At 55.7% G+C, this 57,671-nt stretch carries 48 protein-coding genes, 1 tRNA gene, 3 rRNA genes and 1 pseudogene (2 of these 53 cut by a window edge); 13 read left to right on the plus strand and 40 right to left on the minus strand.

Features of this window, described 5'->3' with window-relative positions; all coding sequences use genetic code 11:
* Positions 1-661 carry the 5' portion of a replicative DNA helicase gene (gene dnaB / locus HV355_RS10480; protein ID WP_042718383.1) on the minus strand. It extends 752 nt beyond the left edge of the window, so the window shows 661 of its 1,413 coding nt (coding positions 1-661); the start codon lies at positions 659-661; the stop codon falls past the left edge of the window.
* Positions 662-727: 66 nt separating this feature from the next.
* On the opposite strand from dnaB, the gene HV355_RS10485 reads away from it, so the two are divergent.
* Positions 728-1,711, plus strand: a complete 984-nt coding sequence (locus tag HV355_RS10485; RefSeq protein WP_182401835.1) for a quinone oxidoreductase — start codon at positions 728-730, stop codon at positions 1,709-1,711.
* Positions 1,712-1,895: 184 nt separating this feature from the next.
* Here the strand turns inward: HV355_RS10485 and pspG are convergent, their stop codons facing one another.
* The 4 genes from pspG to HV355_RS10505 all read right to left on the minus strand — a co-directional run bounded on the left by pspG (position 1,896) and on the right by HV355_RS10505 (position 5,261).
* Positions 1,896-2,138: an envelope stress response protein PspG gene (pspG, locus tag HV355_RS10490; RefSeq protein ID WP_109492555.1), complete on the minus strand. Its 243-nt coding sequence runs from the start codon at positions 2,136-2,138 to the stop codon at positions 1,896-1,898.
* A 135-nt stretch (positions 2,139-2,273) separates the two neighbouring features.
* Complete coding sequence (gene dusA, locus HV355_RS10495; RefSeq protein WP_182401837.1) at positions 2,274-3,269, minus strand: tRNA dihydrouridine(20/20a) synthase DusA; 996 nt, start codon at positions 3,267-3,269, stop codon at positions 2,274-2,276.
* A gap of 82 nt (positions 3,270-3,351) precedes the next feature.
* Positions 3,352-4,599, minus strand: a complete 1,248-nt coding sequence (locus tag HV355_RS10500; RefSeq protein WP_108418095.1) for a conjugal transfer protein TraF — start codon at positions 4,597-4,599, stop codon at positions 3,352-3,354.
* 173 nt (positions 4,600-4,772) lie between these two features.
* A complete protein-coding gene (locus tag HV355_RS10505) occupies positions 4,773-5,261 on the minus strand; it encodes a cupin domain-containing protein (protein WP_089598613.1) in 489 nt (162 codons plus the stop codon).
* 114 nt (positions 5,262-5,375) lie between these two features.
* On the opposite strand from HV355_RS10505, the gene zur reads away from it, so the two are divergent.
* The gene (gene zur, locus HV355_RS10510) at positions 5,376-5,888 is read left to right on the plus strand and encodes a zinc uptake transcriptional repressor Zur (protein ID WP_120159805.1); all 513 of its coding nucleotides are present in this window, start codon (positions 5,376-5,378) and stop codon (positions 5,886-5,888) included.
* A gap of 69 nt (positions 5,889-5,957) precedes the next feature.
* Here zur and HV355_RS10515 read toward each other — a convergent pair whose 3' ends face one another.
* From HV355_RS10515 to HV355_RS10530, 5 genes and pseudogenes are all read right to left on the minus strand, one after another.
* Positions 5,958-6,167, minus strand: coding sequence for a CsbD family protein (locus HV355_RS10515; protein WP_014830284.1), 210 nt, complete (start codon positions 6,165-6,167; stop codon positions 5,958-5,960).
* A gap of 49 nt (positions 6,168-6,216) precedes the next feature.
* Positions 6,217-6,291: pseudogene (locus HV355_RS24465) on the minus strand (hypothetical protein); the annotation flags it as partial.
* On the minus strand, positions 6,288-7,625 hold the full coding sequence (gene dinF / locus HV355_RS10520; protein ID WP_182401838.1) for an MATE family efflux transporter DinF: 1,338 nt from the start codon (positions 7,623-7,625) through the stop codon (positions 6,288-6,290). The gene dinF and the pseudogene HV355_RS24465, both read right to left, overlap by 4 nt.
* A 62-nt stretch (positions 7,626-7,687) precedes the next feature.
* Entirely contained in the window at positions 7,688-8,296 is a 609-nt protein-coding gene (lexA, locus tag HV355_RS10525) for a transcriptional repressor LexA (protein WP_089598610.1), read from the minus strand.
* Positions 8,297-8,404: 108 nt separating this feature from the next.
* Positions 8,405-8,773: a diacylglycerol kinase gene (locus HV355_RS10530; RefSeq protein ID WP_014830281.1), complete on the minus strand. Its 369-nt coding sequence runs from the start codon at positions 8,771-8,773 to the stop codon at positions 8,405-8,407.
* Between the two features lie 154 nt (positions 8,774-8,927).
* On the opposite strand from HV355_RS10530, the gene plsB reads away from it, so the two are divergent.
* Complete coding sequence (plsB, locus tag HV355_RS10535; RefSeq protein ID WP_089598609.1) at positions 8,928-11,348, plus strand: glycerol-3-phosphate 1-O-acyltransferase PlsB; 2,421 nt, start codon at positions 8,928-8,930, stop codon at positions 11,346-11,348.
* Positions 11,349-11,440: 92 nt separating this feature from the next.
* Here the strand turns inward: plsB and ubiA are convergent, their stop codons facing one another.
* The 5 genes from ubiA to malK all read right to left on the minus strand — a co-directional run bounded on the left by ubiA (position 11,441) and on the right by malK (position 16,545).
* The gene (gene ubiA / locus HV355_RS10540; protein WP_042718873.1) at positions 11,441-12,310 is read right to left on the minus strand and encodes a 4-hydroxybenzoate octaprenyltransferase; all 870 of its coding nucleotides are present in this window, start codon (positions 12,308-12,310) and stop codon (positions 11,441-11,443) included.
* 12 nt (positions 12,311-12,322) lie between these two features.
* Positions 12,323-12,820, minus strand: coding sequence for a chorismate lyase (ubiC, locus tag HV355_RS10545; RefSeq protein WP_089598607.1), 498 nt, complete (start codon positions 12,818-12,820; stop codon positions 12,323-12,325).
* Positions 12,821-13,000: 180 nt separating this feature from the next.
* Entirely contained in the window at positions 13,001-13,939 is a 939-nt protein-coding gene (malM, locus tag HV355_RS10550) for a maltose operon protein MalM (protein ID WP_182401840.1), read from the minus strand.
* Positions 13,940-14,053: 114 nt separating this feature from the next.
* Positions 14,054-15,364 carry a maltoporin gene (locus HV355_RS10555; protein ID WP_089598605.1) on the minus strand — a complete coding sequence of 437 codons (1,311 nt, stop codon included), beginning with the start codon at positions 15,362-15,364 and terminating at the stop codon, positions 14,054-14,056.
* Between the two features lie 71 nt (positions 15,365-15,435).
* On the minus strand, positions 15,436-16,545 hold the full coding sequence (gene malK, locus HV355_RS10560; RefSeq protein WP_108418098.1) for a maltose/maltodextrin ABC transporter ATP-binding protein MalK: 1,110 nt from the start codon (positions 16,543-16,545) through the stop codon (positions 15,436-15,438).
* Between the two features lie 372 nt (positions 16,546-16,917).
* On the opposite strand from malK, the gene malE reads away from it, so the two are divergent.
* From malE to malG, 3 genes are all read left to right on the plus strand, one after another.
* Entirely contained in the window at positions 16,918-18,108 is a 1,191-nt protein-coding gene (malE, locus tag HV355_RS10565; RefSeq protein ID WP_089598604.1) for a maltose/maltodextrin ABC transporter substrate-binding protein MalE, read from the plus strand.
* A gap of 121 nt (positions 18,109-18,229) precedes the next feature.
* Positions 18,230-19,774 (plus strand): maltose ABC transporter permease MalF, encoded by a 1,545-nt coding sequence (malF, locus tag HV355_RS10570; RefSeq protein ID WP_108418099.1) that lies wholly within the window; start codon positions 18,230-18,232, stop codon positions 19,772-19,774.
* Between the two features lie 14 nt (positions 19,775-19,788).
* Entirely contained in the window at positions 19,789-20,679 is an 891-nt protein-coding gene (malG, locus tag HV355_RS10575) for a maltose ABC transporter permease MalG (RefSeq protein WP_042716434.1), read from the plus strand.
* 96 nt (positions 20,680-20,775) lie between these two features.
* Here malG and psiE read toward each other — a convergent pair whose 3' ends face one another.
* From psiE to pgi, 6 genes are all read right to left on the minus strand, one after another.
* On the minus strand, positions 20,776-21,186 hold the full coding sequence (gene psiE / locus HV355_RS10580) for a phosphate-starvation-inducible protein PsiE (protein ID WP_000202963.1): 411 nt from the start codon (positions 21,184-21,186) through the stop codon (positions 20,776-20,778).
* Positions 21,187-21,348: 162 nt separating this feature from the next.
* Positions 21,349-23,445, minus strand: coding sequence for a YjbH domain-containing protein (locus HV355_RS10585; protein ID WP_148401248.1), 2,097 nt, complete (start codon positions 23,443-23,445; stop codon positions 21,349-21,351).
* Positions 23,445-24,182 (minus strand): capsule biosynthesis GfcC D2 domain-containing protein, encoded by a 738-nt coding sequence (locus HV355_RS10590; RefSeq protein ID WP_182401842.1) that lies wholly within the window; start codon positions 24,180-24,182, stop codon positions 23,445-23,447. The genes HV355_RS10585 and HV355_RS10590 overlap by 1 nt, the downstream gene beginning before the upstream one ends.
* Positions 24,179-24,817 carry a YjbF family lipoprotein gene (locus tag HV355_RS10595; protein WP_089598600.1) on the minus strand — a complete coding sequence of 213 codons (639 nt, stop codon included), beginning with the start codon at positions 24,815-24,817 and terminating at the stop codon, positions 24,179-24,181. Before HV355_RS10595 ends, HV355_RS10590 begins: the two co-directional genes overlap by 4 nt.
* A gap of 63 nt (positions 24,818-24,880) precedes the next feature.
* Complete coding sequence (gene yjbE, locus HV355_RS10600) at positions 24,881-25,123, minus strand: exopolysaccharide production protein YjbE (protein WP_008503423.1); 243 nt, start codon at positions 25,121-25,123, stop codon at positions 24,881-24,883.
* A 366-nt stretch (positions 25,124-25,489) separates the two neighbouring features.
* The gene (gene pgi, locus HV355_RS10605) at positions 25,490-27,139 is read right to left on the minus strand and encodes a glucose-6-phosphate isomerase (protein WP_182401844.1); all 1,650 of its coding nucleotides are present in this window, start codon (positions 27,137-27,139) and stop codon (positions 25,490-25,492) included.
* A gap of 374 nt (positions 27,140-27,513) precedes the next feature.
* Between pgi and lysC the strand changes: the two genes are divergently transcribed.
* The 3 genes from lysC (at position 27,514) to HV355_RS10620 (ending at position 30,223) form a co-directional block, all read left to right on the plus strand.
* Entirely contained in the window at positions 27,514-28,863 is a 1,350-nt protein-coding gene (lysC, locus tag HV355_RS10610; RefSeq protein ID WP_108418104.1) for a lysine-sensitive aspartokinase 3, read from the plus strand.
* A gap of 92 nt (positions 28,864-28,955) precedes the next feature.
* Positions 28,956-29,900 (plus strand): ketopantoate/pantoate/pantothenate transporter PanS, encoded by a 945-nt coding sequence (gene panS, locus HV355_RS10615; RefSeq protein ID WP_182401845.1) that lies wholly within the window; start codon positions 28,956-28,958, stop codon positions 29,898-29,900.
* 50 nt (positions 29,901-29,950) lie between these two features.
* Entirely contained in the window at positions 29,951-30,223 is a 273-nt protein-coding gene (locus HV355_RS10620; RefSeq protein WP_014830263.1) for a DUF3811 domain-containing protein, read from the plus strand.
* Here HV355_RS10620 and rluF read toward each other — a convergent pair whose 3' ends face one another.
* The 5 genes from rluF to metH form a co-directional block, all read right to left on the minus strand.
* Positions 30,224-31,096, minus strand: coding sequence for a 23S rRNA pseudouridine(2604) synthase RluF (gene rluF, locus HV355_RS10625; RefSeq protein WP_042715618.1), 873 nt, complete (start codon positions 31,094-31,096; stop codon positions 30,224-30,226).
* Between the two features lie 54 nt (positions 31,097-31,150).
* On the minus strand, positions 31,151-31,468 hold the full coding sequence (locus tag HV355_RS10630; RefSeq protein ID WP_182401848.1) for a CcdB family protein: 318 nt from the start codon (positions 31,466-31,468) through the stop codon (positions 31,151-31,153).
* Positions 31,468-31,761, minus strand: a complete 294-nt coding sequence (locus HV355_RS10635) for a type II toxin-antitoxin system CcdA family antitoxin (protein ID WP_182401850.1) — start codon at positions 31,759-31,761, stop codon at positions 31,468-31,470. The genes HV355_RS10630 and HV355_RS10635 overlap by 1 nt, the downstream gene beginning before the upstream one ends.
* Before the next feature lie 95 nt (positions 31,762-31,856).
* Complete coding sequence (locus HV355_RS10640; protein ID WP_126817309.1) at positions 31,857-33,488, minus strand: Na/Pi cotransporter family protein; 1,632 nt, start codon at positions 33,486-33,488, stop codon at positions 31,857-31,859.
* A 201-nt stretch (positions 33,489-33,689) separates the two neighbouring features.
* Positions 33,690-37,373, minus strand: a complete 3,684-nt coding sequence (metH, locus tag HV355_RS10645) for a methionine synthase (protein WP_182401852.1) — start codon at positions 37,371-37,373, stop codon at positions 33,690-33,692.
* Positions 37,374-37,566: 193 nt separating this feature from the next.
* On the opposite strand from metH, the gene iclR reads away from it, so the two are divergent.
* Positions 37,567-38,394 carry a glyoxylate bypass operon transcriptional repressor IclR gene (gene iclR / locus HV355_RS10650; protein WP_074136400.1) on the plus strand — a complete coding sequence of 276 codons (828 nt, stop codon included), beginning with the start codon at positions 37,567-37,569 and terminating at the stop codon, positions 38,392-38,394.
* A gap of 68 nt (positions 38,395-38,462) precedes the next feature.
* On the opposite strand, the gene aceK is transcribed toward iclR, so the two are convergent.
* From aceK to HV355_RS10690, 8 genes are all read right to left on the minus strand, one after another.
* Positions 38,463-40,202, minus strand: a complete 1,740-nt coding sequence (aceK, locus tag HV355_RS10655) for a bifunctional isocitrate dehydrogenase kinase/phosphatase (protein WP_182401854.1) — start codon at positions 40,200-40,202, stop codon at positions 38,463-38,465.
* A 52-nt stretch (positions 40,203-40,254) separates the two neighbouring features.
* Positions 40,255-41,559, minus strand: a complete 1,305-nt coding sequence (gene aceA, locus HV355_RS10660) for an isocitrate lyase (protein ID WP_182401856.1) — start codon at positions 41,557-41,559, stop codon at positions 40,255-40,257.
* A 31-nt stretch (positions 41,560-41,590) separates the two neighbouring features.
* Positions 41,591-43,192 (minus strand): malate synthase A, encoded by a 1,602-nt coding sequence (gene aceB, locus HV355_RS10665; RefSeq protein ID WP_182401858.1) that lies wholly within the window; start codon positions 43,190-43,192, stop codon positions 41,591-41,593.
* Between the two features lie 269 nt (positions 43,193-43,461).
* The gene (gene metA / locus HV355_RS10670; RefSeq protein ID WP_059312978.1) at positions 43,462-44,391 is read right to left on the minus strand and encodes a homoserine O-succinyltransferase; all 930 of its coding nucleotides are present in this window, start codon (positions 44,389-44,391) and stop codon (positions 43,462-43,464) included.
* Positions 44,392-44,641: 250 nt separating this feature from the next.
* A 5S ribosomal RNA gene (gene rrf, locus HV355_RS10675) occupies positions 44,642-44,757 on the minus strand.
* Positions 44,758-44,829: 72 nt separating this feature from the next.
* Positions 44,830-47,735: ribosomal RNA gene (locus tag HV355_RS10680) — 23S ribosomal RNA — on the minus strand.
* Positions 47,736-47,927: 192 nt separating this feature from the next.
* Positions 47,928-48,003: transfer RNA gene (locus HV355_RS10685), tRNA-Glu, on the minus strand.
* A gap of 85 nt (positions 48,004-48,088) precedes the next feature.
* Positions 48,089-49,628 (minus strand): 16S ribosomal RNA (locus tag HV355_RS10690).
* The 16S, 23S and 5S rRNA genes sit together here with 1 tRNA gene alongside, the layout of an rRNA operon.
* A gap of 560 nt (positions 49,629-50,188) precedes the next feature.
* On the opposite strand from HV355_RS10690, the gene purH reads away from it, so the two are divergent.
* Complete coding sequence (gene purH, locus HV355_RS10695) at positions 50,189-51,778, plus strand: bifunctional phosphoribosylaminoimidazolecarboxamide formyltransferase/IMP cyclohydrolase (RefSeq protein WP_182401860.1); 1,590 nt, start codon at positions 50,189-50,191, stop codon at positions 51,776-51,778.
* Positions 51,779-51,793: 15 nt separating this feature from the next.
* A complete protein-coding gene (gene purD, locus HV355_RS10700) occupies positions 51,794-53,086 on the plus strand; it encodes a phosphoribosylamine--glycine ligase (protein ID WP_182401862.1) in 1,293 nt (430 codons plus the stop codon).
* 48 nt (positions 53,087-53,134) lie between these two features.
* Here the strand turns inward: purD and HV355_RS10705 are convergent, their stop codons facing one another.
* From HV355_RS10705 to nudC, 6 genes are all read right to left on the minus strand, one after another.
* The gene (locus HV355_RS10705; RefSeq protein ID WP_089601402.1) at positions 53,135-53,827 is read right to left on the minus strand and encodes a DUF1481 domain-containing protein; all 693 of its coding nucleotides are present in this window, start codon (positions 53,825-53,827) and stop codon (positions 53,135-53,137) included.
* An 11-nt stretch (positions 53,828-53,838) separates the two neighbouring features.
* Positions 53,839-54,111: a nucleoid-associated protein HU-alpha gene (gene hupA / locus HV355_RS10710; protein WP_002445246.1), complete on the minus strand. Its 273-nt coding sequence runs from the start codon at positions 54,109-54,111 to the stop codon at positions 53,839-53,841.
* A 186-nt stretch (positions 54,112-54,297) separates the two neighbouring features.
* Positions 54,298-54,888: a YjaG family protein gene (locus tag HV355_RS10715; RefSeq protein ID WP_108418149.1), complete on the minus strand. Its 591-nt coding sequence runs from the start codon at positions 54,886-54,888 to the stop codon at positions 54,298-54,300.
* Positions 54,889-54,929: 41 nt separating this feature from the next.
* Positions 54,930-55,601 (minus strand): deoxyribonuclease V, encoded by a 672-nt coding sequence (gene nfi, locus HV355_RS10720; RefSeq protein ID WP_182401864.1) that lies wholly within the window; start codon positions 55,599-55,601, stop codon positions 54,930-54,932.
* A 9-nt stretch (positions 55,602-55,610) separates the two neighbouring features.
* On the minus strand, positions 55,611-56,675 hold the full coding sequence (hemE, locus tag HV355_RS10725) for a uroporphyrinogen decarboxylase (RefSeq protein ID WP_010425930.1): 1,065 nt from the start codon (positions 56,673-56,675) through the stop codon (positions 55,611-55,613).
* A 38-nt stretch (positions 56,676-56,713) separates the two neighbouring features.
* Positions 56,714-57,487, minus strand: coding sequence for an NAD(+) diphosphatase (gene nudC / locus HV355_RS10730; RefSeq protein ID WP_182401866.1), 774 nt, complete (start codon positions 57,485-57,487; stop codon positions 56,714-56,716).
* Positions 57,488-57,582: 95 nt separating this feature from the next.
* Between nudC and HV355_RS10735 the strand changes: the two genes are divergently transcribed.
* Positions 57,583-57,671 carry the beginning of an Rsd/AlgQ family anti-sigma factor gene (locus tag HV355_RS10735; protein WP_010425933.1) on the plus strand. The gene runs 409 nt beyond the window's last position, so only the first 89 of its 498 coding nucleotides appear in the window; it begins with the start codon at positions 57,583-57,585; its stop codon lies off the right edge, out of view.

The following is a 57,671-nucleotide window of genomic DNA, read 5'->3' on the forward strand; positions in this document are numbered from 1 at the left end:
GCAGACCGGCGGTTTTCTTATTGAGGTCGTCATAGCCGGTGTTTACGCCGGTTACACCATCGTGCGGTTGCTGGAACAGCTGTTCGATACGCGCAACGGTAGCGTCGAGCACATCGGCAATGTTTTTTGGGCCTTCGTCTTTATTTGCACGGCTTTCGGCAATTTTAAAGACGCGGGATTCGGCAAGGTCGAGCAGATCTTCGCTGGAGCGGCCCTGCGGGTCAAAACCGGCTTCGGCGATTTCGTTCGCTACCGAGATCATTTCGCGCACAACGGCACGTTCACGCACGATGTCGGCGTAAGCACTAATGTTCGCGGCACTTGGCGTATTTTTTGACAGTTCTGCCAGATAAGCGAACCCGCCACAGCTATCAAGCTGCCCCAGTCGCTCAAGCGATTCCGCGAGCGTGATCAGGTCGATCGGGCTACCTGACTCCTGCAGGCGCGCCATTTCGGTAAAAATATGGCGATGCGGACGGGTGTAGAAATCTTCCGCCACGACGCGCTCGGCGACGTCGTCCCAGCGTTCGTTATCCAGCATTAAACCGCCCAACACCGACTGTTCCGCTTCAATCGAGTGCGGCGGGACTTTTAACCCAGCGACCTGGAAATCACGTTCGCGGGGTTCAGTCTGTTTGTTGAAGGGTTTGTTTCCTGCCATAGTGAATGGAGTTACCGAGATAAAGAGTGGGTCGAAAGATTACCATATTTTTCTTACGGAGGGAGCATGGCAACGCGCATTGAATTCCAGAAACACGGTGGACCAGAGGTGCTTAAAGCGGTGGAGTTTACCCCCGCCGCACCTGGCGAAAATGAAATCCAGGTTGAAAACAAAGCGATTGGCATTAACTACATCGATACCTACATTCGCGGCGGTCTCTACCCACCTCCGTCGATGCCAAGCGGGCTGGGAACGGAGGCGGCTGGCGTGGTCATCAAAGTTGGCAGCGCCGTTAAACATATCAAAGAGGGCGACCGCGTGGTGTATGCGCAGTCTACCCTGGGTGCTTACAGCTCCGTTCATAACGTCCCTGCGGACAAAGCCGCCCTTCTGCCTAATGCCATCTCTTTTCAACAGGCTGCCGCCTCATTCCTGAAAGGACTAACCGTCTTTTACCTGCTGCGCAAAACCTATGAAATCAAACCCGACGAGCAGTTCCTGTTCCATGCCGCTGCGGGTGGCGTAGGGCTGATCGCCTGCCAGTGGGCGAAGGCGCTGGGTGCGAAGCTTATCGGCACCGTCGGCAGCGCGCAGAAAGCACAGCGTGCGCTGCAGGCCGGTGCATGGCAGGTCATCAACTACCGTGAAGAGAGCATTGCTGAACGGCTCAAAGAGATCACGCACGGTCAAAAAGTGCGGGTCGTGTATGACTCGGTGGGGAAAGATACCTGGGAAGCCTCGCTGGACTGCCTGCAGCGCCGTGGTCTGATGGTGAGCTTCGGGAATGCGTCAGGCGCGGTAACCGGCGTTAACCTGGGCATTCTGAACCAGAAGGGTTCTCTGTATGTGACTCGCCCTTCCCTGCAAGGATACATCACCAACCGGGAAGAACTGGAGGAAGCCAGCAACGAACTGTTCTCGCTGATCGCCAGCGGTGTGATCAAGGTGGACGTGGCGGATGCGCAGAAATACGCCCTGACCGATGCGCAGCGCGCGCATGAGGTGCTGGAAAGCCGGGCGACGCAGGGCTCAAGCCTGCTGATCCCCTAGGCCCTAAAAAGAAATTGGGCTTCCCGTGGGAAGCCCTTTCTTTTTTTAGTTCGGCTGTATGTAGGGTACAGCTCGATGAATTCTTTAGCGGCAGTCATAGTGACAGATTCGATAAGTAAATCCTATTCTGTTCTAAGGCATGCTGCCGGAAAAGTTACAAGTATGTGACGAACCCCTCAATACCTTAGTAACGAAAGCGGTTATTGCGCTGATAACTGGGCACTTTTGGCGATTTAATCGCCCGTATCACCCATACCACCGCGACAGCCAGCAGCAACCACGGTAACAGTTTGAGCGTCAACGCAAATAACCCGCCGATAAACATCACCACCGTCGCCACAACGATCGCCGCGAGAATGCCGAGCAGCGAAATGCCCGTCACCATCAGCATCACAAAAAAGCCAATCACAAAAAGTAGTTCCAGCATGGTGTTCTCCCACGAGCCCCGAATGATGCAGAAAGCATTACAAGAATCATGCCAAACGTAACGTGTTGTTCTGAAAGCAAAACGCCCCGCAACGTTGGGCGGGGCGTGGTGAATTTGACGATCTTTTAGTGAAATTTATCGCTTATCTGCCACCAGGCGCAGCGCATGCTCAAGCACTTCAATATCGGCTCCGGCTTTGTGCGCGTTCTCGCTCAGGTAACGACGCCACTGGCGCGCGCCCGGAATCCCCTGGAACAGGCCAAGCATATGGCGGGTGATATGGCCAAGGTAGGTGCCGTTGCTCAGCTCACGCTCAATATACGGATACATGGCACGCACGACCGCAACCGGATCGGTATCTGCATCTTTAACACCAAAGATCTCACGATCGACCGTCGCCAGGATACCGGGGTTCTGATACGCCTCACGCCCGACCATCACGCCATCCATATGCGCCAGATGCGTTTTCGCCTCTTCCAGAGACTTGATGCCGCCGTTAATCGACATCGTCAGGTGCGGGAAATCGCGCTTCAGCTGGTATACGCGCGGGTAGTCCAGCGGCGGGATTTCGCGATTCTCTTTCGGACTGAGGCCGGAAAGCCAGGCTTTACGCGCGTGGATGATGAACATCTCGCACTCGCCCTTTCCGGCAACGGTATTGATGAAATCGCACAGAAATTCGTAGCTGTCCTGGTCATCAATGCCGATACGGGTTTTGACCGTCACCGGGATAGAGACGACGTCACGCATGGCTTTGATGCAGTCCGCCACCAACTGCGCGTTGCCCATCAGGCACGCGCCGAACATGCCGTTCTGCACGCGATCGGACGGGCAACCCACGTTCAGGTTTATTTCGTCATAGCCGCGCGCTTCGGCCAGCTTCGCGCACTGCGCCAGTGCGGCCGGATCGCTGCCGCCCAGCTGCAGCGCAACCGGATGCTCTTCTTCGCTATAGGCCAGATAGTCGCCCTTGCCGTGAATAATTGCCCCGGTGGTCACCATTTCGGTATACAGCAGCGTATGGCGGGAGAGCTGACGCAGGAAGTAACGGCAGTGTCTGTCCGTCCAGTCGAGCATCGGCGCAATGGAGAAACGGTGTGCGGGGAAAGCAGTCTGTAATTCTGACGACATGGCGAAGTTTTAAGCATCTGGTGGAAAAGGGGCGCTACTATAGCACAAAGAAAAGCCGGAGGCGCAGCGCCTCCGGTTCACGTTAAAACGTCATGCTCAGCTGTGCTCCTGCGCCCCAGGTTTCGTCCTCGCCGTACAGGCCCATCAGGTCAACGTGGACGGTGTTAAATGGCGCAAAGCCAACACCGCCGGTAAAGACATTGCTGTCGTTGCCTTTCATATCTGCCCGATAACCGGCACGCACGGCGAGCCAACTGAGCGGCGTCACCTCGGCACCGACGCCAACATATTGCGAGGTATCTTCGCTTTTAAAGCCCTTGGTTTCGGTCAGATCGCCATCAGCCGTCAGGGTCAGAAGATCGGTATGCCATGCCGCACCCGCGGTGACAACAGGGCTAATTTGATAGGTATCACGCACCCCGTCCACCTCTTTAGTGTCGATATCACGCGAGAAAAGATTTTGTCCGGTCAGGCCGACCGTCCAGTTTTCCCCGAAGTCCGCCGCAAGACCAGCATCGACGTTAAAACCAGTATCATCATTACGGTAACGGCTGCTGTTGATGTCGCCACTGTCGAAGTTGTAAATCGAGACGGTGTAGTTATAGAGCCAGGTCTTTTGCAGCTTCGGCGTGATACCCAATGAAACCGGCACACCGCTGATATCAAACTGACGCGCGACCGTCACGCCATAGTCCGAAACGATTGCCGCGCGGCCAAAGCCTTTTGACTTCAAATCATTCGGATTAATGCGAAGCGCTGCAGCAGGAACATCTTCAACCAGGCGTAACTTTTCAATATCACCCTGATCAATATAAGAACTCACGCGTGCACGCGCATTCGCTTTTGCGACGAATGCTACGGATAACACGTCATTAGGAATACTGACGGCGATCCCCCCACCCGCTTTACCGCTGGCGGTTTTCCCTTTCAGGGAATCCAGCTGATCGGCAAGATCGCCCGCAGCGGAAGAGACCTGCTGAGAGGCAGGGCTAAGCGGATTTAAGAGATCGATGAGGTTGATGTTGTCCAGCGTGCTGCGATAGCGGCTTACATCGTCGCTGATGTCATCGATTTTATCCCGCAGGTTATCTTTGTCTGAAATCTGCGCGCCGATGGATGGCAGGATCACCGTGATGCCATCGTCAGGTTTCGCTTTCGCCAGTAATGCCGGGTTGATTAATGTGCCGCTGCCGTAGGTCCCTGCCGCAACGCCCGTTCCCCCCATCGCGTCACTGCGCGCTTCTGTCCAGGTATTGGCTGCTCCCGCCTGATTTGCCATAAAAAAGGAGACAGCAATGCTAACCACCGAAAATTTAAAATATTTTTTCACAGTATGCCCGTTATAGTCTGTTATGAAATAACCCCTGTCTGTTATCACCCAAACAGGAACGAACTATTGCTGTGAATAAGAAGTAAAAGACCCGCTATTTCTTTCCCTAAGTAAAATTCCCTTACGGCCTGTTGTAATTTGTGACGGCCCTCAATATTTATAGAAGAGGAAAATTATTTCCGCTCGGGTTTTCCATTGTGCGGCCCAAAAAATTGAGGAGGATGATCTACCCAGCGGTCCTCACGCGTCGCGGCATAAACCGGGTTCAGCGGATAGTAGATACGGTTTTGCTTTTTGTTGGCCTCGCCAACAACCAGCAACCGCACCTCTTCGTCGGTATTGTTAATAAAGGTATGGCAAACGCCCGTCCCGGCGGGGAACCCAACGCTGTCTCCTGGCTCAAGCTTCCACAGGTAGCCGTTTATCCAGGCCTCCGGATGCCCTTCAAGCACATAAATAAACTCTTCTTCGTCGCTTTCCGCATGCGGATAAGACGTACGACGCCCTGGCGGCAAACGCTCATGATGAATACCGATGCGGCCTAAGCCCAGCCTGCGAGCAAGGGGCGCGCCGATGGAAAAAAGTTCGTTACTGTCGGGATAGGTCGAATCGTCAGCACCTTCCACATCTTGCCAGTGCTTAATACAGTCAGGTCTTTTCATGGTTAATTCCCCGAATTGCGATGCGTCAGGTATAGCACAGCCTGGTGGATCTCGGTGTTTTTACCAGAACATGATAAAGTGAGGGTTTTCCATCCTATACATCCGAGGTGCTAAATGGATAAGTCCACAAAAGAGCTGTTAGCGCAGGCCGAAAAGCTGTGTGCGCAACGCAATGTGCGCCTGACTCCGCAGCGCCTCGAGGTATTGCGCCTGATGAGCCTGCAACAGGGTGCCATCAGCGCATATGACCTGCTGGATTTGCTGCGTGCAAGCGAGCCGCAGGCAAAACCGCCTACGGTTTATCGTGCGCTGGATTTCCTGCTGGAACAAGGGTTTGTGCACAAAGTTGAATCGACCAACAGCTATGTACTGTGCCATCTGTTCGATCAGCCAACCCATACCTCAGCCATGTTTATCTGCGACCGCTGCGGCGCGGTGAAGGAAGAGTGTGCGGAAGGCGTTGAAGATATTATGCATACGCTGGCGGCTAAAATGGGCTTCGCCCTGCGTCATAACGTGATTGAAGCGCACGGGCTGTGCTCTGCCTGCGTGGAAGTGGAAGCCTGCCGTCATCAGGACGCATGTCAGCACGACCACTCTATTCTCGTGAAGAAAAAGCCGCGTTAACGGCAAAAGAAAAGGCGGCTTAGAGCCGCCCTCAGGGCGTACTTCCTTGTACTTTCGGGTATAGCCCGGTTACCAGCGGTAGTCGTTGCGTTTTTCCCAGTCGCCCACTTCTTTTTCCGCCTGGTCTTTCGCGTAGCCGTAACGCTCCTGGATTTTACCGACAAGCTGATCGCGTTTACCTTCAATGACGGTCATATCGTCATCCGTCAGCTTACCCCACTGTTCTTTCGCTTTACCTTTAAACTGCTTCCAGTTGCCGCCGATTTCGTCTTTATTCATCATCGTGTCCTCTTAGTTAAGCGTTGGGTCGTAACGTCCGTTACGTTCTTTTCTGCTGGACGTGATAATAATTGTAGTTAAGGATTCGGCGGTTGATTTCATATTCGGAATCTTTAACCGTCACGATATATCGGAGCGGGAAGGAAGCCAGGTGTTGTTGCGCCAGTGGCGGTGCCAGATGAACGCCAGCGACAACCCGCGCAGCGACAGGAAAACCGCCAGTGCCAGCCATAAACCGTGATTGCCCAAATACGGTAAGATCAGCAGCGTGAGGCCAAAACCTGCAGCCGCGACCGCCATGCTGTTACGCATCTCCGCGCCGCGCGTTGCGCCAATAAACATGCCATCCAGCAGATAACACCAGACACCCACCACCGGTAAGATCACTTGCCAGATGAGATAGTGGCCCGCCAGTTCGCGTAATGCCGGTAGCGACGTGAGTAACGCGATAATGTCGCTGCCGAAACAGGCATACATCAGTGCGAATGCCAGCGCGACCAGACCTGACTGACGGCAAGCCGCCCGCCACACCTCGCGGAGCTGGCCACTTTCACGCGCACCGTATGCCTGCCCGGAGTGCGCCTCCACGGCGTAAGCAAAGCCGTCCAGCGCATACGCGGTAAACGTCAGCAATGTCATCAGCACCGCATTTACCGCAACGATCTCAGGCCCAAGACGGGCACCAAAAACCGTTAACGCACCAAAACAGAGTTGCAGCAGGAGCGAGCGCAGCATGATGTCCCGGTTCAGCGCCAGCAGCTTGCGGAGGTTGCCGCGCCACGCGGTTTTCAGCATGACGAGGGAGATTCCACGCATGGCCAGTACGCGCCAGACCATCCACAGGCCGATGATAAACGTGCCGTATTCTGCGACTGCGGTTGCCAGTGCCGCGCCCCGTACGTTCATGTGCAGGCCCATCACCAGCCAGAGGTCGAGCACGATGTTCAAAAGGTTTCCCACCACCAGCAGGATGACCGGCGCACGAGCGTACTGCACGCCCAGCAGCCAGCCCAGCAGAACCAGGTTTGCCAGCGATGCGGGCGCGCTGAGCCAGCGGATTTCAAGGAAGCGACGCGCCTGCTCCAGCACCGCCTCGCTGCCGCCCACAATGTGCAGCGCCAGATCAATCAGCGGCGTGCGAAACAGAACGATTAACGCGCCTGCCCCAAGCGCCAGAATGAGTGGCTGAACCAGCGCCCGCGCCAGTCGCAGCGGATCTTTCGCGCCATAGGCTTGTGCCGTCAGCCCCGTGGTACTCATGCGTAAGAAGAGCAGGAGCATAAAGAGAAAACTGGTCGCCGTTGCGCCAATCGCCACGCCGCCCAGATAAACGGGAGAATCCAGATGACCAATCACCGCGGTGTCCACCAGGCCAAGCAGGGGAACGGTGATATTGGAAAAAATCATCGGCAGTGCAAGACGCCACAATGCCTTATCAGAAGCTGTCAGCAGTGACATGAAAAATACCGGGAATGGAAGATGATCCAGGCTACGGAGACCCGTAGCCTGTCAGGAAGACGTTACAGCCATTCACCGTTGCGGATAACACCAACGGCCAGACCTTCAATGGAAAAGTTCTGTTCGCGCAGATCCACCACAATCGGGGAGAATTCGTTATTTTCGGGCAGCAGCTGTACGGTGTTGCCCTGTTTTTTCAGTCGTTTGACGGTCACTTCATCATCAATACGCGCGACCACAACCTGACCGTTACGTACATCCTGCGTTTTGTGAACGGCCAGCAGATCGCCGTCAAGAATGCCGATATCTTTCATGGACATCCCGCTGACGCGCAGCAGGAAATCCGCACTCGGCTTGAACATACCAGGATCGACCTGATAGTGACCTTCAATATGCTGCTGGGCCAACAGAGGTTCACCTGCGGCGACACGACCAATCAGCGGAATACCTGTCTCTTCTTCCACCAGCAGACGAATGCCGCGAGACGCGCCAGACACAATTTCAATCACACCTTTGCGCGCCAGCGCTTTCAGGTGTTCCTCGGCCGCATTTGGAGAACGGAAGCCCAGACGCTGAGCGATTTCCGCACGCGTGGGTGGCATACCCGTCTGGCCGATATGATCCCGGATGAGATCAAACACCTCTTGCTGCCTGGTCGTTAACGCTTTCATTCCGCCCCCTGGGTGTATATACAGTTATGCTGTGAGTATATACAGTCAAAGGCGATTTTGGAACCAAAAACTGCACAAAAAACCAGGGACTTAATTATTCCTCGAGGCTCATCGGAAATGTGACCAAAGCAACGTGACCCAGGTAATCGCTGCCGTGATAATCGCCAACAGCACAGCGGCAGACCCCATGTCTTTCGCGCGGCCAGAAAGTTCGTGGAAATCTGAACCGATACGGTCCACAACCGCCTCAATAGCGCTATTGAGAATTTCCACTATCATCACCAAAAGAACAGAGCCGATGAGAAGCACGCGGGTAATAGCATCAACATCAAGGAAACAGGCGATGATAACCGCGACGATAGCGGCAACGCCCTCCTGGCGAAACGCGGCTTCATTGACCCATGCGGCACGGAAACCTTTCCATGAATAGCCGGCAGCTTTGATGATTCGAGTTAACCCAGTGGTATTATTGGCCATTAATAGAACCTTTTATTGGAAATAGCGTCAGTAACTCTGGCAGCAGCGCGTTTCGCTGTAGCCTGAAGTATGACGGGTAACAACAGAAATTTTGCGCGCTTTCTGTTATCCTTGCGCCGCAATTGCATTATTAACCAGAGGCTTTACATCGTTTATGTCCGGCTGGCCACGAATTTACTACAAATTACTTAATTTACCATTAAGCGTCCTGGTAAAAAGTAAGTCTATCCCAGCAGAACCTGCGCTGGAATTAGGGCTCGATACGTCGCGCCCTATTATGTACGTTTTGCCTTATAACTCGAAGGCAGACCTGCTGACGCTTCGCGCCCAATGCCTGGCGCATGATTTACCTGACCCACTTGAACCGCTTGAAGTTGATGGCACTCTGCTGCCGCGCTACGTGTTTATTCACGGCGGGCCGCGCGTGTTTACCTATTACACGCCGAAAGAAGAGTCCATCAAGCTGTTCCATGACTATCTCGACCTGCACCGCAGCAATCCCGATCTGGATGTGCAGATGGTGCCGGTCTCAGTGATGTTTGGTCGCCGTCCGGGGCGCGAAAAAGGCGAAGAGAATCCGCCGCTGCGCATGCTCAACGGCATCCAGAAGTTCTTCGCGGTCTCCTGGCTGGGACGCGACAGCTTTGTGCGCTTCTCCCCTTCCGTTTCGCTGCGCCGCATGGCGGACGAGCACGGCACAGATAAGATCATCGCGCAAAAACTGGCGCGCGTGGCGCGTATGCACTTCGCACGACAGCGTCTGGCTGCCGTTGGGCCTCGTCTCCCGGCGCGTCAGGATCTGTTCAACAAGCTGCTGGCCTCCAAAGCGATTGCCCGTGCAGTTGAAGACGAAGCGCGCAGCAAGAAGATTTCCCACGAGAAAGCACAGCAAAACGCCATTGCACTGATGGAAGAGATCGCGGCGAACTTCTCCTACGAGATGATTCGTCTCTCCGACCGTATCCTGAGTTTCACCTGGAACCGTCTCTATCAGGGCATTAACGTCCACAACGCCGAGCGCGTACGCCAGCTGGCCCACGACGGTCATGAAATTGTTTATGTGCCCTGCCACCGCAGCCACATGGACTACCTGCTTCTCTCCTATGTGTTGTATCACCAGGGGCTGGTGCCACCGCACATTGCGGCGGGTATCAACCTGAACTTCTGGCCAGCAGGCCCGATCTTCCGCCGTCTGGGTGCGTTCTTTATTCGCCGTACCTTTAAGGGTAACAAGCTCTATTCCACCGTATTCCGCGAGTATCTGGGCGAGCTGTTCAGCCGCGGCTATTCCGTCGAATACTTCGTGGAAGGCGGTCGTTCCCGTACCGGACGTCTGCTCGATCCGAAGACCGGCACGCTGTCGATGACCATTCAGGCGATGCTGCGCGGAGGAACCCGTCCCATCACGCTGGTGCCGATCTACATTGGCTATGAACACGTCATGGAAGTGGGCACTTACGCCAAAGAGCTGCGCGGTGCGACCAAAGAGAAAGAGAGCCTGCCGCAGATGCTGCGCGGCCTGAGCAAGCTGCGCAATCTTGGCCAAGGCTATGTGAACTTTGGCGAACCGATGCCGCTGATGACGTATCTGAACAACCATGTTCCGGAGTGGCGCGAGTCTATCGACCCTATCGAAGCGGTACGTCCGGCGTGGCTGACGCCTACGGTGAACGGTATTGCTGCAGAGCTGATGGTGCGCATTAACAACGCAGGTGCGGCGAACGCCATGAACCTGTGTTGTACCGCGCTTCTGGCCTCTCGCCAGCGTTCACTGACCCGTGAACAGTTGACCGAGCAGCTTGATTGCTACCTAAACATTATGCGCAACGTGCCGTACTCGGTTGATTCGACCGTGCCATCTGCTACCGCGAGCGAGCTTATCGACCACGCGCTGCAGATGAACAAGTTCGAAGTCGAGAAAGACACCATCGGTGACATCATCATCCTGCCGCGCGAGCAGGCCGTGCTGATGACGTACTACCGCAACAACATCACGCATATGCTGATGTTGCCGTCGCTGATGGCGGCCATTATTACCCAGCATCGCCGCATTTCGCGTCAGGAACTGTTGCGCCATCTTGAAGCCATCTACCCGATGCTGAAAGCGGAGCTGTTCCTGCGCTGGAGTAAAGATGAGCTGGCGGTAGAGCTGGATAAAATGACGGAAGAGATGCGTCGTCAGGGGCTGATTACCCTGACTAATGACGAGCTGCATATCAACCCGTCGCGTTCCCGCACCCTGCAGCTGCTGGCCGCCGGTGCGCGTGAAACGCTGCAGCGCTACGCCATCACCTTCTGGCTGCTCAGCGCGAACCCGTCGATCAACCGTGGTACGCTGGAAAAAGAGAGCCGGACGCTGGCACAGCGCCTGTCTGTTCTACACGGCATTAACGCACCGGAGTTCTTCGACAAAGCGGTATTCAGCTCACTGGTGCTGACGCTGCGTGATGAAGGGTTTATCAGCGATACGGGCGATGCTGAACCGGAAGAGACGCTCAAGATTTACCAGATGCTGGCCGAGCTGATTACCTCGGACGTGCGTTTGACGATTGAGAGCGCGACGCAGGACGAGTGATGTAAAAAAGCCGGGTGGCGCTAGCGCTTACCCGGCCTACGATCCTGCATGACATGTAGGCCCGGTAAGCGCTAGCGCCACCGGGCTTCTTTTTAGCCAAAGTAACTCATCGCCAGCCCTAAAAACAGCACCAAACCGACGTAGTTATTATTTAAAAATGCTTTGAAGCAGGCTTCACGCTCGCGCTTCGCAATCAGCTTCTGCTGATACGCGAACAGCAGTCCCGCCACCAGCACGGACCAGTAAAATTCCCAGTTCAGCCCGTTCAGGCGACCAATCGCCACCATCAGCGCCAGCACCGCCACCTGCAATATGCCGATAATCAGTTTGTCCTGACGGCCAAACAGGATCGCCGTCGACTTGACGCCAATTTTGAGATCGTCATCGCGGTCGACCATCGCGTACTGCGTATCGTACGCCACTGCCCAAAGAATATTCGCCAGGAACATCAGCCAGCAGCTGAGCGGGACAGATTCGCTAACCGCGGCAAACGCCATTGGAATCGACCAGCCAAATGCCGCGCCCAGCACCACCTGCGGCAGATGGGTGTAGCGCTTCATAAACGGGTAGACCCAGGCCAGCGCCAGCGCGGCGACAGACAGCAGGATCGTCATGGTGTTAAGCGTTAGCACCAGCAGGAAGGAGAGCAGCACCAGCACCACAAACAGCGTGCGCGCCTCTTTTTCCGTCACCTGGCCGCTGGGCAACGGACGATTAGCCGTTCGCTTTACATGTCCGTCAAATTTCCGGTCTGCGTAGTCATTTACTACACAGCCTGCAGCACGCATCAGCCAGACACCGGCAACAAACACCGCCAGGATCCACAGCGGCGGCACGCCCGGCGTCGCCACCCACAGCGCCCATAACGTTGGCCACAGCAGCAGCAATGCGCCAATCGGTTTATCCGTTCGCATTAAGCGGTGATAGGCCAGCAGCTTGTTTTGCGTCAGGCTCCACTCCATTTTGTCTTCCTCTCAGTACAACGGCGATGCCGGTAAAAAAAGCTCTGTCAGTATTAACGGTTTACCACTCAGACGAAGGCGGGAACGACGCCCCCACAGGTCGGCATCACGACCAATCTCAATAAAATCTCGGGTAAGTTCAGACGAGGTGAAAAGATACCTCCCCAGCGGCGTTTTCCCCAATCGTTGCAGGGCAAGTTCTGGCCCGGAAAGGGTAGACTCAGGCACCACTGTTCGCCCGGCAAGCCACGGCTCGCCGTCAGCACAGAGTAAAATTTCACGCAGCCAGTAGCGATCTTCTTTTGGTAGCAGCGGCAGCTCGCTGGCGATGTCATCGGCAGAGACAAATCCTTCCTGAATCATCGTCACCGTGACCGTTTTGCCCTGTTGCTCAAAACGTTTCGTCATGGAATCTTCCAGCAGCAACCAGTCCAGTTGCTCCGGGTCAAGCGCGGGTATTTGGTCGAAATAGCGCAGCGCACGCAGTTGCGTTAGCGCGGGGTGTGACATGCCAGACTCTCCGATACATAACGTAATGGCATTGTATCGCAGAAACGCGGATTGAGGGCGGTCAAACGTTATTTAGCGATCACTATCGCAACAATGGCGCAACAGCGCGAAGAGAACCAAAAAAAGTGCGCCCACTCAGGCGCACTAAACTACTAACAAATCAGCACTGCGGGGAGACGGTTACCCCTTGCCTTTTACACTGCTGATAAAGGTGGAACGGGCAGTGGTTGAACCTAAACGTTCGGCTTCATCAAGCAGCTTCAGCGCTTTGTCGACATCGCCGCGCTTCACTGCCTGCTTAATGGCATTGTTGAAGTACGCTTCGGTGTCGTTCAGTACCGGCTCAGATGGCTTCGTTGGTGCTGGAGCAGGGGCCGATGCAGCCACAGGCGCGGCATAGACTGGTGCTGCGGTGTTTCCTACCGTCACAGGGCCCGGGCCGGATGAGCCGAACAGTGGGCCGACGAGTACGCTTGACGCACTGTTGGTAGAGACTTTCAGTTTGACCAGACCATCAGCGGTATGACGAGCAAGCGGGTCCGGAATATCCGGGACAGAGTTTCCGGTGCCTTTCGCATAGGCTTTCGCCGGGTCAACCAGCTTTGTCGTCTTCTGCAAATCTTTTTCTGTTGTGAATACCAGGACGTAAATCTTCTGCTGTCCCAGTGCTGGCGTCAGGCGCATTACGCCTTCCAGTCGGTCAGCGCTCATTACGCCCGGTTCCTGATAGCTAAAATAGTCGCTCGGGAAGTAGGCTGATGGCGTCATGTTTTGATCGAGGATCAGAACGTTAGGCGCGAATACGCTGGTTTGCTTGTTCACTTCGCTGGTCAGCGTCAGGGTCAGTTCGCCAATATTGGCGGGCACGCTAAAAGCCGCAACCGGGCCGCTGATACCAGGCACGTTCAGGGATTGACCACCGGCAGAAAGCTGAGTGGTTTGAACTTTTGATTGATCAACTGGCGTCCACACCAGCTGCTGGAGTGCCGCCGCCGGAATCGCTGGCGCAGCACTGGTATTTTGAGGAACGAAATTGACGTCTGCAAAGGTGACAGCCGGAACACAGGCCAGCAGCCCCGCAGAGAGGCACAGCGCGACGAGACTTTTCTTCATTTTCATTGTTATTACCTCTGATAGCGTGAGCACTGCGGTGGCCAGGCAATAGCGCGCAGCACCCTAAGGAGAGAGGGGCTTACGCCCCTCTTTTTAGGTCATTACGTCAGGTCTAACGAATTACCACCAGATTTCCATCTGGGCACCGAAGGTCCACTCATCGTTGTCGCCACGGCTGAAGGTTTTCGCGGAGGTGTCGCTATACGCTACGCCAGAGGTGTAGCCGGTATCGCCATTGTTCGCGTAGCCCCATTTCTCATCCCACTTCGCGTAAGTTGCGAAGACACGGATAGCCGGACGAGACCAGATGCTGTCGCCTGCCTGCCATTGCTGTGCCAGGGTGATTTTGTATTGGCTGTTTTTGTCGTCAGTTTTCTGAGATTTGACGTTGTCGTAGCCCACTTCCAGCAGGGTGCTCATGATCGGCGTCCATTTGAACATTGGACGAACGCCCACGGTCCACCACTCGGTGCCGTTGTTGTTGTCACGATCGATGTTCTGGTACATACCGACGTACATCAGGTCCCAACGATCTGCCAGGGTGATTGCACCGTGGTCCAGCACACGCCACATGGAGCCGTCGTTATCAACGCTACCGCCTTGTGGGATACCTTTACCGTTAGAGGTCATGGAGTCCGTACCGTACTGCAGAACGAACTTGTTGAAGCCCTTCATCATGCTCTGGGTGTGTTCAGCGGTGAACAGCCAGCCATCTTTAGAGGCGCCAGGTTGCAGGTAGTAGTCGTCAGGAATGTTGGTGTGACCGTAATCAACACCCAGCTCCAGCGTACCGCCCGGGTTGGTTTCCAGACCCGCTAAACGGACATCGAAGACATCGTTTGGCACGACGTTGTCGTAAATACGGTCGCCGTTCGCATCACGATCGGCGAAGGTCGCAGAACCGCCGGACTCAGAAGAACGGGTTGCAGCCAGAGACAGTTTACCGAAGCCCAGATCGATGTTTTCGATACCCGCACCAGGACCAGAAATATCCCAGTAGTAGAAGTCGATCATGTGGACGTCATGACGTTGATAGAAACGCTTACCGGCCCAGATGGTGGAGCCTGGCAGCCATTCAATCAGGTTTTTACCCTGCACGTTAGCTTCGCGGAAGGCCGGGCTGGTGGATTCCCAGTCGTTCTGCTGAGAAACGGAATACGCTACGTTAGTGTCGAAATAGAAGCTCTTATCGCCTTCTTTCCACACTTCCTGGCCAAGTTTCAGCTCGGCGTAGGTTTCACATTCGTTACCGAGACGGTATTTACTTTGTGCACCTGTTGCCTGGAAACATTGTTGTTCACCGCCACTCCCGGTCCAGCCAATGCCGGAACGAGCATAACCTTTAAAGTCCACGGCGCCTGCCTGGGCAGACAGGATGCCTGCCGCAACGGCGATTGCCAGAGGGACTTGTTTGCGCAGAGTAATCATCATTCTATCTCCTGAGATCATTGCTTTTCTTTGAACACTTCACCTGTCGGTTTCGTGTCTTCTTTTGGGAATGCTTAAACGCCTGGCTCTTTATGCAACCGACGACATGCAGTGCCATCCTCACGGAACAGATGACAACGCTCTGGCGGCAAGCCGATAGCGAATTTGGCACCCTCTTCTACCAACACCACGTCATTCTGGCGGTAGACCAGGTTCTGACGGATGGCGGGGATCTGGATATGAATCTGTGTTTCGTGACCAAGCTGTTCGACGACCTGAACGTCACCTTCCAGCGTCACATCGGCGATGTGGCTCGGCAGTAAATGCTCAGGGCGGATACCCAGGGACATGTTTGCCCCGACCTGTACGTTGGCGCTGTCGACCGGCAGCCAGACCTGCTGACGGTTTGGCAGCTCCACCTGTACCTGTTCAATGGCTGTCGCGGTCACTTTGACGGGCAGGAAATTCATCTTTGGCGAGCCAATGAAGCCCGCAACAAAGCGGTCTGCCGGGTAGTGGTACAGCTCCAGCGGTTTACCCACCTGCGCCACGCGGCCAGCATCCAGCACCACGATTTTGTCCGCCAGGGTCATCGCTTCGACCTGATCGTGGGTGACGTAAATCATCGTGCGGCCAAGACGCTTGTGCAGACGGGAGATTTCGATACGCATCTGGACGCGCAGGGCGGCATCCAGGTTTGAGAGTGGTTCATCGAGCAGGAACACGCGCGGCTCTGCCACCAGCGTACGGCCGATTGCCACACGCTGACGCTGACCGCCGGAAAGCGCTTTCGGCTTACGCTCCAGCAGATGAGCCAGCTGCAGCACTTCCGCTACCTGCGTCACGCGCTGGTTAATGACCTCTTTTTTCGCGCCAGCCAGCTTCAGGCCAAAGGACATGTTTTCCGCAACGGAAAGGTGGGGATAAAGTGCATAAGACTGGAACACCATGCCGACGCCACGTTCAGCAGGCGGGATGTCGTTCATGCGGGTATCACCGATCAGCAGATCGCCGCTGGTGATGGTTTCAAGACCGGCAATCATACGCAGCAGAGTAGATTTACCACAGCCGGATGGGCCAACAAACACCACGAACTCGCCTTCAGTGATGTCCAGATTGATGTCTTTAGACACCACTACGTCGCCCCAGGCTTTCGTTACATTACGCAGCTGTACGCTCGCCATGCCCTTCTCCCTTCGTTACAACCTGTCACCGACAGAAACATTCAAGATAAGTTCACTATGGGGTATCCATTACTTTCCCGAATCCTCCACCCCCTGCCTTTTTTATGGGGGAGGAGGCGGGAGGATGAGAGAGCAGGCTCTGCGACCGCGGCTGGGGGGCTGAGGCAAAATTCGTGAAGCCACCTGCAAAATTCGGTGGGTTTTTATGTGCGCCAGCACTCATAACTTAAATTTATGCAACCGGGATCACACAAATGGGGGGTGGGGCGTAGGGGCTGGGAGGATGGAAAGAGGATGTCAAATAAGGAGACTGAGTCACGTTGAACCACCTCAGTGTATCCACGAGCACATCACCAAAAAAGGATGGCAGATATGAAGATCAAGACTGGCGCACGCGTTTTCGCATTGTCCGCCCTGGCAGCAATGATGATTTCCGCACCGGCTCTCGCCAAAATTGAAGAAGGTAAGCTGGTTATCTGGATTAACGGCGATAAAGGCTATAACGGCCTGGCCGAAGTGGGTAAGAAATTCGAAAAAGATACGGGCATCAAAGTCACCATCGAACACCCGGACAAACTGGAAGAGAAATTCCCGCAGGTTGCGGCGACCGGCGATGGCCCGGACATCATCTTCTGGGCGCATGACCGTTTCGGTGGTTACGCACAGTCTGGTCTGCTGGCTGAAGTGACCCCAGATAAAGCCTTCCAGGACAAGCTGTTCCCGTTCACCTGGGACGCCGTTCGCTATAACGGCAAGCTGATCGCTTACCCAATCGCGGTTGAAGCGCTGTCTCTGATTTACAACAAAGACCTGGTTCCAAACCCGCCGAAGACCTGGGAAGAGATCCCTGCCCTGGATAAAGAGCTGAAGGCGAAAGGTAAATCCGCCCTGATGTTCAACCTGCAAGAGCCGTACTTCACCTGGCCGTTGATTGCTGCCGACGGTGGTTATGCGTTCAAGTTTGAAAACGGCAAATATGACGTGAAAGACGTGGGCGTGGACAACGCAGGCGCGAAAGCGGGTCTGACCTTCCTGGTTGACCTCATCAAGAACAAACACATGAACGCGGATACCGACTACTCCATCGCGGAAGCGGCGTTCAACAAAGGCGAAACCGCGATGACCATCAACGGTCCGTGGGCCTGGACCAACATCGACAAGAGCAAAATCAACTACGGCGTGACGCTGCTGCCAACCTTCAACGGCAAGCCGTCTAAACCGTTCGTCGGCGTGCTGAGCGCAGGCATCAACGCCGCCAGCCCGAACAAAGAGCTGGCGAAAGAGTTCCTGGAAAACTACCTGCTGACCGATCAGGGTCTGGATGAAGTGAACAAGGACAAACCGCTCGGTGCCGTTGCGCTGAAATCCTTCCAGGATCAGCTGGCGAAAGATCCACGCATCGCGGCCACCATGGATAACGCCCAGAAAGGCGAAATCATGCCGAACATCCCACAGATGGCCGCGTTCTGGTACGCCACCCGTACTGCAGTGATCAACGCTGCAAGCGGTCGCCAGACCGTTGATGCCGCGCTGAAAGATGCTCAGGGTCGTATTACTAAGTAAGTCTGAAAAACGGCGGGTGGCGCGTGCGCTTACCCGCCCTACGACTACGGCACGATCCGTAGGTCAGGTAAGCGCAGCGCCACCTGACGATAAGTTTCCACCGTTGTAGAGGAAGAACCCCATGGATGTCATTAAAAAGAAACACTGGTGGCAAAGCGACGCGCTGAAGTGGTCAGTGATAGGTCTGCTGTGTCTGCTGGTGGGTTACCTTGTTGTTTTAATGTACGTACAAGGGGAATATCTGTTTGCCATCATGACGCTGATTTTAAGCTCTGCTGGCCTGTATATTTTCGCCAACCGTAAAGCCTACGCCTGGCGCTATGTCTACCCTGGCGTGGCCGGAATGGGGCTGTTTGTTCTCTTCCCGCTGATCTGTACCATCGCCATTGCGTTCACCAACTACAGCAGCACTAACCAGCTCGCGCAAGAACGCGCAACGCAGGTGCTTCTGGATCGCTCTTATCAGGCGGGTAAAACCTTCAACTTCGGCCTGTATCCTGCGGGTGACGAGTGGAAGTTAGCACTTACTGACGGAGAGAGCGGCAAAAACTATATCTCCGACGCCTTCAAATTTGGTGGCGAGCAAAAGCTGGCCTTAAAAGAGGCTGCGGCCCTGCCGGAAGGTGAACGTGCCAATCTGCGCGTGATTACGCAAAACCGTCAGGCGCTGACCCAGATCACCGCCGTGCTGCCAGACGAAAGCAAAGTGACCATGAGCTCGCTGCGCCAGTTCTCCGGCACGCAGCCGCTGTATACACTTGCGGATGACGGCACCCTGACCAACAACCAGAGCGGCGTGAAATATCGTCCGAATAACGACATTGGTTTCTATCAGTCCATTACTGCCGACGGCAAATGGGGTGATGACAAGCTCAGCCCGGGCTATACCGTCACCATCGGCTGGGACAACTTTACCCGCGTGTTTACCGACGAAGGCATCCAGAAACCGTTCTTCGCCATCTTCGTCTGGACGGTCGTTTTCTCGGTCCTGACCGTGATCCTGACCGTCGCCGTCGGCATGATACTGGCCTGTCTCGTCCAGTGGGAGTCCCTGAAGGGCAAAGCGATTTACCGCGTGCTGTTGATTCTGCCGTACGCCGTACCGTCGTTTATCTCAATTCTGATTTTCAAAGGGCTGTTTAACCAGAGCTTCGGTGAAATCAACATGATGCTGAGCGCGCTGTTCGGTATCAAACCGGCCTGGTTCAGCGACCCAACCACCGCCCGCTCGATGATTATCATCGTGAACACCTGGCTCGGTTATCCGTACATGATGATCCTGTGCATGGGGCTGCTGAAGGCTATCCCGGACGATCTGTACGAAGCCTCGGCGATGGACGGCGCGGGCCCGTTCCAGAACTTCTTCAAGATTACGCTGCCGCTGCTCATTAAGCCGCTGACGCCGCTGATGATTGCCAGCTTCGCCTTTAACTTTAACAACTTCGTGCTGATTCAGCTGTTGACCAACGGTGGTCCGGACCGTCTCGGTACGACTACGCCAGCAGGCTATACCGACCTGCTCGTGAGCTACACCTACCGCATCGCCTTCGAAGGCGGCGGCGGTCAGGACTTCGGCCTGGCGGCAGCGATTGCCACCCTGATCTTCCTGCTGGTAGGCGCACTGGCGATTGTGAACCTGAAAGCCACACGTATGAAATTCGACTAAGGAGGGCACTGATTATGTCTATGGTCCAACCCAAATCACAGAAGCTGCGCCTCCTCGCGACGCACTTAGGCCTGCTGATTTTCATCGCGGCGATCATGTTCCCGCTGCTGATGGTTATCGCCATCTCCCTGCGTTCGGGTAACTTCGCGACCGGGAGCCTGATCCCGGATGAAATCTCCTGGGAACACTGGAAGCTCGCACTGGGCTTCAGCGTTGAACACGCGGATGGCCGCGTCACGCCGCCGCCGTTCCCGGTGCTGCTCTGGCTGTGGAACTCGGTGAAGGTTGCGACCATCACCGCGATCGGCATCGTGACGCTCTCCACGACCTGCGCTTACGCCTTCGCCCGCATGCGCTTCCCGGGCAAAGCGACGCTGCTGAAAGGGATGCTGATTTTCCAGATGTTCCCAGCCGTACTGTCGCTGGTGGCGTTATATGCCTTGTTTGACCGTCTGGGCCAGTACGTGCCGTTTATCGGTCTGAACACCCACGGCGGCGTGATCTTCGCCTACCTTGGCGGTATCGCACTGCATGTGTGGACCATCAAAGGCTATTTCGAAACCATCGACGGCTCGCTGGAAGAAGCGGCCGCGCTGGATGGCGCAACCCCGTGGCAGGCGTTCCGTCTGGTGCTGTTGCCGCTGTCGGTGCCGATTCTGGCGGTGGTGTTTATTCTGTCGTTTATCGCTGCGATCACCGAAGTACCGGTTGCCTCACTGTTACTGCGTGATGTGAACAGCTACACCCTGGCCGTCGGTATGCAGCAATACCTCAACCCGCAAAACTACCTGTGGGGCGACTTTGCCGCGGCGGCCGTACTTTCTGCCATCCCGATTACCGTGGTGTTCCTGCTGGCCCAGCGCTGGCTGGTGAATGGCCTGACGGCGGGCGGTGTGAAAGGTTAAGTTTCATTTGTTATGCCACTGCAACCCTCAACTTTAGACGTATTGTATTGACCCAACTTGTGACTGTTGTTAGGCGGCCTCCGGGCCGCCATTTTTTTATTCGCGTTTCAGCCGCTTCGAGTTGCACAGCCAGAGGGTGATCACCAGCAGCAGGATCGCCGCCGAGTAGATCAGCACGTCGAGCGGGGATTTATGATCGACGATGATCAGCCGCACTATCGCAGTGATCCCAATGTAGACAAAATAACGTAGCGGGAAGTGAAAGCCGGACTGAAAGTATTTCACAATCAGGGCGATAAATTCGAAGTAGAGAAAGTAGACCACCAGTCCTTCCACCAGCGCATATTTGCTGGTTTGTTCAGGGGCGAACAGTACATCCGCCAGATGCACCGTCTCTTTGCCGAGAAAGACGACCAGTATCAGGCCAAGGCTCAGCAGACCGAGGTTCAGCACGGTCTGGAGGATCGTTGAGATAAACTCAACGCGCGGACGAGTCAGGGATGTCATACAGCACCTCATTCTCCAGGGCGAGGTTCCTGTATAACGCAAAAATGTGACGGGGATCTATATTTTTTGTTTATGTTTGGCGCATTCGCCCGGTGGCGCTGCGCTTACCGGGCCTACAAAAACCGTAGGCCGGGCAAACGTAGTGCCGCCCGGCGTGAAGCATTAGCGGAAGTTAACGTTCTTATCGCTGGTCATGTCATACAGCTGGAACTTACGTCCAAGCTGCTGGCCGCCGTCGCGTGTCAGCGGCGTCCAGCCAATCGCCGCACGGCTGCGGGTTGGGCCTGACGAGAAGAGATCCAGCGGAATCGACACATAGACCCCTTTGGTGAAGTCCCCTTCCCCGTATTCGTCCGGCGAGACGTTGGTGATGGTGGCATAGCCGCCCACCACGACGCCGCTGTCGAAGTGTTTGGAGATATCCAGCGTACCGCCCTTATCGCCCGCCAGATACTGGCCGACGCTGGCTTTCACCAGCACGTCCTGCGCGAACGACGGCGTCCAGTAGGCGGTCAGGTGACCCGTTTTGACGCTGTAGTCGGTGAACTTCATCATGTCCTGCGCGCTGCGCCAGTCACGCTGCTTGACGTAGTTGGCATCAACCCCGAACGCCCAGTTGCTGTCAACCGGACGATAAAGCACTTCCGCCCCCGCACCGCCGAACATGGTTTCCAGATACCCGCCGTACACCTGGCCGTAGAAGCCGTTGCCGAAGTACTGGAAGTAGTTGGCCTGCAGGTTGTTCACGTAAGCGTTGTTCTGCACATACTCACGCACGCGGGTACGCACGCGCGGCAGCTTGGAGTCGTTTGGTGGGTTGGTGTAGTTAAACTTGTCGTAGTTGTTAGCGACGTTGCCAAACAGGCTGCCGGTGGTCAGCAGGTGGTCGGTGACCCACAGATCCGCCGTCGCCATCACGCCCAGCTGGTACATATAGAAGTTTTCAGGCCCGCCGACGGACTGGTTCAGCACCGGGTCGATATGGAAATCAAAGCGGGATTTATCGATATACCAGCCCTGCTCGGTGGTGTCTGGCACCACGGGCTCGATGCGTTTTTGCACCAGCTCGGTTTCATGCCCGAGCGGTTCACCTTCCAGATGGCGCTTGAGGCTGGCGACGTCCGTTTCGGTCGTCACCTGCGGCATGTTGAGGCGGTTTTCCGTCACGCGGATCGTGCGGATCCCCTCCGGCAGATCGTTCATCACGATCCGGTTGGCGCGCTCGATCCCTTCGCGCGAGTCGCGGTATTTCACCTGCTCGCCGGTGACGTACAGCGTGTCGCCCTTGGTCTGAATTTTCGGATCGGCCAGACCGGCGTTGTATTTCAGTAACGTCAGCTGATTGGCGACCACGGAGTGCTGGAGGATCGCATCCTGCGGCTCAGGCTGATACGCAGGCCGCGCATTGTCGTTATAGTGCGGACGCATATCGTTAAAGTTGGTGCGCAGCGTGAAGCCAAACATCAGAGTATTGCCACGCTCGTAGCTGAGGTTAACGTCGGCCCAATCGGTGACGCGGTAAATGGCGCCGACGTTAAACTTGCTCTTCTGCTCAATTTTCCCGGCGAAGTCCTGCGAGTAATCATTCCCTTCATACTCCAGCTTCAGGCGTAATGGCTGCCAGGGCGTTTGATACTCCACGCCGCCAAACAGCGAGGCTGGACCATGAAACATCTGATCCCCGTTGATGGAGCCCGCTTTCTGGTAGCTGTTATCGCGGTAGCAGTATTTATCGCTGTAGGTACAGAACGGGTTTTTGACGTTACCGCTGGTACCCAGATAGCCCCAGCCAAGCCCTAGTGAGAAGTCAAACGGCCCCCAGGCTTTGCTGGCCACGACGTATTCCGCATCAAACAGGCCGGTCCCGCCGATATCTTTCGCGCCTACGGAAACCTGCGGCATCCAGTAGCTCTCTTCCCAGAGTCGCAGCTTGACGTCGAAGGCCTTGTCCTTATAGGTCTGATCGCCGGAGAACGCGTCGACGCTGCTGTATTGTTTCGTTCGCACGTCTGTATAGCGCAGCGTGGTTTCGAGCCACGGGAACAACTGTACGGAGGCGGAGTAGTAGCGATACTGGTCGTTGTCGCGGTAGTTGAGGCTGATCTCCCCCTCGCGCGCCATACGCGCGGTAGGGGTTTGCAGTAAACCGACACCGCCGAAGTCTGATTGCGACGGCCCAATGGGCGCCGGATACGTTTCCGCATGGCAGGCAGCGCTTACGCACAGCGCCAGCATGCTGTAGAGATAGGTTCTTTTCATTAATCCGGTATCCGCTGCGTCAGGGAATGAAGGATATCGGCATTAAGCCCGTCATACGCCTTCGTCCAGAAATGGTCGGCAAAGCCGACAAAAATCACGCTGCCGGGCATGGGTTCGAGATGTCGCTTATTCCAGTATGCTACGGGTGCTTTTTGCGTATGCCCGTCGGGGTAAACAATCCAGGCGTAGCTGTTATCCGCGCCGCTCAGCAGGCTTTGTTCATCGAGATAGCTCGCCACATCGCGACCGGGGGTAAAGGGCTTTTTGCCCGGGCTGCTGATTAGCCCCATCACGGTCACCGTCGTCGGCTTCACTGGCAGCCAGAGCGTGTACTCCCCTTCAAGCGTGGGGTTACCCTTTTCCGCGACGCGCACTTCATCTGGATCAAGATTCACCTTCTGGCGGCCTGTTACCTTCAGCGCCTGGAGCTGCTGGCGAACGTTGTTGATAGCGGCGGCATCGTCGCCGTCTTCCTGCTCCGCTAAACCCGTCAGGCGAGCCAGCAGGGCATGGTGTTGTTGTTCCGCCACTACCGTTGCCTGACGCTCGCTGATAACCGCCCCCGGCCACCAGCTGTTAGCCAGCCTTGGCTGTCCAACGAGATCGAGCAGATGCTCTGCGTTAGTTAAGGTTTTGGGTTGCGCGTTGTCCGGCGTATAGACTTTCACTGTTCCCGCAGACCATGCCAGCGGCGTGGCAAGACTGGCGAGAAGCGCAACGTGGATGAGCGTTTTCATGATTTCGCCGCCTTGATCAGGGTTGTTTTCACCGGGAAGAAACCGGCACCGAGATACTGCAAGGACTGGCGAATTTGCCCTTCTTCATCTATCCAGTAACGGTTATGCCAGGTCGCCTGGTCGGTTGTGACCTCTTCATCCAGCACGCGAGTCTGCGTTTCGTCGCTACCGACGTTGACACTGTCGGTGCCGTCCCAGCGGAAGGTAGAACGCGCCGTGGCGTAGCGCACCTGCCGGTGTTCGGTCCAACCCATTGTGCGCGTCCAGCTTGCGCCGTCGGTAATCTGGTTAGGTTTGATCAGCGGATCGTCGGCGAGGTTGTTTACCTCAAGCAGATTGTCGCCACCAAGCAGCGTTTTCACGATACGACCATGCTGCGTCACGATGGTGGCCTGATCCTGCGTCACCCATTTCTGCTGCCCGTTTTCATCGAAAGCGAGCACCACAAACAGTTGCGGGCCATCGTTTAGCTGCATGTACTGGCTGGCATACGGCATGTTCTGCAGTTCGTCATCGGTCAGATGCACGCCCGGCGTACCGAACAGGCTGTCCCACAGGGAATTTCCCAGCCCTTTGGTAGTGGCTGAGCACGCCTGCAACAGCAGGCAAATCATAATGATTGCAGGTCGCTTCACGACTCTTCTCCGAAGGGGCGAAATAACCACACCGAAGTGTGGTTATGATTAAAACACCCGCTATTACTGGGTGCTGGTCGTCGTGGTGGTCGTGGTTCCGGTATTGGAGCCATCACCGCCACCGGTTGCCGCCAGCGCGACACCCACGGCTGAACTTACGGTGCTGGCGCTGGCTGCGGTAGAACTTCCCGCAGACGCAGACGTCGCAGCCGACCCTGCAGCTTCCCCGACCTGAACCGGAGCTGCATAAACAGATGTCGCCGCAAGCGCAGATATGGCAAAAATGCCATACAGTACTTTTTTCATAACAATTTCCCTTCAATGAATGAATGGAGATTTGCCCGAAAAGAAATTCAGGCGGATTCGAGTATACACAACTAAAGCAGCGGGATTGCCGTACGGATAAATAGGGAGGGAGTTTTCAGACTAATGGATAAAAACGAAACATAAGACGAATAACTAAAATATATTTTGATTAAAAATCAATAAGATATAATTAATCACTAATAATTTAATTATCCGGATTTTCCTAAAATAAACCGCAGTGATTAACGGGTTAACGGGCTTTTTCAGATAAAACTCAGAACCATAATTTGAGTTAACTAACAGACATCAGGAATTATCCGATAAAAAAATGCCGGCATATCGCCGGCATTTTTCATGACATATTTATTACGCACGCCATGCTTTATAACGGTTAATCAGGCCGTTTGTAGAGCTGTCGTGGCTGTCGATTGCTTTTTCGTCACCCAGCTCTGGCAGAATGCGGTTTGCCAGCTGTTTGCCCAGCTCAACGCCCCACTGGTCAAAGGTGAAGATGTTCAGGATAGCGCCCTGAGTGAAGATCTTGTGCTCGTACAGGGCAATCAGCGCGCCCAGGCTGAACGGGGTGATTTCGCGCAGCAGGATGGAGTTGGTTGGACGGTTGCCTTCGAATACCTTGAACGGCACAACGTGGTCCAGGGTTGCCGGATCTTTACCCTGGTCACGGTATTCCTGCTCAACCACCTCGCGAGATTTACCGAACGCCAGCGCCTCAGTCTGCGCGAAGAAGTTGGACAGCAGCTTCGGATGGTGGTCAGACAATGCGTTGTGCGTGATAGCCGGCGCGATGAAGTCGCACGGTACCATTTTGGTACCCTGGTGAATCAGCTGGTAGAACGCATGCTGGCCGTTGGTGCCTGGCTCGCCCCAGATGATTGGGCCAGTCTGGTAATCCACCGCATTGCCGTTACGGTCAACGTATTTACCGTTGGATTCCATGTTGCCCTGCTGGAAGTAGGCCGCAAAGCGGTGCATGTACTGGTCGTACGGCAGGATCGCTTCGGTTTCAGCGCCGAAGAAGTTGTTGTACCAGATACCGATCAGCGCCAGCAGCACCGGCAGGTTTTTCTCAGGCGCGGTGGTGGAGAAGTGTTTATCCATCGCGTGCGCGCCGGAGAGCAGCTCAACGAAGTTGTCGAAGCCCACGGACAGGATGATGGACAGACCGATTGCAGACCACAGAGAGTAGCGGCCGCCAACCCAGTCCCAGAACTCGAACATGTTCGCGGTATCAATACCGAACTCGCCCACCGCTTTACCGTTGGTAGACAGCGCCGCGAAGTGTTTCGCCACGTGTTTGTTGTCGCCAGCCGTTTTCAGGAACCAGTCGCGCGCGCTGTGGGCGTTGGTCATGGTTTCCTGGGTGGTGAAGGTTTTGGACGCGACCAGGAACAGGGTGGTTTCCGGGTTCACTTTCTTCAGCACTTCGGCGATATGGGTACCATCAACGTTAGACACGAAATGCATGTTGAGGTGGTTTTTGTACGGACGCAGCGCTTCGGTCACCATGAATGGGCCGAGGTCAGAACCGCCGATACCGATGTTCACCACGTCGGTGATAGCCTTGCCGGTGTAGCCTTTCCAGCTACCGGAGATGATCGCTTCAGAGAAGGCTTTCATCTTTTCCAGCACCGCGTTCACTTCCGGCATGACGTCTTTGCCGTCAACGATGATTGGCGTATTGCTACGGTTACGCAGGGCCACGTGCAGCACGGCGCGGTCTTCGGTGCGGTTGATCTTCTCACCGGAGAACATGGATTTGATGGCGTCGGCCAGCTCAGTCTCTTTCGCCAGATCCTGCAGTTTTGCCAGCGTCTCTTCGGTAATGCGGTTTTTGGAGAAATCCACCAGCATAAGGTCGTCGAAGGTCGCGGAGAACTTAGAGAAACGATCGGCATCTTTCGCGAACAGATCCGCGATGGTAACGTCTTTCATTTCATCAAAATGTTTCTGGAGTGCCTGCCAGGCAGCGGTCTGCGTTGGGTTGATGTTTTTCATTAGCAATACTCTTCTGATTTGAGAATTGTGACTGCGGTCGATTGTAGCGCCTGCAAATAAAAATTGTGATGGTTTTTATGCCATTGCCCTGGCCTGCATCAAACGCAGGTGAAAAGACCCGAAAAGTATAGCTGCTGAAGTGGCCTCCTGCGGCGGCGAAATGTCGCCCAAAACAGGGTAAAACGGAGCATAAAATATGGCCCTGTTATAAGTCCTGTTTCTCAGGGGTACCCCCCCATGAAAAATCCGCATAATCCCAGCATTGACAGGACCTCCCCCGCATTTTATTTATAGGGCCGTATTTTGCGCCTGCACCTGTTTTCATTTCATTCTTGTGCCATGGTCGCTTATTCATTCCCTGACACGAGGTTGTTATGACGAGTTTTGTGGTCGCCAAGTTTGGCGGCACCAGTGTGGCAGATTACGCTGCCATGAACCGCAGCGCCGATGTGGTGCTGGCCGATCCGAATACCCGCCTGGTGGTGCTTTCTGCATCCGCTGGCGTGACGAACCTGCTGGTTTCTCTGTCTGAAGGACTTGAAGCGACAGAACGTTTCGTGAAGCTGGACGCGCTGCGCAAAATTCAATTCGACATCCTTGAGTGTCTTCAGAATCCGAATGTGATCCGCGAGGAAATCGAACGCCTGCTGGAAAATATCACCACCCTGGCAGAAGCGGCGTCTCTGGCAAACTCCTCGGCCCTGACGGATGAACTGGTCAGCCACGGCGAGCTGATGTCTACCCTGCTGTTTGTTGAGATTATGCGCGAGCGTAATATTCAGGCGCAGTGGTTTGACGTGCGTAAAGTGATGCGCACCAGCGACCGTTTTGGCCGTGCCGAACCGGACGTTGAGGCGCTGGCCGAGTTGACCAGCCAGCAGCTGGCACCACGCCTGGAAGAGAGTATTGTGATCACCCAGGGCTTTATCGGCAGCGAAGCCAAAGGCCGCACCACGACGCTTGGCCGAGGCGGCAGTGATTACACCGCAGCCCTGCTGGGCGAAGCGCTGCATGCCACGCGCGTGGATATCTGGACGGACGTGCCGGGCATTTACACCACTGACCCTCGCGTAGTCTCTACGGCAAAACGTATTGACGTGATTGCGTTTGAAGAAGCGGCGGAGATGGCCACCTTTGGCGCGAAGGTGCTGCATCCGGCAACCCTGCTGCCTGCCGTGCGCAGCGATATTCCGGTCTTCGTCGGCTCCAGTAAAGAGCCGAAAGCAGGCGGCACGATGGTGTGTAAGAGAACCGAAAGCCCGCCGCTGTTCCGCGCGCTGGCCCTGCGTCGCAAGCAGACGCTGGTCACACTGCACAGCCATAACATGCTGCACTCCCGCGGCTTCCTGGCAGAAGTATTTGGCATCCTGGCGCGCCACAACATCTCCGTCGATCTGATCACCACGTCAGAAGTGAGCATTGCGCTGACGCTGGATACGACCGGCTCAACGTCCAAGGGTGATACCCTGCTGACCCAGTCGCTGCTGATTGAGCTGTCCGAGCTGTGCCGCGTGGAAGTAGAAGAAGACCTGGCGCTTGTTGCCATCATTGGCAACAAGCTGTCGCGCGCCTGCGGCGTGGGCAAAGAAGTGTTCGGCGTGCTCGACCCGTTCAGCATCCGCATGATTTGCTACGGCGCATCCAGCTATAACCTCTGCTTCCTGGTGCCTGCCGATCAGGCCGAGCAGGTGGTGCAGAAACTTCATCAGAATTTGTTTGAATAAAATTCGTTAGCACGATAAACAATACCTATAAGCCGGGCACAGACCCGGCTTTTTCATAACTAAACAACACAACACAATCGCAAGGAATACCTATGTTATCCGCCATCACCCGGCTGTTCCCGCTATGGGCGCTGCTGCTCTCTGTACTCGCGTATTACACCCCGGCCACCTTCACCGGCATTGGGCCGTGGGTTACCACGCTGCTGATGCTGATCATGTTCGGTATGGGCGTGCATCTAAAAATCGACGACTTCAAACGCGTACTGTCTCGCCCTGCGCCCGTCGCAGCGGGGATCTTCCTGCACTACCTGGTGATGCCGCTTGCGGCGTGGCTGCTGGCGATGGCCTTTAAGATGCCGCCCGATCTCTCTGCCGGGATGGTGCTGGTGGGCAGCGTCGCCAGCGGCACGGCATCCAACGTGATGATCTACCTGGCAAAAGGCGATGTGGCGCTCTCCGTCACGATCTCTTCCGTCTCAACGCTGGTTGGCGTAATTGCTACACCGCTGTTAACCCGCCTGTACGTTGATGCGCATATTCAGGTGGATGTGATGGGCATGCTGCTAAGCATTCTGCAAATCGTGGTGATCCCGATTGCGCTGGGCCTGGTGATTCACCATCTTTTCCCACGCGTGGTGAAAGCGGTTGAGCCGTATCTGCCTGCGTTTTCGATGGTCTGTATTCTGGCCATCATCAGCGCCGTGGTGGCGGGCTCCGCCTCACACATTGCTTCCGTAGGCTTTGTGGTGATCGTCGCGGTGGTGCTGCATAACACTATCGGCCTGCTGGGCGGCTACTGGGGCGGGAAGCTGTTTGGCTTTGACGAATCGACCTGCCGTACGCTGGCAATCGAAGTGGGCATGCAGAACTCCGGCCTGGCGGCGGCGCTCGGTAAAATCTACTTCTCGCCGCTGGCGGCCCTCCCGGGTGCGCTGTTCTCCGTCTGGCACAACCTCTCCGGCTCGCTGCTGGCGGGCTACTGGTCCGGCAAACCGATTGATGAACAAGCGAAAAAAGATGCGGTGAAACAGGGTTAATTTGCCACGCTTGCTTTACACTGAAGCCTCTCTCTCAGGAGGCTTCAGCAATGGCTACACCACGATTGACCCAGAAAGACATGACGGAAGCCGAGCAGCGCGAACTGAAAACGCTTCTCGACCGCGCCCGCATCGCCCATGGCCGCACGCTGACGAACGCCGAAACCAATCAGGTTAAGAAAGAGTACATCGATAAACTGATGGCGCAACGTGACGCCGAGGCGAAAAAAGCCCGCAAACTGAAAAAGCAGCAGGCTTATAAGCCGGATACCGAGACGACCTTTTCCTGGTCGGCCAATACCTCTACCCGTGGACGGCGCTAATTAGCGCCCTTTCTTTTTGCGGCCAGGCTGGGCAAAGCGTTTTCCGTTGGCCGGTTTGCCTCGACCTTTCTCTTCCGCCTGCGGCGCCTTCACCACCGGGCGCTTAATGGCCTGCGTTTTCGGTTTCGCTTTAGCTTTCGGCTTCGCTTCGGAGGATGAGTTCTCGATAAGCTTGAACAGCTCAATCAGCTCGTCTCCGGTTAAATCACGCCACTCACCGAGCGGAATGCCCGACAGGCTGACGTTCATAATGCGCGTGCGTTCCAGCTTCGTCACCTCGTAGCCGAAGTGCTCGCACATGCGGCGGATCTGACGGTTTAAGCCCTGTACCAGCGTAATGCGGAACGCGAACGGTGCTTCTTTCTTGACCTTACACTTTTTCGTGACGGTACCGAGGATCGGCACGCCCGCGCCCATGCCACGAATAAATTCGTCCGTCACCGGCTTGTTCACCGTGACAATGTACTCTTTCTCGTGGTCGTTACCGGCACGCAGAATTTTGTTGACCAGGTCACCATGGTTGGTAAGGAAAATCAGCCCCTGAGAGTCTTTATCCAGACGGCCAATCGGGAAAATGCGGCTGCTGTGGTTCACGAAATCAACAATGTTGTCCCGCTCGCCATCTTCCGTGGTACTGACAATCCCAACCGGTTTGTTCAACGCGATAAACACCAGGTCTTCGGCATCACGCGGTTCGATGACCTGACCATTCACTTTAACCACATCGCCAGGCACCACCTGGTCGCCGATGGTGGCGCGCTTGCCGTTAAGAAACACGTTACCTTGTTCAATGTAACGGTCAGCCTCGCGACGTGAGCAGATCCCGCTCTCGCTAATGTATTTGTTTAATCGGGTTGATTGAGTTGGCAGCATAGTTTCTCCTGTGAAGGGCGAAATATACCTTACCTTGAGGCTGACAAAAAAGTGTTAGTAACCGTTGATCAAAAAATCGAGTGCATCCCGCAGTGAAGCCCGGTTTTGCGTAAGATCGGCAACACGCTCGCCTAACTCTTTTGGCGATATGCCAGCCATCATGTACATCATGACCACGCAGGGCTTACCCGCTATCTCAACGACAGGGCACACTTTCGCAGGCGGCTGAATGCCTCCCAGGTGGCTAAGCTCAACTGCGGGGGCGACCAGGACATGCTTCATCACATTAGCCACGGGATGCTGCATATTGATTAGCCAGGGATAAGTTTTTCTCCCATTACCTTCGTTCTCATAAGCAAAATATTGCTCCATCAGAAAGACCTCTGAAAGTCACTAAAGGAGCCGTTTTCATCAACCCACTGGTTGATGGCCTCGATAGACGCTTTATTTTCTGCTAACCACTCTGCGCGCTGATGCGCACGAAACTGTTCCTGCAGAGCAGCCGTGAGTACAGCGGAAAGATTAAGTTTAAGCCGTCGCGCCTCTTCAAGAATGTCTGGTGCTAACGACACATTGACTGATTTTTTAATGCCAGAAATAGTGCGCATGAGAACCCCCATCGGAATGCGCATGAATTGGCGAAGTGTAGCGTAATAAACGAGCATTTTCTATTCCCTTAAAAATGTAAGGGTTGAAGAATAAATTGCTCCTTATGGGGAGTCACGCCTCACAAAACCGTTTTGCGAGGCGCTTTCAGCGATTAATACTCATCCCGCTCGTCGTCTTCATCCGGCTGTTCCATCACGCTGTACGCCACCGCGCAGAACAATGAGTTCAGACGTTTCATATCGCCCAGCAGCCCCAGGTGGAGCGAGCTGGTTTCGATACTCTGCACGTTCTGCTGGTGCAGACGCTCGACGTGGGCGTGCGAGTAGCGGCGGTTGAGGATGCGGAAACGGTGCTTGTTGCGGCGCAGGCGGCGCGCGCTCGGTACGTCGCTTGAGAAGAAGACCGACATCGCCAGCTTCAGGTTGCTGACCAGCTGTTCGTGCAGCGCTTCCAGCTCCTTCAGCCCTTCGCCCGAGAACGCTCGACGCGCGGCCAGGGATTTGTCGGCGATCTCGCTGCCCATACGTTCAACGATATCCGACGCCTGCTCAAGGTTGAGCGACATCTCGATAATTTCCGCCCAGCGTCGGGACTCCTCTTCCGCCAGCTCGTCCTGCGGGAGGCGCGCCAGATAGAGCTTGATGGCGGTGTACAGCACGTTGATGTCGTCTGCCAGCCTGCGCAGCTCTTTCTCTTCGCGCGGCTCGCCGTGCATCACCTTCTGCAGCCCTTCGAGCATGGTTTCCATCGCATCGCCCATGCGCAGCGTTTCACGGGCGGCATTGGCGATAGCCAGCGCCGGGGTATCCAGCACCGAGGTGTCCAGATGCTTCGGTTTGAGGCGCGCATCCAGCTCTGGTTCATCGCGGATGAGGCGCTCGCAGAAGCGGGCCATCGGCGCAGCGAACGGCACCATCGCCAGACAGCGCACCAGGTTGTAGAAGACGTGGAAGTAGATCACCAGCTCCGCCTTCGGCAGCGGAAGGTTGTCCATCAGGTTCGCCAGCGGGTGAACGAACGGCAGAATAATCAGGCTGCCCACCAGCTTAAACAGCAGGCTGCCCAGCGCCACGCGGCGGGCGGCGGCATTGGCGGCGCTGTTATTGAGCATCGCCAGCAGGCCGGAGCCTAGGTTGGCCCCGATCACCAGACACAGCGCCACCGGGAAGGAGATCGCGCCTGCAGCGGTGAGCGTGGCCGTCAGCAGAACTGCCGCCAGGCTGGAGTAGCTGACGATAGCAAACACCGCACCGATCAGCGCATCCAGCATGATATCCCCGGTCAGCGAGGCGAAGATGACCTGCACGCCGTTGGCTTCGGTGATAGGGGTAACCGCCTGAACAATCAGCTCCAGCGCCAGCAGGATCAACCCGAGGCCAATCCCCACGCGGCCAAGCTGTCCGGCACGCGTCTGCTTACGGCCAAGGAAGAAGATCACGCCGAGGAAAATCAGCAGCGGCGACAGCCAGGAAAGATCGAAGGTCAGAACACGCGCCATCAGCGCGGTACCAACGTCGGCTCCCAGAACGATCACCAGCGCCGGGGCGAGTGCGACCAGATCCTGCGCCACAAACGAGGTGACGAGCATGGTGGTGGCGTTGCTGCTTTGCACCAGCGCCGTAACGCCGATGCCCGCGCAGAACGCGAGCGGCTTCTTCTCAACGCTGCCGCTGAGGACGGTACGTAATCGCGCGCCGAACACGCGCATCACGCCGGTACGGACGATATGGGTACCCCATACGAGCAGTGCGACTGCAGAGAGCAGGTGTAACAACGTCAACACGGAAGGTGTTCCTCCTTATCGTTATCTATTTTCCTGAGGTTCGCTGCGCGTTGCCTTGCTGAATAGCGGCTACGCGTTGGCCCGATAAGCGCAGCGCCACCGGGCAATAAGGTTAGAACCTTATTTGAGTATAAGGGTTTAAACGTAAGAAAGAGACAGGGCGCCCCATGAGCGCCCTGTTTGTTGTAAGGAAAAGTGATTTTAGTCGGCGTCGTAGCCCAGATTCGGTGCCAGCCAGCGTTCCACTTCAGACACGCTCATCCCTTTACGCAGGGCATAATCTTCGATCTGATCCCGCTGCAGCTGCGCCACGGCGAAGTACTTGCTGTCCGGATGGCTGAAGTACCAGCCTGAGACTGACGCACCTGGCCACATGGCGAACGACTCGGTGAGCTTCATGCCGGTATGGGTTTCCACGTCCAGCAGTTTCCAGATGGTGCCTTTTTCGGTGTGCTCCGGGCAGGCCGGGTAGCCCGGCGCCGGACGAATGCCCTGGTAATTTTCGCGGATCAGTTCCTCGTTGCTGAGGTTTTCGTTCGCCGCGTAGCCCCAGTGCACCTTACGCACACGCTCGTGGAGGTACTCGGCGAAGGCTTCCGCCAGGCGGTCGGCAATCGCTTTCACCATGATTTTATTGTAATCATCGTGCTGCGCTTCGAACGCGTCCGCCAGCGCGTCTTCTTCCAGACCGCCGGTTACCGCAAAGGCACCGATATAATCGGCTTTGCCACTCAGCTTCGGCGCGACGAAATCGGCCAGGCAGTAGTTGGCAAAGCCCACTTTCTCCGTTTGCTGGCGCAGATGGCGGCTGACCGCCAGCACGTGGGTGCGGGTTTCATCGCGGTAAATTTCCACGTCGTCGCCCACGCGGTTCGCCGGGAACAGGCCCACCACGCCGCGCGGGTTGAGGGTTTTCTCTGCGCTCAGCGTGTCGAGCATGTCGTTGGCATCTTTAAACAGGCGCTTCGCCTCCTCTCCTACCACCTCATCCTCCAGGATACGAGGATATTTGCCCGCCAGCGACCAGGTCATAAAGAACGGCGTCCAGTCAATGTAGTTGCGCAGCGTCTCGATGCTTGCCGTTACGTCCTGCACGCCCAGACGGTGTGCGACCGGCGGCGTATAGCTGGACCAGTCAAACGCCAGATCGTTGTCGCGCGCCGCCTGAAGTGAAACAGGTGGGGTGCGCGGCTTCTTACGGCCGTGCTGGATGCGAACGGTTTCGTACTCTTTGCGGGTGCGCGCCACAAAATCGTCGCGCTGGGTGTCGGAGAGCAGCGCGGAGACCACGCCCACGGTGCGCGAGGCGTTTTGCACGTAAACCGTCGGGCCGCTGTAGTTCTGCTCGATTTTCACCGCCGTGTGCGCTTTCGAGGTGGTCGCTCCGCCAATCAGCAGCGGGATGGTAAAGCCCTGACGCTCCATCTCTTTCGCCACGTTGACCATCTCGTCCAGGGACGGGGTAATCAGCCCGGAAAGGCCAATCAGGTCGGCATTCACTTCGCGCGCGGTCTTGAGGATTTTGTCCGCCGGGACCATCACGCCGAGGTCGATAATTTCGTAGTTATTACACTGCAGCACTACGCCGACGATATTCTTGCCGATGTCGTGCACGTCGCCCTTCACGGTGGCAATCACCATCTTGCCGTTGCTGGAGCCTTTCTCTTTGCTGGCTTCGATGTAGGGCTCGAGATACGCCACCGCCTGCTTCATCACGCGGGCGGATTTCACCACCTGCGGCAGGAACATTTTGCCTTCGCCGAACAGATCGCCGACCACGTTCATGCCGTCCATCAGCGGGCCTTCGATCACTTCGATTGGACGGGCGGCCTGCTGACGTGCTTCTTCAGTGTCGAGTTCAATAAATTCGGTAATGCCTTTGACCAGCGAATACTCCAGACGCTTTTTCACGTCCCAGGAACGCCACTCGGCCTGCTGAACGTTTGCCGCCTCATCCGATTTGCTGCCGCGGTATTTCTCCGCCAGGTCCAACATGCGCTCGGTGGCGTCGTCACGGCGGTTAAGGATCACGTCCTCGACGGCATCGCGCAGCTCGGCAGGGAGGTCGTCATAAATCGCCAGCTGGCCGGCGTTAACGATCCCCATGTCCATGCCGTTGCGGATGGCGTAGTAGAGGAACACGGCGTGGATCGCTTCACGCACCGGGTCGTTGCCGCGGAACGAGAACGACACGTTCGACACGCCGCCGGAGATCAGCGCATGCGGCAGTTCGCGCTTGATGTCTTCACACGCCCCGATAAAGTCCTGGGCGTAGTTGTTGTGCTCTTCAATCCCGGTCGCGACGGCGAAGATATTCGGGTCAAAGATGATATCTTCCGGCGGGAAGCCCACCTCTTCGGTCAAAATCTTGTACGCGCGGCGGCATATCTCGATTTTGCGCTCGCGGGTATCCGCCTGGCCCACTTCGTCGAAGGCCATCACCACCACGGCGGCACCGTAGCGGCGCACCATCTTCGCGTGGTGGATAAAGATATCAACACCCTCCTTCATCGAGATGGAGTTAACGATGCCTTTGCCCTGGATGCACTTCAGCCCTTTTTCAATGACTTCCCATTTGGAAGAGTCAATCATGATCGGCACGCGGGCGATGTCCGGCTCACCGGCAATCAGGTTGAGGAAACGCACCATCGCCGCTTCGGCGTCGAGCATCCCCTCATCCATGTTGATATCAATAATCTGCGCGCCGCTTTCCACCTGCTGGCGGGCAACGTCCAGCGCTTCACTGTATTTCTCTTCTTTAATCAGGCGCTTGAACTTTGCAGAACCGGTGACGTTAGTACGCTCACCCACGTTCACAAACAGGCTGTCGTCGCCGATGGTCAACGGCTCAAGGCCGGAAAGGCGACAGGCAACCGGAAGCTCGGGCAGCTTGCGCGGCGGCAGCCCGGCCACGGCGTTGCTCATGGCCGCGATGTGCTCCGGCGTGGTGCCGCAGCAGCCGCCGACGATGTTCAGGAAGCCAGACTCGGCCCACTCGCGGATTTGCGCCGCCATGGTGTCGGCATCGAGATCGTATTCACCGAACGCGTTCGGCAGACCGGCGTTCGGGTGGGCGGTGACGTAGCATTCCGCGATACGGGAAAGCTCCTGCACGTACTGGCGCAGTTCATCCGGCCCCAGCGCACAGTTGAGGCCAAAGGAGAGCGCTTCGGCGTGGCGCAGGGAGTTATAAAACGCTTCGGTTGTCTGGCCGGACAGGGTGCGGCCGGAGGCGTCGGTGATGGTGCCGGAAATCATGATCGGCAGGTTAACGCCCAGCGCCTCGAACTCCTCTTTCACCGCGTAAATCGCAGCTTTGGCGTTGAGGGTGTCGAATACGGTTTCAATCAGGATCAGGTCGGAACCGCCTTCCACCAGCGCTCTGGTCGATTCACGGTAGGCGGCAACAAGCTGGTCAAAGGTGATATTACGAAACGCCGGGTCGTTGACGTCCGGTGAAATCGACGCGGTGCGGTTCGTCGGGCCAAGCACCCCGGCAACATAGCGCGGTTTGTCCGGCGTGCGGGCCGTCCACTCGTCGGCGCAGGCGCGTGCAAGCTTTGCGGCTTCAAAGTTGATCTCCGCCGACAGGGATTCCATCTGGTAATCCGCCATGGCGATGGTTGTCGAGTTGAAGGTATTGGTCTCAACGATATCCGCACCCGCTTCAAAGTAGGCGTTGTGGATATCTTTAATAACCGACGGCTTGCTGAGCACCAGCAGGTCGTTGTTCCCCTTCAGGTCGCAGGGCCAGTCTGCGAAGCGCTCGCCGCGGAAATCGTCTTCACTCAGACGATAGCCCTGGATCATGGTGCCCATGCCGCCGTCCAGCACCAGAATTCGTTCATTTAACTGCGCACGCAGTTGCTCTACTTTGCTGCTCACACTTGCTCCCGACAACGCTCAACAAGGCCAAAAGGCTGGGTTCCATACTGGCACAATCTCGCAGGGTGGAAAAGTCACACAGCGGTAACATGAGACATGTTCACCATCACTCCTCCGATCAGTCATGAAAGCGGTTGCAAAATCACCAAATAAAACGAAAATGATTTCCACGATACAGAAAAAGGAGATCGTCATGGTCACGACCGTTCCCGCCAAACGCGGCAGAAAGCCTGCTGCCACCACCGCTGCACAACCCGGCGGACAGGTTCAATCGCTCACGCGCGGTCTGAAGCTGCTGGAGTGGATAGCCGAGTCGCACGGCAGCGTGGCCCTGACCGAGTTGGCCCAGCAGGCTGGTCTGCCGAACTCCACGACGCACCGCCTGCTGACCACCATGCAGCAGCTGGGCTTTGTCCGCCAGGTCGGCGAGTTGGGGCACTGGGCGGTGGGCGCACATGCGTTTATCGTTGGCAGCAGCTTCCTGCAGAGCCGCAACCTGCTGGCGATTGTGCATCCGATTCTACGCAAGCTGATGGAAGACTCCGGCGAGACGGTCAACCTGGCGGTGCTGGACCAGAGCGACCACCAGGCGATTATCATCGACCAGGTGCAGTGCACGCAGCTGATGCGCATGTCCGCACCGATTGGCGGCAAGCTGCCCATGCATGCGTCCGGGGCGGGGAAAGCGTTTCTTTCGCAGCTGAGCGAGGAGCAGGTGACGGGGCTGCTGCACCGTAAAGGTCTGCACGCCTATACCCACGCCACGCTGGTGTCGCCCGTGCATCTGAAAGAAGATCTGGCCCTGACCCGCAAGCGCGGCTACTCGTTTGATGATGAGGAGCATGCGCTGGGCCTGCGCTGCCTGGCATCCTGTATTTTTGACGAGCACCGCGAGCCGTTTGCCGCCATCTCCATCTCCGGCCCCATTTCACGCATGACCGACGATCGCGTGACCGAGTTAGGTGCGCTGGTGATTAAGGCGGCGAAAGAGGTGACGCTGGCGTATGGTGGGATCCGTTAAGATTGAGTGCGGCCTGATGCCCTCACCCCGGCCCTCTCCCACGGGGAGAGGGAGAAAACATGATGCCCTTACCCTGCGGGAGAGGGAGAAAACCGGATGCAAAACCGCTGCTTGCGGCGGTAAGCGTATACATCTTCCACGTGCCCATTTTTGATCCGCGTTTGCAGTCCGCGCCAGTAGCTGGCGCGGAAAAGATCCTCATGCATCTCTTCGAATAGCGGCCCGATGCGCGGGTCGGCGCACAGCCAGTGGCGAAACTCCTCCGGAAACACGTCCCCCGGCGAGACGCTATACCACGGCTCACCGGACAGCTCATCTTCCGGGTAGCGGGGCTGTGGGATATCGCGGAAATTCACCTCGGTCATGTAGCAAATTTCGTCGTAATCGTAGAACACCACCCGCCCGTGACGGGTGACGCCAAAGTTTTTAAACAGCATGTCGCCGGGAAAAATATTGGCGGCGGCAAGCTGGCGAATCGCGTTGCCGTATTCTTCAATGGCGTCACGTAAGGCCTGACCGTCAGACTGCTCAAGCCAGATATTCAGCGGTACCATGCGGCGTTCGATGTAGAGATGGCTGATCACGATTTTGTCACCAAGATCGGTGATTTTCGCGGGCGCTTCCTGCATTAACAGCGCCATGAGCGCCGGGTCGATCTGCTGTTTATCCAGCACAAAGTTTTCGAATTCCTGGGTATCCGCCATCCGCCCGACGCGATCGTGCTCTTTAACCAGCTGATAGCAGGCGCGGACGTGCGCAGCGCTCATCTCCTTCTGCGGCGCGAATCTGTCTTTAATCACCTTAAAGACCCGGTCGAAACCCGGCAGCGTAAAGACCAGCATCACCATACCGCGAATGCCTGGCGCTTCGATAAACTGCTCGTCGGCCGCAGTGACGTAGCGCAGGTACTCCCGGTAGCTTTCCGTTTTGGCGTGCTTCTGGCAGCCAATCGCCATATACAGCTCGGCGGTGGTTTTGCCCGGCAGGATCTCGCGCAGCCACTCCACCAGAGCGGCAGGCAGCGGGGCGTACACCATGAAATAGGAGCGGGCGAAGCCAAATACGATGCTGGCCTCGGCGCTGGTAGTCAGGCAGGTATCGACAAACAGTTCCCCGTCGTCGGTACGGTGAATCGGCAGCAGAAACGGCACAATGGCGGTCGGCGTAACCAGTTTGCCCACCAGCCAGGCGGCTTTATTGCGGTAGAAAAGCTCGTTGGCAACCTGCAAATGGCTGCGGCTGAGCACCTCAGCACCGAAGGTTTCGTTGAGATGCGCGTGGATATAACCGATATCCCGGGTTTTATTTTCCCAGGGCAAGCGCAGCGGCAGATCCGTTAGCACGCGGTGCAGGAGCTTTTCCCATCCGCGATCGGGAAAGAAGTCTTTCGCCAGCGGACGCGGAATGGAACGAAAGCGTCGCTCCGGCTGGGAGCTGAAGATAAATAACCGCTCAGGAGATAATGAGCGGTGGTCAAATAACCGGCAATAGACGGAGTTGAAAAAGCTCTCCGCAATCTCGAAGCGAGGGTAGTCGGGTAACAGGTGGGTGTAATGCTCCTTCACGCGCAGTAAAAAATCCGCGTCCGGGCTTTTACCGTCGGTAATACAGCGAAGCTGCTCCACCACCAGACCCACGTGGTGGTCATAGAGATGGATACGCTGCTTCATGGCCTGCTGAACCGCATGCCAGTCTGCATGTTCGAAGCGCTGCTGCGCGCCGGATGTCACTTCTAGAAAACGACCATACTGGGCATCAAAGCCCTGCAAAATAGTTTGGGCAATCAATAATTCCAGACCACGCGACATATACTCCCCCTCACCCCCAACCCTCTCCCCGAGGGGGGAGAGGGGGAAAAGATTAGAACTGTGCTTCTTCGGTTGAGCCCGTTAAGGCGGTGACGGAGGAGGTGCCGCCCTGAATAATCGTGGTCACATTATCAAAGTAACCGGTTCCCACCTCCTGCTGGTGAGACACGAAGGTGTAGCCGTCTTTACCTGCGGCAAACTCCGGCTGCTGCACCTTCTCAACGTAGTGCTTCATGCCCTCACCCTGCGCGTAGGCGTGCGCCAGGTCGAACATGTTGAACCACATGCTGTGGATGCCTGCCAGGGTAATGAACTGGTATTTGTAGCCCATGTCGGACAGCTGCTGCTGGAAGCTGGCGATGGTTTTGTCATCCAGCTTTTTCTGCCAGTTGAAGGACGGCGAGCAGTTGTAGGCCAGCAGCTTGCCCGGGTATTTCGCGTGGATGGCGTCGGCAAAGCGTTTTGCCAGCGCCAGATCCGGCGTGGAAGTTTCACACCAGACCAGGTCCGCATAAGGCGCGTACGCCAGGCCACGGCTGATCGCCTGTTCAATGCCGGCATGGGTACGGTAGAAGCCTTCACTGGTACGCTCGCCGGTGATGAACTCGCTGTCGTACGGGTCGCAGTCAGAGGTGATCAGGTCCGCCGCGTCCGCATCGGTACGGGCAATCACCAGCGTCGGCACGCCGAGCACGTCAGCAGCCAGACGCGCGGCAACCAGCTTCTGAATCGCTTCCTGAGTCGGAACGAGCACCTTACCGCCCATGTGTCCGCATTTTTTCACTGACGCCAGCTGGTCTTCGAAGTGTACGGCCGCTGCACCGGCCTCAATCATCGATTTCATCAGCTCGAAGGCGTTCAGCACGCCGCCGAAGCCCGCTTCTGCATCCGCGACGATCGGCAGGAAGTAATCCGTAAAGCGCGGATCGTTTGGTTCGATACCGGCGGCCCACTGGATCTGATCCGCACGGCGGAAGGTGTTGTTGATCCGATCCACCACCGACGGCACGGAGTTAGCCGGGTAGAGCGACTGATCCGGGTACATGCTGGAGGCCAGGTTGGCGTCCGCTGCGACCTGCCATCCGGAGAGGTAAATCGCCTCGATCCCGGCCTTCGCCTGCTGCAGCGCCTGACCGCCGGTCAGCGCGCCGAGGCTGTTGATGTAGCCCTTTTTGGAGCCACCGTGCAGCAGCTTCCACATTTTCGCCGCACCGTTCTGTGCCAGCGTGCACTCCGGGTTGACCGAGCCGCGTAATTTCACCACTTCATCTGCGCTGTACGGACGGCGGATGCCTTCCCAGCGCGGTTGAGTCCACTCTTTCTTTAACTCTTCGATTTGTTGGGTACGGGTTTTCATGTGCAGATGCTCCATATTGTTATGTGGTGAGTTACGCCAGGAAGCGGTAGCCCGGCAGGGTCAGGAAGTCGATTAAGTCATCTGATGTGGTGATTTGCTCCATCAGGCGCGCAGCGTCGTCAAAGCGTCCGCTGCTGAAGCGGTGTTCGCCCAGCTCGTCCTGGATCACCCGCATCTCTTCAGCCAGCATCTGGCGGAACAGGGATTTCGTCACCGGCTTGCCGTTGCTGAGCGTTTTTTGATGGTGGATCCACTGCCAGATGGAGGTGCGAGAGATCTCCGCCGTCGCGGCATCCTCCATCAGGCCGTAGATCGGCACGCAGCCGTTACCGGAGATCCACGCTTCGATGTACTGGACCGCGACGCGGATATTGGCACGCATGCCCTCCTCCGTACGCTCACCCGTACACGGTGCCAGCAGCTGTTCTTCTGCGATGGGTGCATCGTCTTCACGCGTGACAAACAGCTGGTTTTTATTGTCACCAAGCACGCGGTTAAAGACCTCCATCGCCGTATCGGCCAGACCTGGATGGGCAATCCACGTGCCGTCGTGGCCGTTACGTGCTTCAAGTTCTTTATCGGCTTTCACCTTGTTGAGCACCTGGTTATTGCGCTCTGCGTCTTTGCTCGGAATGAATGCCGCCATGCCGCCCATCGCAAAGGCACCGCGCTTGTGGCAGGTTTTGATCAGCAGACGTGAGTAGGCACTGAGGAATGGTTTATCCATAGTGACCACCTGGCGATCCGGCAGCACGCGATCGCCGTGATTTTTCAGGGTTTTGATGTAGCTGAAGATGTAGTCCCAGCGTCCGCAGTTCAGGCCGACAATATGATCGCGCAGCGCATGCAGGATTTCATGCATCTGGAATACCGCAGGCAGCGTTTCAATCAGCAGCGTGGCCTTGATGGTGCCGCGCGGCAGGTCAAAACGGTCTTCCGCGTAGCTAAACACTTCGCTCCACCAGGCCGCCTCCTGCCAGGACTGCGTTTTTGGCAGGTAGAAATAGGGACCGCTGCCTTTTGCCAGCAGGTTCTTGTAGTTGTGGAAGAAATAGAGTGCGAAATCAAACAGGCTGCCCGGAATAGCTTCCCCACGCCAAGTGACATGTTTTTCAGGCAGGTGCAGGCCGCGTACGCGACAGATCAGCACCGCCGGGTTCGGCTTGAGCTGGTAAATTTTACCGGCGTCGTTGGTGTAGCTGATGGTGCCGTTCACGGCGTCGCGCAGGTTGATCTGCCCGTCGATAACTTTGTTCCAGTCTGGCGCCAGTGAATCTTCAAAATCCGCCATAAAGACTTTAACGTTGGCATTCATGGCGTTGATCACCATTTTGCGCTCTACCGGACCGGTGATCTCAACGCGACGATCCTGTAAATCTTCAGGGATGCCGCGGATTTTCCATTCACCACGGCGAATGGAAGCGGTTTCCGAAATGAAGCCAGGCAACTTGCCATCGTCAATTTCCTGCTGCTGATGAATACGTGCCGCCAGCAGCTTATTGCGCTGTGGCGTAAAGCGAGTCACCAGTTCAGTCAGAAATTCTACCGCTTCCGCCGTCAAAACTTGCTGTTCTTGCTCGCCATACAGCTGGGTAAAGGCCAGTTCATCGACCGTCGTTGCCTGTTGAGTCATTACTCTGCTCCTCATCAAAGATCCAAAATCACGCCCCGATGCGAACGAAAGATCGTTGGGTAGTTTTCGCTCAGCAGAATTAAGACTATCTATATTTTTTCCAAAATCAAAAACAATTTCCATTTTAATTGTTAACTGTAATTAATTTATTGATTTTATTGAGGTTAAAGTTTGATCGAATGGTGAGTGGCATTTCGGAAATAAAAAAGGCACCTGAAGGTGCCTGATTTGAATAGCTGAAACGCTTTAGGATCGTTTAATGCAGAAGATTACTCCAGCGTCGGATTCATGTGACGCAGATCGTATGGCGTTATCTGGTAGACGTAATAGTTGAGCCAGTTAGTGAAAAGCAAATTCCCGTGGCTGCGCCAGGTTGCTCTCGGTTTGTTTTGCGGATCGTCTTTTGGGAAATAGTTGTACGGTACTTCCGGATTAAGACCCGCTTCGACATCACGGAAATACTCTGACGCGAGAGTATGCGGATCGTACTCAGGATGCCCGGTCACAAATGCAATGCGTTTATCCTTGCTGGCAAACAGGTAAGCATCCCCATCTTCCGTTTCGGCCAGGATCTCCAGATCGGTGTAATCACGAATCAGCTGGGCCGGGAAATCGGCGTAGCGAGAATGCGGGGCCAGGAAAGAGTCATCGAAACCACGCGTCAGCAACGCATGGGGATGAAGAATGTGGTGTTCGTATACGCCGGAGAGTTTTTCAGTGCGGGTTTGCTTGGGGATGCCATAAAGAATATTCAGTGCGGCTTGTACCGCCCAACAGACAAACAATGTGGACGTGACGTGATCTTTTGCCCACTCCAGGACCTGTTTGATCTGTGGCCAGTAGGCGACATCATTAAATTCAACCAGACCGAGCGGCGCGCCGGTCACAATCAGTCCGTCAAAGTTTTCACCCTGAATGTCATCGAAGTTACAGTAGAAGTTGTTCAGATGCTCAGAAGGCGTGTTACGCGACTCGCGGGCATCGATTCGCAGCAGCTGAATATCGACCTGCAGCGGGGAGTTCGACAGAAGACGCAGGAACTGGTTTTCTGTTTCGATCTTTTTCGGCATCAGATTGAGAATAAGCACCTTCAGCGGGCGAATTTCCTGACCTGTCGCACGCGAAGCCGTCATGACGAAGACGTTTTCTTCACGCAAGAAATTGACGGCTGGCAGCTCGTCCTGCACCCGAATCGGCATAACTTTATATCCTCACAGCATACGTATAAACGTTTAGACATCCAGATAGCTAACGATACCCAGAAATGGTTTGAATGTCGAGTCTGCAAGAGGAAGGTGAGAAAGTTTCAAGGAGAGGAAGGAGAGGATGGTGCGGTTTGATTTGCCCGGTGGCGCTGCGCTTACCGGGCCTACAAAGCCACTCGGCATGATTTCTGACGCACAAAGCAAAAAACCCCGCACCTTACGGTACGGGGTTCTTCTAATTGATGCCTGGCAGTTCCCTACTCTCACATGGGGAGACCCCACACTACCATCGGCGCTACGGCGTTTCACTTCTGAGTTCGGCATGGGGTCAGGTGGGACCACCGCGCTAAAGCCGCCAGGCAAATTCTGTTAAATCTGTATCAGGCTGAAAATATCGTGTCTGTCTCTTCGCCGAAACAGCTTCGGCGTTGTAAGGTTAAGCCTCACGGTTCATTAGTATCGGTTAGCTCAACGCATCGCTGCGCTTACACACCCGACCTATCAACGTCGTAGTCTTCAACGTTCCTTCAGGACCCTTAAAGGGTCAGGGAGAACTCATCTCGGGGCAAGTTTCGTGCTTAGATGCTTTCAGCACTTATCTCTTCCGCATTTAGCTACCGGGCAATGCCATTGGCATGACAACCCGAACACCAGTGATGCGTCCACTCCGGTCCTCTCGTACTAGGAGCAGCCCCCCTCAATTCTCCAGCGCCCACGGCAGATAGGGACCGAACTGTCTCACGACGTTCTAAACCCAGCTCGCGTACCACTTTAAATGGCGAACAGCCATACCCTTGGGACCTACTTCAGCCCCAGGATGTGATGAGCCGACATCGAGGTGCCAAACACCGCCGTCGATATGAACTCTTGGGCGGTATCAGCCTGTTATCCCCGGAGTACCTTTTATCCGTTGAGCGATGGCCCTTCCATTCAGAACCACCGGATCACTATGACCTGCTTTCGCACCTGCTCGAGCCGTCACTCTCGCAGTCAAGCTAGCTTATGCCATTGCACTAACCTCCTGATGTCCGACCAGGATTAGCTAACCTTCGTGCTCCTCCGTTACTCTTTGGGAGGAGACCGCCCCAGTCAAACTACCCACCAGACACTGTCCGCAACCCGGATTACGGGTCTACGTTAGAACACCAGCCATTAAAGGGTGGTATTTCAAGGGCGGCTCCACGCAGACTGGCGTCCACGCTTCAAAGCCTCCCACCTATCCTACACATCAAGGACCAGTGTTCAGTGTCAAGCTATAGTAAAGGTTCACGGGGTCTTTCCGTCTTGCCGCGGGTACACTGCATCTTCACAGCGAGTTCAATTTCACTGAGTCTCGGGTGGAGACAGCCTGGCCATCATTACGCCATTCGTGCAGGTCGGAACTTACCCGACAAGGAATTTCGCTACCTTAGGACCGTTATAGTTACGGCCGCCGTTTACCGGGGCTTCGATCAAGAGCTTCGCGTTGCCGCTAACCCCATCAATTAACCTTCCGGCACCGGGCAGGCGTCACACCGTATACGTCCACTTTCGTGTTTGCACAGTGCTGTGTTTTTAATAAACAGTTGCAGCCAGCTGGTATCTTCGACTGATTTCAGCTCCACCCGCAGGGGCTTCACCTACACATCAGCGTGCCTTCTCCCGAAGTTACGGCACCATTTTGCCTAGTTCCTTCACCCGAGTTCTCTCAAGCGCCTTGGTATTCTCTACCTGACCACCTGTGTCGGTTTGGGGTACGATTTGATGTTACCTGATGCTTAGAGGCTTTTCCTGGAAGCAGGGCATTTGTTACTTCAGCACCGTAGTGCCTCGTCATCACACCTCAGCGTTAAAAGAGTTCCGGATTTACCTAAAACTCCCGCCTACATGCTTAAACCGGGACAACCGTCGCCCGGCTAACATAGCCTTCTCCGTCCCCCCTTCGCAGTAACACCAAGTACAGGAATATTAACCTGTTTCCCATCGACTACGCCTTTCGGCCTCGCCTTAGGGGTCGACTCACCCTGCCCCGATTAACGTTGGACAGGAACCCTTGGTCTTCCGGCGTGCGGGCTTTTCACCCGCATTATCGTTACTTATGTCAGCATTCGCACTTCTGATACCTCCAGCAACCCTCACAGGCCACCTTCAACGGCTTACAGAACGCTCCCCTACCCAACAACGCATAAGCGTCGCTGCCGCAGCTTCGGTGCATGGTTTAGCCCCGTTACATCTTCCGCGCAGGCCGACTCGACCAGTGAGCTATTACGCTTTCTTTAAATGATGGCTGCTTCTAAGCCAACATCCTGGCTGTCTGTGCCTTCCCACATCGTTTCCCACTTAACCATGACTTTGGGACCTTAGCTGGCGGTCTGGGTTGTTTCCCTCTTCACGACGGACGTTAGCACCCGCCGTGTGTCTCCCGTGATAACATTCTTCGGTATTCGTAGTTTGCATCGGGTTGGTAAGCCGGGATGGCCCCCTAGCCGAAACAGTGCTCTACCCCCGAAGATGAGTTCACGAGGCGCTACCTAAATAGCTTTCGGGGAGAACCAGCTATCTCCCGGTTTGATTGGCCTTTCACCCCCAGCCACAAGTCATCCGCTAATTTTTCAACATTAGTCGGTTCGGTCCTCCAGTTAGTGTTACCCAACCTTCAACCTGCCCATGGCTAGATCACCGGGTTTCGGGTCTATACCCTGCAACTTAACGCCCAGTTAAGACTCGGTTTCCCTTCGGCTCCCCTATACGGTTAACCTTGCTACAGAATATAAGTCGCTGACCCATTATACAAAAGGTACGCAGTCACCTAACAAGTAGGCTCCCACTGCTTGTACGTACACGGTTTCAGGTTCTTTTTCACTCCCCTCGCCGGGGTTCTTTTCGCCTTTCCCTCACGGTACTGGTTCACTATCGGTCAGTCAGGAGTATTTAGCCTTGGAGGATGGTCCCCCCATATTCAGACAGGATACCACGTGTCCCGCCCTACTCTTCGAGTTCACAGCAAGTGTGCTTTCGTGTACGGGACTATCACCCTGTACCGTGCGACTTTCCAGACGCTTCCACTAACACACAAGCTGATTCAGACTCTGGGCTGCTCCCCGTTCGCTCGCCGCTACTGGGGGAATCTCGGTTGATTTCTTTTCCTCGGGGTACTTAGATGTTTCAGTTCCCCCGGTTCGCCTCGTTAACCTATGTATTCAGTTAACGATAGTGTGTCGGAACACACTGGGTTTCCCCATTCGGACATCGCCGGGTCAAAGGTTCATATCACCTCGCCGGCGCTTTTCGCAGATTAGCACGTCCTTCATCGCCTCTGACTGCCAGGGCATCCACCGTGTACGCTTAGTCGCTTAACCTCACAACCCGAAGATGTTTCTTTCGATTCATCATCAAATTGCGAAAATTTGAGAGACTCGAACACACATAACATGTGTGTCGTTTCAATTTTCAGCTTGATCCAGATTTTTAAAGAGCAAATATCTCAAACGTCACCCGAAGATGAGTTTTGAGATACTGAGGCAGGTGACTTTCACTCACGAACCAGCAAGTGGCGTCCCCTAGGGGATTCGAACCCCTGTTACCGCCGTGAAAGGGCGGTGTCCTGGGCCTCTAGACGAAGGGGACGTGTAAGTCTCAATCGCAAGACGCCTTGCTATTTACTTTTCATCAGACAATCTGTGTGGACACTACAAAGGCAGGTTCTTTAAGGTAAGGAGGTGATCCAACCGCAGGTTCCCCTACGGTTACCTTGTTACGACTTCACCCCAGTCATGAATCACAAAGTGGTAAGCGCCCTCCCGAAGGTTAAGCTACCTACTTCTTTTGCAACCCACTCCCATGGTGTGACGGGCGGTGTGTACAAGGCCCGGGAACGTATTCACCGTAGCATTCTGATCTACGATTACTAGCGATTCCGACTTCATGGAGTCGAGTTGCAGACTCCAATCCGGACTACGACGCACTTTATGAGGTCCGCTTGCTCTCGCGAGGTCGCTTCTCTTTGTATGCGCCATTGTAGCACGTGTGTAGCCCTACTCGTAAGGGCCATGATGACTTGACGTCATCCCCACCTTCCTCCAGTTTATCACTGGCAGTCTCCTTTGAGTTCCCGGCCGAACCGCTGGCAACAAAGGATAAGGGTTGCGCTCGTTGCGGGACTTAACCCAACATTTCACAACACGAGCTGACGACAGCCATGCAGCACCTGTCTCAGAGTTCCCGAAGGCACCAATCCATCTCTGGAAAGTTCTCTGGATGTCAAGAGTAGGTAAGGTTCTTCGCGTTGCATCGAATTAAACCACATGCTCCACCGCTTGTGCGGGCCCCCGTCAATTCATTTGAGTTTTAACCTTGCGGCCGTACTCCCCAGGCGGTCGACTTAACGCGTTAGCTCCGGAAGCCACGCCTCAAGGGCACAACCTCCAAGTCGACATCGTTTACGGCGTGGACTACCAGGGTATCTAATCCTGTTTGCTCCCCACGCTTTCGCACCTGAGCGTCAGTCTTTGTCCAGGGGGCCGCCTTCGCCACCGGTATTCCTCCAGATCTCTACGCATTTCACCGCTACACCTGGAATTCTACCCCCCTCTACAAGACTCTAGCCTGCCAGTTTCGAATGCAGTTCCCAGGTTGAGCCCGGGGATTTCACATCCGACTTGACAGACCGCCTGCGTGCGCTTTACGCCCAGTAATTCCGATTAACGCTTGCACCCTCCGTATTACCGCGGCTGCTGGCACGGAGTTAGCCGGTGCTTCTTCTGCGGGTAACGTCAATTGCTGAGGTTATTAACCTCAACACCTTCCTCCCCGCTGAAAGTACTTTACAACCCGAAGGCCTTCTTCATACACGCGGCATGGCTGCATCAGGCTTGCGCCCATTGTGCAATATTCCCCACTGCTGCCTCCCGTAGGAGTCTGGACCGTGTCTCAGTTCCAGTGTGGCTGGTCATCCTCTCAGACCAGCTAGGGATCGTCGCCTAGGTGAGCCGTTACCCCACCTACTAGCTAATCCCATCTGGGCACATCTGATGGCAAGAGGCCCGAAGGTCCCCCTCTTTGGTCTTGCGACGTTATGCGGTATTAGCTACCGTTTCCAGTAGTTATCCCCCTCCATCAGGCAGTTTCCCAGACATTACTCACCCGTCCGCCGCTCGTCACCCGAGAGCAAGCTCTCTGTGTTACCGCTCGACTTGCATGTGTTAGGCCTGCCGCCAGCGTTCAATCTGAGCCATGATCAAACTCTTCAATTTAAGTTTGATGCTCGTGAATTAAACTTCGTAATGAATTACGTATGTTCACTCAGAGACTTGGTATTCATTTATTGTCCGAAGACATTAAGAATCCATGTCACTTTGAGTGCCCACACAGATTGTCTGATAAATTGTTAAAGAGCAGTGCAACGCGGCTTTCGCTCACCGTTGCGAGGTGGCGTATATTACGCTTTCCTCTTTCAGAGTCAACCCGTTATTTCAGGATTTTTTCTCTTCAACCGACCCGGTTGTTTGTGAAGTGATTCACATGTTCCGTGTCGATGGAGGCGCATTATAGGGAGTTCTCCGCAGGCCGCAACCGCTAAATGACAGAAAAATGACTGACTGCTGCATTACACAGCAAAACCCCGCCTTATACCTTTTTACACACAGACTTATCCACAATGATACGAAAAAGTGAAAATGTGCGAGCGTTGCGCAAACGTTTTCGTTAAAATGCTCGCGCTTAACAAGGATGCCCCGTCAGGTGTGTTAGATGAGTTTTTCGCAGGAAAATTCATCTAACGCTCTCTGTAATCGTGAAATCCAGGGGATTTACCATGCAACAACGTCGTCCAGTCCGCCGCGCTCTGCTCAGTGTTTCTGATAAAGCCGGTATCGTCGAATTCGCTCAGGCACTTTCTGCACGCGGTGTGGAGCTGCTTTCTACAGGCGGTACCGCTCGCCTGTTAGCAGATAAAGGTCTGCCGGTAACCGAAGTGTCCGATTACACCGGTTTCCCGGAAATGATGGATGGACGCGTCAAAACTCTGCACCCGAAAGTGCACGGCGGTATTCTTGGCCGTCGCGGTCAGGACGACGCCATTATGGAACAGCATGACATCGCGCCAATCGACATGGTGGTTGTTAACCTCTACCCATTTGCCCAGACCGTTGCCCGCGAAGGCTGTTCTCTGGAAGATGCCGTAGAGAATATTGATATCGGCGGCCCAACCATGGTGCGCTCCGCGGCCAAGAACCATAAAGATGTGGCCATCGTCGTAAAGAGCAGCGATTACGAAACCATTATTAATGAGATGGATACCAACGAAGGGTCACTGACGCTAGAAACGCGTTTCGACCTCGCCATCAAAGCCTTCGAACACACCGCCGCGTACGACAGCATGATCGCCAACTACTTCGGTAGCCTGGTACCTGCCTACCACGGTGAAAGCAAAGATCCTTCTGGCCGCTTCCCGCGCACCCTGAATCTGAACTTCATTAAGAAGCAGGATATGCGCTACGGCGAGAACAGCCACCAGCAGGCTGCCTTCTATATAGAAGAAGAGGTAAAAGAAGCCTCTGTTGCGACTGCCCAGCAGGTTCAGGGCAAAGCGCTCTCCTATAACAACATTGCCGACACCGACGCCGCGCTGGAATGTGTGAAAGAGTTCAGCGAGCCAGCCTGCGTTATCGTTAAGCACGCCAACCCATGCGGCGTCGCGGTAAGCACCTCTATTCTGGATGCCTACGATCGCGCCTACAAAACCGACCCGACCTCCGCATTCGGCGGCATTATCGCCTTCAACCGCGAGCTGGATGCTGAAACCGCACAGGCCATCATCTCCCGTCAGTTCGTTGAAGTGATCATCGCGCCATCTGCATCCGAAGAAGCGCTGAAAATCACCGCGGCAAAACAGAACGTACGCGTACTGGTTTGCGGCCAGTGGGCAGAACGCGTGCCGGGCCTGGACTTCAAGCGCGTGAACGGCGGTCTGCTGGTTCAGGACCGCGATCTGGGTATGGTGACAGAAGCCGACCTGCGCGTGGTGACCAAACGCCAGCCTACCGAACAGGAACTGCGTGACGCGCTGTTCTGCTGGAAGGTCGCGAAGTTCGTCAAATCCAATGCCATCGTCTACGCGAAAGAGAACATGACCATCGGAATAGGTGCAGGCCAGATGAGCCGCGTCTACTCCGCGAAAATTGCGGGCATTAAAGCAGGCGATGAAGGTCTGGAAGTAAAAGGCTCCGCCATGGCTTCTGACGCCTTCTTCCCGTTCCGTGACGGTATCGACGCGGCTGCTGCAGTGGGCATCACCTGCGTGATCCAGCCTGGCGGCTCAATCCGCGACGACGAAGTGATTGCCGCCGCCGACGAACACGGCATCGCGATGATCTTCACCGATATGCGCCACTTCCGTCATTAATTCCCGGAGCTGAAAATGAAAGTATTAGTCATTGGTAACGGCGGGCGCGAGCACGCGCTGGCCTGGAAGGCGGCACAGTCTCCGCAGGTGAAAACGGTCTTCGTGGCACCGGGCAACGCCGGTACCGCACTGGAACCCGCGCTGCAGAATGTGGCTATCGGCGTGACCGACATTCCGGCGCTGCTGAGCTTTGCCCAGAACGAGAAAATCGATCTGACGATTGTGGGCCCGGAAGCCCCTCTGGTGATTGGCGTCGTTGATGCGTTCCGCGCGGCAGGTCTGACAATCTTCGGCCCAACGGAAGGTGCTGCACAGCTGGAAGGCTCCAAAGCCTTCACCAAAGATTTCCTCGCGCGTCACAATATCCCGACGGCGGAATACCAGAACTTCACCGAAGTGGAGCCAGCCTTGGCCTACCTGCGTGAAAAAGGTGCGCCGATTGTTATCAAGGCCGACGGTCTGGCCGCCGGTAAAGGCGTGATCGTGGCGATGACCCTCGAAGAAGCAGAAGCCGCGGTTCAGGATATGCTGGCGGGCAACGCCTTTGGCGATGCAGGCCACCGCATCGTGATCGAAGAGTTCCTCGACGGTGAAGAGGCCAGCTTTATCGTGATGGTCGACGGCGAGCATGTTCTGCCGATGGCCACCAGCCAGGACCACAAGCGCGTGGGTAATGGCGATACCGGCCCGAATACCGGCGGGATGGGGGCTTACTCCCCTGCTCCAGTAGTGACTGACGAAGTACATCAGCGCACCATGGATCGCGTCATCTGGCCTACCGTGAAAGGGATGGCGGCGGAAGGCAACACCTACACCGGTTTCCTCTATGCGGGTCTGATGATCGACAAGCAGGGTAACCCTAAGGTTATCGAATTCAACTGCCGCTTTGGCGATCCGGAAACGCAGCCCATCATGCTGCGCATGAAATCTGACCTGGTGGATCTGTGCCTGGCGGCCTGCGAAGGCAAGCTCGACGAGAAAACCTCAGAGTGGGACGAGCGCGCGTCCCTGGGCGTGGTGATTGCTGCGGGTGGTTACCCTGGCAACTACAACACCGGGGATGAGATCCACGGCTTACCGCTGGAAGAGATTGAAGGCGCGAAGGTATTCCACGCCGGAACGAAGCTGGCTGATGATGACCGCGTCCTCACCAACGGTGGACGCGTGCTATGTGCGACCGCGCTGGGCCATACCGTTGCAGAAGCGCAGAAACGCGCCTATGCGCTGATGGCGGATATTCACTGGAACGGTAGCTTTAGCCGTCAGGATATCGGCTATCGCGCGATTGCGCGTGAGCAGGGCGAGTAATTTCACACCCTCACCCTAACCCTCTCCCACAGGGAGAGGGGATTTACGTCAAAAACTCTTCTCTGTCGGCTGCCAGGTGCAGAAGTCTTCGTTCGCCACCAGCAGCAGCTGAGAACCTTCCGGCGCTTCCAGCCACGCCACACTCACTTCCATTGATGAATGACGCTGACGACGTTGTATGTGCTCGGTTGCCCAGGATTCGAGCTCAGGCTTGACCGTCTGCCCTTCACAGGTTGTCACCGTCCCATCGGCATGCCAGCGCCCCTGGCGCAGCACAACGCGTCCTAGACGAAGCGCATCGCTGGTCTGGCGGATTTGTTCAGCACGATAACGGTAGAGGGCGATTTGATCGCTGGAAAGCTGCTGTTTTTGACCGCTGACTTCACGCTGCATAAAGCTCAGCTCACCATGGTCGTCAAAACGCACTTTCACGTGTTCGGGGGTCTTGCTGTAGACGTTCAGTTCAATCAGCGACAGGTCATCTCCCTGCCAGCGATATTCCGCCGTCGATGTATTGCCGTTATGCCACGGGCTGAAGGCAGAAAGCAGATGCACTTCGCCGCCGGAATCTTTGCGCCAGATCCTGACCGCGCCCTGGTTGTCCGCGTAACCGCTGGCGGTAAACGGAGGGAGGGAGGAGTCGTGGCTACAGGCTGACAGTAACAGCACGCCTGCCAGCGCGAGCGTTCCACGCCAGAATGACAAAAGGGGCGTTGCCGCCCCTTCGTTAAAACTGTTCACTGCCACGCGTCTTACTTAACTGCGTCTTTCAGTGCTTTACCAGAAACAAATGCCGGCACGTTAGCTGCGGCGATTTTGATTTCTTTACCGGTCTGCGGGTTGCGGCCAGTACGCTCAGCGCGGTGGTTCACTTTGAAGGTACCGAAACCAACCAGTTGTACAGCATCGCCTTCTTTCAGAGACTCAGTAATAGCAGCCAGGGTAGATTCCAGAGCAGCTTTAGCCTGCACTTTAGACAGATCAGCCTTGTCCGCAATTACATCAATCAGTTGAGTCTTGTTCATAAGTTATCCTTTCAATGTGTTTATCGCTTGCTAAGCATCGAGTGCGACGAAAATGCCAAAAAAGCACTCTCCTGCATACACGCACCGATAGCCACTTTTTTTCGCCCCCCAAATGTAGACCAGACGGGGGGCAGAAGGGAAGAGTCGAGGTGCGACAAAACAGGCGTTAAATCACGTTTTGTTGTCTCATTGGTTAAAAATTATACCAATATTGCTCTCACCGGCCTCACGTAAGTCCGCGCGCAGCCCTTTTATCAGGTCAATATCGCGTTCTTCACACTCTGCCAGCAGGCGGAAAATCTCCCACTGAATATCCCATTCTTGCTCAACGGCCGGGTTAGCACGCAGCTCTTCGTCGGTCATTTCGCGACCTTCCTGGGTCATTTCGAGCATCGCGACGGTCGTAATGGACGCTTTACTGACTTCGATGGCGTGCTCCAGCGTTTCACCACTCAGGCGGGAGTGGATCAGCTCACTTAACGCCACGCAGGCATCAATCGCCGGGTAGACACCGTACAGGTCAAAATCATCCGCAGCGGGGATCGCCTCTTCCAGCTTTTCCAGCTGGGAGTCAAAATTCACCTTCGCGTCTTTCACCGTCAGCGTTTCCCAGATTAAATCCAGGATACGACGATAAATCTGGCCTTCGCCAAACGCCGTCTGCTTGCAGAACGCGGCATAGTTGGGATACATGCGCTCGCACAGGCAAGCCATAAAGGTCACGTGCTGCCAGCTTTCCAGCTTCTCAAGGCGCAGATGAATCGGGTTTTGTAACATGATGATGTCTCGAATCGAAAATTAGCCGCAGTTTACCTGAATCACGGCTGAATTTCCTGCCAACGAATGAATGCCGGACGCGAGGAGGCGACAGCATCTGCCCAGCGCGTCGGCTCCGGTAAGCGGTAGCCCTTCATGCAGCGCTGTACCCACGCCAGGGCGCTGTCCATGCTCACCCGGTGACCGGTGGCGATAAAGAGCGGGTTACAGCGCGCCTTGCTGCGCCAGACCCACGCTAACTGCTCGCCTTTATGGATAAGCGGTGCCAGCGCGCCCGGCTCGGCGGAGAGAGGTTCAAACGCGCCGCACAGGCGTTTCTTGGCGACGCCGATGGTCGGCACATCCACCAGCAGCCCAAAGTGGCTGGCAACGCCTAAACGGCGCGGGTGTGAAATACCGTGTCCATCAACAAACAGCAGGTCAGGTTTTTGCGAGAGTTGCTCCCACGCTGCCAGCAGCGCGGGATATTCGCGAAAGGAGAGAAAGCCCGGAATGTACGGCATGGTGGTCGCGATACGCGCCACCTTGTACTCCACCAGCTCAAGCGAAGGGTATTTCAGCACCACCATCGCCGCTCGCGTCACTTCCCCACCCTGCTCGAACCCGACGTCCGCTCCGCCAATGTACTGCGGGGGATCCTTATCCAGACGATCCTCGCTGATCACCGATGAGGCCAGTTCGATTTGTTGAGCGCGTAGCGACGCGAGATCCATAACCACTCCTTACTTGTGATACTGGGCAGAAAGCCGATGCACCGCCTCCACAAATACGCCAGCGTGTTCTGGCGGCACATCCTGATGAATGCCGTGGCCGAGGTTAAAGACGTGGCCTTCACCCTGGCCGAAACCAGACAGTATAGTCGACACTTCTTCTTCAATGCGGGCGGGCTGAGCATAGAGCATGGACGGATCCATATTACCCTGCAGCGCCACTTTGTCGCCCACGCGACGGCGCGCATCGGCGATATCGGTGGTCCAGTCGAGGCCCAGCGCGTCACAGCCGGTCGCCGCCATCGCTTCCAGCCACTGACCGCCACCTTTGGTGAACAGCGTCACAGGCACGCGGCGGCCTTCATTTTCCCGCAGCAGGCCGTCGACGATTTTGTGCATGTAATACAGGGAGAACTGCTGATAATCGCGTCCGGTCAGCACGCCGCCCCAGGTATCGAAAATCATCACCGACTGCGCACCGGCTTTAATCTGCGCGTTCAGATAGAGCGTGACGCTCTTCGCCAGCTTGTCGAGCAGCGCATGCAGCGCCAGCGGCTCGGCGTACATCATCTTTTTAATCATGGTGAAGGCTTTGCTGCTGCCCCCTTCCACCATATAGGTCGCCAGCGTCCACGGGCTGCCGGAGAAGCCAATCAGCGGCACTTCGCCTTTCAGCTCGCGGCGGATGGTGCGTACGGCGTTCATCACGTAGCCCAGCTCGCCTTCCGGATCGGGGATCGGCAGCTTATCCACGTCGGCTTTGCTTTTGATTGGGGAGGTGAAACGCGGACCTTCACCGGTTTCGAAGTACAGGCCAAGGCCCATCGCATCCGGAATGGTCAGAATATCCGAGAAGAGGATCGCAGCATCCAGCGGGAAGCGGCGCAGCGGCTGGAGCGTGACTTCGCAGGCCAGCTCGGCGTTTTTGCACAGCGACATAAAATCGCCCGCCTGCGCGCGCGTGGCTTTGTACTCTGGCAGATAGCGTCCCGCCTGGCGCATCATCCACACCGGGGTGACATCAACGGGCTGGCGCAGCAGCGCACGCAGATAACGATCGTTCTTCAGTTCGGTCATTTTTGCAGTTCCTTAAGCGTCATGGCCTCAGTGTAACACTACTCATACTCGGCCCGACACATCGCCACGGTATCTTCTATCAGCCGACGCGCCACGGTGCCAGGCGGAGGCAACAGCGGTAAATCGTCATAGCGATACCAGTTCGCTTCCAGCAGCTCTTTCTGATCGATAACGATCTCGCCGCTATCGTATTCCGCCATAAACGCGGTCATCAGCGACATCGGGAACGGCCAGGGCTGGGAGGTGACGTAGCGCAGGTTCTTCACCTTAATACTGCTCTCTTCCATCACCTCGCGCGCCACCGCCTGTTCCAGCGTTTCGCCTACTTCGACGAACCCGGCCAGCACGGTGTGAATGCCGTTGCGATGACGAGTATGCTGCGCCAGCAGGATGGAATCCTCCCGACGGATAGCGACGATAATGCAGGGTGCAATCTGAGGATAGTAGCGCTCGCGGCAGTGGCTGCAGAGCATCGCCCACTCGGTTTTGCTCGGGTGCATGGTATGACCGCAGTAGCCGCAGTATTTATGCGAGCGGTAAAACTCCGCCAGCTGCACGCCGCGCCCCGCCAGCTGGAACAGCCCGACATCCTGATCCAGCACCTGCCGCACAGACCCCATATCCTGGCGACGCGCTTGTTGGATCAACCACACCGGCTCGCCCTGCCACTCGCCGATCCACATCGCGGTTTGTCCGACAAGATCGAACATTTCCGCCGTGCCATGGGGGATTTCCCCGGCGGGCAGCCATAATTTTTGTTCGTGACTGACGATCCACCAACCCAGATCTGATTTTTCAATAATACGATCCATATCTATTGCACTACCTTCGCTTCACTGACATGTTGTTAGCATTGTGGTTACATTTTGGATAAGCAGATTCAATCCTATACCTTGCGGAGTCGACCATGTTAAACCAGCTAGAGAGCCTGACTGAGCGCGTTAGAGGAAGTAACAAACTGGTGGATCGCTGGCTACACGTGCGCAAGCATCTACT

Source organism: Enterobacter sp. RHBSTW-01064 (assembly GCF_014103035.1).
Taxonomy (GTDB): domain Bacteria; phylum Pseudomonadota; class Gammaproteobacteria; order Enterobacterales; family Enterobacteriaceae; genus Enterobacter; species Enterobacter mori.

Coding starts and splice junctions, on each gene's coding strand:
- HV355_RS10485 (WP_182401835.1), top strand. CDS start 728: ATGGCAACGCGCATTGAATTCCAGAAACACGGTGGACCAGAGGTGCTT.
- pspG (WP_109492555.1), bottom strand. CDS start 2,138: ATGCTGGAACTACTTTTTGTGATTGGCTTTTTTGTGATGCTGATGGTG.
- dusA (WP_182401837.1), bottom strand. CDS start 3,269: ATGTCGTCAGAATTACAGACTGCTTTCCCCGCACACCGTTTCTCCATT.
- HV355_RS10505 (WP_089598613.1), bottom strand. CDS start 5,261: ATGAAAAGACCTGACTGTATTAAGCACTGGCAAGATGTGGAAGGTGCT.
- zur (WP_120159805.1), top strand. CDS start 5,376: ATGGATAAGTCCACAAAAGAGCTGTTAGCGCAGGCCGAAAAGCTGTGT.
- HV355_RS10515 (WP_014830284.1), bottom strand. CDS start 6,167: ATGAATAAAGACGAAATCGGCGGCAACTGGAAGCAGTTTAAAGGTAAA.
- dinF (WP_182401838.1), bottom strand. CDS start 7,625: ATGTCACTGCTGACAGCTTCTGATAAGGCATTGTGGCGTCTTGCACTG.
- lexA (WP_089598610.1), bottom strand. CDS start 8,296: ATGAAAGCGTTAACGACCAGGCAGCAAGAGGTGTTTGATCTCATCCGG.
- HV355_RS10530 (WP_014830281.1), bottom strand. CDS start 8,773: ATGGCCAATAATACCACTGGGTTAACTCGAATCATCAAAGCTGCCGGC.
- plsB (WP_089598609.1), top strand. CDS start 8,928: ATGTCCGGCTGGCCACGAATTTACTACAAATTACTTAATTTACCATTA.
- ubiA (WP_042718873.1), bottom strand. CDS start 12,310: ATGGAGTGGAGCCTGACGCAAAACAAGCTGCTGGCCTATCACCGCTTA.
- ubiC (WP_089598607.1), bottom strand. CDS start 12,820: ATGTCACACCCCGCGCTAACGCAACTGCGTGCGCTGCGCTATTTCGAC.
- malM (WP_182401840.1), bottom strand. CDS start 13,939: ATGAAAATGAAGAAAAGTCTCGTCGCGCTGTGCCTCTCTGCGGGGCTG.
- HV355_RS10555 (WP_089598605.1), bottom strand. CDS start 15,364: ATGATGATTACTCTGCGCAAACAAGTCCCTCTGGCAATCGCCGTTGCG.
- malK (WP_108418098.1), bottom strand. CDS start 16,545: ATGGCGAGCGTACAGCTGCGTAATGTAACGAAAGCCTGGGGCGACGTA.
- malE (WP_089598604.1), top strand. CDS start 16,918: ATGAAGATCAAGACTGGCGCACGCGTTTTCGCATTGTCCGCCCTGGCA.
- malF (WP_108418099.1), top strand. CDS start 18,230: ATGGATGTCATTAAAAAGAAACACTGGTGGCAAAGCGACGCGCTGAAG.
- malG (WP_042716434.1), top strand. CDS start 19,789: ATGTCTATGGTCCAACCCAAATCACAGAAGCTGCGCCTCCTCGCGACG.
- psiE (WP_000202963.1), bottom strand. CDS start 21,186: ATGACATCCCTGACTCGTCCGCGCGTTGAGTTTATCTCAACGATCCTC.
- HV355_RS10585 (WP_148401248.1), bottom strand. CDS start 23,445: ATGAAAAGAACCTATCTCTACAGCATGCTGGCGCTGTGCGTAAGCGCT.
- HV355_RS10590 (WP_182401842.1), bottom strand. CDS start 24,182: ATGAAAACGCTCATCCACGTTGCGCTTCTCGCCAGTCTTGCCACGCCG.
- yjbE (WP_008503423.1), bottom strand. CDS start 25,123: ATGAAAAAAGTACTGTATGGCATTTTTGCCATATCTGCGCTTGCGGCG.
- pgi (WP_182401844.1), bottom strand. CDS start 27,139: ATGAAAAACATCAACCCAACGCAGACCGCTGCCTGGCAGGCACTCCAG.
- lysC (WP_108418104.1), top strand. CDS start 27,514: ATGACGAGTTTTGTGGTCGCCAAGTTTGGCGGCACCAGTGTGGCAGAT.
- panS (WP_182401845.1), top strand. CDS start 28,956: ATGTTATCCGCCATCACCCGGCTGTTCCCGCTATGGGCGCTGCTGCTC.
- HV355_RS10620 (WP_014830263.1), top strand. CDS start 29,951: ATGGCTACACCACGATTGACCCAGAAAGACATGACGGAAGCCGAGCAG.
- rluF (WP_042715618.1), bottom strand. CDS start 31,096: ATGCTGCCAACTCAATCAACCCGATTAAACAAATACATTAGCGAGAGC.
- HV355_RS10630 (WP_182401848.1), bottom strand. CDS start 31,468: ATGGAGCAATATTTTGCTTATGAGAACGAAGGTAATGGGAGAAAAACT.
- HV355_RS10635 (WP_182401850.1), bottom strand. CDS start 31,761: ATGCTCGTTTATTACGCTACACTTCGCCAATTCATGCGCATTCCGATG.
- iclR (WP_074136400.1), top strand. CDS start 37,567: ATGGTCACGACCGTTCCCGCCAAACGCGGCAGAAAGCCTGCTGCCACC.
- aceK (WP_182401854.1), bottom strand. CDS start 40,202: ATGTCGCGTGGTCTGGAATTATTGATTGCCCAAACTATTTTGCAGGGC.
- aceA (WP_182401856.1), bottom strand. CDS start 41,559: ATGAAAACCCGTACCCAACAAATCGAAGAGTTAAAGAAAGAGTGGACT.
- aceB (WP_182401858.1), bottom strand. CDS start 43,192: ATGACTCAACAGGCAACGACGGTCGATGAACTGGCCTTTACCCAGCTG.
- metA (WP_059312978.1), bottom strand. CDS start 44,391: ATGCCGATTCGGGTGCAGGACGAGCTGCCAGCCGTCAATTTCTTGCGT.
- purH (WP_182401860.1), top strand. CDS start 50,189: ATGCAACAACGTCGTCCAGTCCGCCGCGCTCTGCTCAGTGTTTCTGAT.
- purD (WP_182401862.1), top strand. CDS start 51,794: ATGAAAGTATTAGTCATTGGTAACGGCGGGCGCGAGCACGCGCTGGCC.
- hupA (WP_002445246.1), bottom strand. CDS start 54,111: ATGAACAAGACTCAACTGATTGATGTAATTGCGGACAAGGCTGATCTG.
- HV355_RS10715 (WP_108418149.1), bottom strand. CDS start 54,888: ATGTTACAAAACCCGATTCATCTGCGCCTTGAGAAGCTGGAAAGCTGG.
- nfi (WP_182401864.1), bottom strand. CDS start 55,601: ATGGATCTCGCGTCGCTACGCGCTCAACAAATCGAACTGGCCTCATCG.
- hemE (WP_010425930.1), bottom strand. CDS start 56,675: ATGACCGAACTGAAGAACGATCGTTATCTGCGTGCGCTGCTGCGCCAG.
- nudC (WP_182401866.1), bottom strand. CDS start 57,487: ATGGATCGTATTATTGAAAAATCAGATCTGGGTTGGTGGATCGTCAGT.